This window comes from Pseudoxanthomonas sp. PXM02, from assembly GCF_014851805.1.
In the GTDB taxonomy this organism is placed as follows: Bacteria; Pseudomonadota; Gammaproteobacteria; order Xanthomonadales; family Xanthomonadaceae; genus Pseudoxanthomonas_A.
The window spans coordinates 343202-399397 of record NZ_JACVAK010000001.1 but is presented as its reverse complement, the minus strand read 5'-3'; the positions used below and the strand labels follow the sequence as shown (position 1 = coordinate 399397).

53 protein-coding genes (1 of these 53 running past the window's edge) are annotated in these 56196 nt (G+C 66.9%); 20 read left to right on the top strand and 33 right to left on the bottom strand.

Annotated elements, in window-relative coordinates:
* Positions 1-982: the 3' portion of a ferrous iron transporter B gene (locus IB225_RS01770; protein ID WP_192309201.1), read on the top strand. It extends 881 nt beyond the left edge of the window; only the last 982 of its 1863 coding nucleotides appear in the window; the start codon falls outside the window, past its left edge; its stop codon occupies positions 980-982.
* An 8-nt stretch (positions 983-990) separates the two neighbouring features.
* A complete protein-coding gene (locus IB225_RS01765; RefSeq protein WP_192309199.1) occupies positions 991-1227 on the top strand; it encodes a DUF6587 family protein in 237 nt (78 codons plus the stop codon).
* Here the strand turns inward: IB225_RS01765 and IB225_RS01760 are convergent, their stop codons facing one another.
* The 11 genes from IB225_RS01760 to IB225_RS01710 form a co-directional block, all read right to left on the bottom strand.
* Entirely contained in the window at positions 1228-2586 is a 1359-nt protein-coding gene (locus tag IB225_RS01760; RefSeq protein ID WP_192309197.1) for a J domain-containing protein, read from the bottom strand.
* Between the two features lie 2 nt (positions 2587-2588).
* Positions 2589-3308 carry a DnaJ domain-containing protein gene (locus tag IB225_RS20290; protein WP_225583186.1) on the bottom strand — a complete coding sequence of 240 codons (720 nt, stop codon included), beginning with the start codon at positions 3306-3308 and terminating at the stop codon, positions 2589-2591.
* Entirely contained in the window at positions 3305-4996 is a 1692-nt protein-coding gene (locus tag IB225_RS01750) for a molecular chaperone HscC (protein WP_192309195.1), read from the bottom strand. Before IB225_RS01750 ends, IB225_RS20290 begins: the two co-directional genes overlap by 4 nt.
* A gap of 66 nt (positions 4997-5062) precedes the next feature.
* Complete coding sequence (locus IB225_RS01745) at positions 5063-5431, bottom strand: hypothetical protein (RefSeq protein WP_192309194.1); 369 nt, start codon at positions 5429-5431, stop codon at positions 5063-5065.
* A complete protein-coding gene (locus tag IB225_RS01740) occupies positions 5428-5961 on the bottom strand; it encodes a polymer-forming cytoskeletal protein (protein ID WP_192309192.1) in 534 nt (177 codons plus the stop codon). The genes IB225_RS01745 and IB225_RS01740 overlap by 4 nt, the downstream gene beginning before the upstream one ends.
* A 215-nt stretch (positions 5962-6176) precedes the next feature.
* Positions 6177-7784 carry a carboxyl transferase domain-containing protein gene (locus IB225_RS01735; protein WP_192309190.1) on the bottom strand — a complete coding sequence of 536 codons (1608 nt, stop codon included), beginning with the start codon at positions 7782-7784 and terminating at the stop codon, positions 6177-6179.
* 192 nt (positions 7785-7976) lie between these two features.
* A complete protein-coding gene (locus IB225_RS01730) occupies positions 7977-8354 on the bottom strand; it encodes a hypothetical protein (protein ID WP_192309188.1) in 378 nt (125 codons plus the stop codon).
* A gap of 167 nt (positions 8355-8521) precedes the next feature.
* Positions 8522-8866 carry a hypothetical protein gene (locus IB225_RS01725; RefSeq protein ID WP_192309186.1) on the bottom strand — a complete coding sequence of 115 codons (345 nt, stop codon included), beginning with the start codon at positions 8864-8866 and terminating at the stop codon, positions 8522-8524.
* 171 nt (positions 8867-9037) lie between these two features.
* Positions 9038-10213 carry an acetyl-CoA C-acyltransferase gene (locus tag IB225_RS01720; RefSeq protein ID WP_192309184.1) on the bottom strand — a complete coding sequence of 392 codons (1176 nt, stop codon included), beginning with the start codon at positions 10211-10213 and terminating at the stop codon, positions 9038-9040.
* Between the two features lie 102 nt (positions 10214-10315).
* The gene (locus IB225_RS01715; RefSeq protein ID WP_192309182.1) at positions 10316-11488 is read right to left on the bottom strand and encodes an isovaleryl-CoA dehydrogenase; all 1173 of its coding nucleotides are present in this window, start codon (positions 11486-11488) and stop codon (positions 10316-10318) included.
* A gap of 58 nt (positions 11489-11546) precedes the next feature.
* Positions 11547-12647, bottom strand: a complete 1101-nt coding sequence (locus IB225_RS01710) for a Glu/Leu/Phe/Val dehydrogenase (protein ID WP_192309180.1) — start codon at positions 12645-12647, stop codon at positions 11547-11549.
* 221 nt (positions 12648-12868) lie between these two features.
* On the opposite strand from IB225_RS01710, the gene IB225_RS01705 reads away from it, so the two are divergent.
* The 6 genes from IB225_RS01705 to IB225_RS01680 all read left to right on the top strand — a co-directional run bounded on the left by IB225_RS01705 (position 12869) and on the right by IB225_RS01680 (position 20431).
* Positions 12869-13489, top strand: a complete 621-nt coding sequence (locus tag IB225_RS01705; protein ID WP_192309178.1) for a TetR/AcrR family transcriptional regulator — start codon at positions 12869-12871, stop codon at positions 13487-13489.
* 70 nt (positions 13490-13559) lie between these two features.
* Positions 13560-14438, top strand: coding sequence for an alpha/beta fold hydrolase (locus IB225_RS01700; protein ID WP_225583183.1), 879 nt, complete (start codon positions 13560-13562; stop codon positions 14436-14438).
* 121 nt (positions 14439-14559) lie between these two features.
* Positions 14560-18201 (top strand): methylmalonyl-CoA mutase family protein, encoded by a 3642-nt coding sequence (locus tag IB225_RS01695; protein WP_192309174.1) that lies wholly within the window; start codon positions 14560-14562, stop codon positions 18199-18201.
* Positions 18202-18427: 226 nt separating this feature from the next.
* Positions 18428-19516, top strand: a complete 1089-nt coding sequence (locus IB225_RS01690) for a serine hydrolase domain-containing protein (RefSeq protein WP_192309172.1) — start codon at positions 18428-18430, stop codon at positions 19514-19516.
* 18 nt (positions 19517-19534) lie between these two features.
* Complete coding sequence (locus IB225_RS01685) at positions 19535-19705, top strand: hypothetical protein (RefSeq protein WP_192309170.1); 171 nt, start codon at positions 19535-19537, stop codon at positions 19703-19705.
* Positions 19706-19717: 12 nt separating this feature from the next.
* A complete protein-coding gene (locus IB225_RS01680; RefSeq protein WP_192309168.1) occupies positions 19718-20431 on the top strand; it encodes a hypothetical protein in 714 nt (237 codons plus the stop codon).
* Between the two features lie 207 nt (positions 20432-20638).
* Here IB225_RS01680 and IB225_RS01675 read toward each other — a convergent pair whose 3' ends face one another.
* Positions 20639-21514: a type II toxin-antitoxin system RelE/ParE family toxin gene (locus IB225_RS01675; protein ID WP_192309166.1), complete on the bottom strand. Its 876-nt coding sequence runs from the start codon at positions 21512-21514 to the stop codon at positions 20639-20641.
* Between the two features lie 152 nt (positions 21515-21666).
* On the opposite strand from IB225_RS01675, the gene IB225_RS01670 reads away from it, so the two are divergent.
* From IB225_RS01670 to IB225_RS01650, 5 genes are all read left to right on the top strand, one after another.
* Positions 21667-23532 carry a P-loop NTPase fold protein gene (locus IB225_RS01670; RefSeq protein WP_192309164.1) on the top strand — a complete coding sequence of 622 codons (1866 nt, stop codon included), beginning with the start codon at positions 21667-21669 and terminating at the stop codon, positions 23530-23532.
* Between the two features lie 716 nt (positions 23533-24248).
* Positions 24249-25088: an amidohydrolase family protein gene (locus tag IB225_RS01665; protein ID WP_192309162.1), complete on the top strand. Its 840-nt coding sequence runs from the start codon at positions 24249-24251 to the stop codon at positions 25086-25088.
* 156 nt (positions 25089-25244) lie between these two features.
* The gene (locus IB225_RS01660; RefSeq protein WP_192309160.1) at positions 25245-25745 is read left to right on the top strand and encodes a hypothetical protein; all 501 of its coding nucleotides are present in this window, start codon (positions 25245-25247) and stop codon (positions 25743-25745) included.
* Positions 25746-26519: 774 nt separating this feature from the next.
* Positions 26520-27008 (top strand): hypothetical protein, encoded by a 489-nt coding sequence (locus IB225_RS01655; RefSeq protein WP_192309158.1) that lies wholly within the window; start codon positions 26520-26522, stop codon positions 27006-27008.
* Positions 27005-28495, top strand: coding sequence for a hypothetical protein (locus tag IB225_RS01650; protein WP_192309156.1), 1491 nt, complete (start codon positions 27005-27007; stop codon positions 28493-28495). The genes IB225_RS01655 and IB225_RS01650 overlap by 4 nt, the downstream gene beginning before the upstream one ends.
* Before the next feature lie 172 nt (positions 28496-28667).
* Here the strand turns inward: IB225_RS01650 and IB225_RS01645 are convergent, their stop codons facing one another.
* A complete protein-coding gene (locus tag IB225_RS01645) occupies positions 28668-29048 on the bottom strand; it encodes an ammonium transporter (RefSeq protein ID WP_192309154.1) in 381 nt (126 codons plus the stop codon).
* Positions 29045-29341, bottom strand: a complete 297-nt coding sequence (locus IB225_RS01640; protein ID WP_192309152.1) for an autorepressor SdpR family transcription factor — start codon at positions 29339-29341, stop codon at positions 29045-29047. The genes IB225_RS01645 and IB225_RS01640 overlap by 4 nt, the downstream gene beginning before the upstream one ends.
* A 121-nt stretch (positions 29342-29462) precedes the next feature.
* Between IB225_RS01640 and IB225_RS01635 the strand changes: the two genes are divergently transcribed.
* Positions 29463-29951, top strand: coding sequence for a nuclear transport factor 2 family protein (locus IB225_RS01635; RefSeq protein ID WP_192309150.1), 489 nt, complete (start codon positions 29463-29465; stop codon positions 29949-29951).
* A 43-nt stretch (positions 29952-29994) separates the two neighbouring features.
* Here IB225_RS01635 and IB225_RS01630 read toward each other — a convergent pair whose 3' ends face one another.
* Together IB225_RS01630 and IB225_RS01625 are read right to left on the bottom strand one after the other, a co-directional pair.
* Entirely contained in the window at positions 29995-30516 is a 522-nt protein-coding gene (locus tag IB225_RS01630; RefSeq protein WP_192309148.1) for a hypothetical protein, read from the bottom strand.
* A gap of 139 nt (positions 30517-30655) precedes the next feature.
* Entirely contained in the window at positions 30656-31435 is a 780-nt protein-coding gene (locus IB225_RS01625; protein WP_225583179.1) for a helix-turn-helix domain-containing protein, read from the bottom strand.
* Between the two features lie 98 nt (positions 31436-31533).
* Between IB225_RS01625 and IB225_RS01620 the strand changes: the two genes are divergently transcribed.
* On the top strand, positions 31534-32364 hold the full coding sequence (locus tag IB225_RS01620; protein WP_192309146.1) for an NAD-dependent epimerase/dehydratase family protein: 831 nt from the start codon (positions 31534-31536) through the stop codon (positions 32362-32364).
* A 4-nt stretch (positions 32365-32368) separates the two neighbouring features.
* Here IB225_RS01620 and IB225_RS01615 read toward each other — a convergent pair whose 3' ends face one another.
* From IB225_RS01615 to IB225_RS01600, 4 genes are all read right to left on the bottom strand, one after another.
* Positions 32369-33223 carry a PA4780 family RIO1-like protein kinase gene (locus tag IB225_RS01615; protein ID WP_192309143.1) on the bottom strand — a complete coding sequence of 285 codons (855 nt, stop codon included), beginning with the start codon at positions 33221-33223 and terminating at the stop codon, positions 32369-32371.
* 221 nt (positions 33224-33444) lie between these two features.
* Positions 33445-33705 (bottom strand): hypothetical protein, encoded by a 261-nt coding sequence (locus IB225_RS01610; RefSeq protein ID WP_192309141.1) that lies wholly within the window; start codon positions 33703-33705, stop codon positions 33445-33447.
* On the bottom strand, positions 33702-35027 hold the full coding sequence (locus IB225_RS01605) for a TFIIB-type zinc ribbon-containing protein (protein ID WP_192309139.1): 1326 nt from the start codon (positions 35025-35027) through the stop codon (positions 33702-33704). Before IB225_RS01605 ends, IB225_RS01610 begins: the two co-directional genes overlap by 4 nt.
* Positions 35028-35039: 12 nt before the next feature.
* On the bottom strand, positions 35040-36188 hold the full coding sequence (locus IB225_RS01600; RefSeq protein ID WP_192309138.1) for an SPFH domain-containing protein: 1149 nt from the start codon (positions 36186-36188) through the stop codon (positions 35040-35042).
* A gap of 408 nt (positions 36189-36596) precedes the next feature.
* Here IB225_RS01600 and IB225_RS01595 point away from each other — a divergent pair, with 408 nt between their 5' ends.
* Positions 36597-37097, top strand: coding sequence for a transposase (locus IB225_RS01595; RefSeq protein ID WP_192309136.1), 501 nt, complete (start codon positions 36597-36599; stop codon positions 37095-37097).
* Positions 37098-37267: 170 nt separating this feature from the next.
* Here IB225_RS01595 and IB225_RS01590 read toward each other — a convergent pair whose 3' ends face one another.
* Complete coding sequence (locus IB225_RS01590; RefSeq protein WP_192309133.1) at positions 37268-40165, bottom strand: two-component regulator propeller domain-containing protein; 2898 nt, start codon at positions 40163-40165, stop codon at positions 37268-37270.
* Positions 40166-40303: 138 nt separating this feature from the next.
* Here IB225_RS01590 and IB225_RS01585 point away from each other — a divergent pair, with 138 nt between their 5' ends.
* Positions 40304-41383: a metallophosphoesterase gene (locus IB225_RS01585; RefSeq protein ID WP_225583178.1), complete on the top strand. Its 1080-nt coding sequence runs from the start codon at positions 40304-40306 to the stop codon at positions 41381-41383.
* Here the strand turns inward: IB225_RS01585 and IB225_RS01580 are convergent.
* Positions 41378-42181, bottom strand: a complete 804-nt coding sequence (locus IB225_RS01580; protein WP_192309123.1) for a DUF2306 domain-containing protein — start codon at positions 42179-42181, stop codon at positions 41378-41380. The genes IB225_RS01585 and IB225_RS01580 overlap by 6 nt on opposite strands.
* Positions 42182-42390: 209 nt before the next feature.
* Here IB225_RS01580 and IB225_RS01575 point away from each other — a divergent pair, with 209 nt between their 5' ends.
* Positions 42391-43503, top strand: a complete 1113-nt coding sequence (locus IB225_RS01575; RefSeq protein ID WP_192309121.1) for a helix-turn-helix domain-containing protein — start codon at positions 42391-42393, stop codon at positions 43501-43503.
* A 12-nt stretch (positions 43504-43515) separates the two neighbouring features.
* On the opposite strand, the gene IB225_RS01570 is transcribed toward IB225_RS01575, so the two are convergent.
* The 4 genes from IB225_RS01570 to IB225_RS01555 all read right to left on the bottom strand — a co-directional run bounded on the left by IB225_RS01570 (position 43516) and on the right by IB225_RS01555 (position 48027).
* The gene (locus IB225_RS01570) at positions 43516-43995 is read right to left on the bottom strand and encodes a VOC family protein (protein WP_192309119.1); all 480 of its coding nucleotides are present in this window, start codon (positions 43993-43995) and stop codon (positions 43516-43518) included.
* 85 nt (positions 43996-44080) lie between these two features.
* Positions 44081-44698: a dihydrofolate reductase family protein gene (locus tag IB225_RS01565; protein WP_192309117.1), complete on the bottom strand. Its 618-nt coding sequence runs from the start codon at positions 44696-44698 to the stop codon at positions 44081-44083.
* Between the two features lie 116 nt (positions 44699-44814).
* Positions 44815-46398, bottom strand: a complete 1584-nt coding sequence (locus IB225_RS01560; protein WP_192309115.1) for a tetratricopeptide repeat protein — start codon at positions 46396-46398, stop codon at positions 44815-44817.
* A gap of 102 nt (positions 46399-46500) precedes the next feature.
* Complete coding sequence (locus tag IB225_RS01555; RefSeq protein ID WP_192309113.1) at positions 46501-48027, bottom strand: hypothetical protein; 1527 nt, start codon at positions 48025-48027, stop codon at positions 46501-46503.
* Positions 48028-48182: 155 nt separating this feature from the next.
* On the opposite strand from IB225_RS01555, the gene IB225_RS01550 reads away from it, so the two are divergent.
* Positions 48183-49235: an LD-carboxypeptidase gene (locus IB225_RS01550; protein WP_192309111.1), complete on the top strand. Its 1053-nt coding sequence runs from the start codon at positions 48183-48185 to the stop codon at positions 49233-49235.
* 75 nt (positions 49236-49310) lie between these two features.
* On the opposite strand, the gene IB225_RS01545 is transcribed toward IB225_RS01550, so the two are convergent.
* From IB225_RS01545 to IB225_RS01530, 4 genes are all read right to left on the bottom strand, one after another.
* Positions 49311-49628 carry a YkgJ family cysteine cluster protein gene (locus IB225_RS01545; protein ID WP_192309109.1) on the bottom strand — a complete coding sequence of 106 codons (318 nt, stop codon included), beginning with the start codon at positions 49626-49628 and terminating at the stop codon, positions 49311-49313.
* A 260-nt stretch (positions 49629-49888) separates the two neighbouring features.
* Positions 49889-50209 (bottom strand): DUF6122 family protein, encoded by a 321-nt coding sequence (locus tag IB225_RS01540; RefSeq protein ID WP_192309107.1) that lies wholly within the window; start codon positions 50207-50209, stop codon positions 49889-49891.
* A gap of 7 nt (positions 50210-50216) precedes the next feature.
* The gene (locus tag IB225_RS01535; RefSeq protein ID WP_192309105.1) at positions 50217-50687 is read right to left on the bottom strand and encodes a YaiI/YqxD family protein; all 471 of its coding nucleotides are present in this window, start codon (positions 50685-50687) and stop codon (positions 50217-50219) included.
* The gene (locus IB225_RS01530) at positions 50684-50851 is read right to left on the bottom strand and encodes a hypothetical protein (RefSeq protein WP_192309103.1); all 168 of its coding nucleotides are present in this window, start codon (positions 50849-50851) and stop codon (positions 50684-50686) included. Before IB225_RS01530 ends, IB225_RS01535 begins: the two co-directional genes overlap by 4 nt.
* A 473-nt stretch (positions 50852-51324) precedes the next feature.
* Between IB225_RS01530 and IB225_RS01525 the strand changes: the two genes are divergently transcribed.
* Positions 51325-52338, top strand: coding sequence for an alpha/beta hydrolase (locus IB225_RS01525; RefSeq protein ID WP_192309101.1), 1014 nt, complete (start codon positions 51325-51327; stop codon positions 52336-52338).
* Between the two features lie 22 nt (positions 52339-52360).
* Here IB225_RS01525 and IB225_RS01520 read toward each other — a convergent pair whose 3' ends face one another.
* From IB225_RS01520 to IB225_RS01510, 3 genes are all read right to left on the bottom strand, one after another.
* Positions 52361-54187 (bottom strand): PHB depolymerase family esterase, encoded by a 1827-nt coding sequence (locus IB225_RS01520; RefSeq protein ID WP_192309099.1) that lies wholly within the window; start codon positions 54185-54187, stop codon positions 52361-52363.
* A gap of 127 nt (positions 54188-54314) precedes the next feature.
* Positions 54315-55136 carry a class I SAM-dependent methyltransferase gene (locus IB225_RS01515; RefSeq protein ID WP_192309097.1) on the bottom strand — a complete coding sequence of 274 codons (822 nt, stop codon included), beginning with the start codon at positions 55134-55136 and terminating at the stop codon, positions 54315-54317.
* 2 nt (positions 55137-55138) lie between these two features.
* Entirely contained in the window at positions 55139-55972 is an 834-nt protein-coding gene (locus IB225_RS01510) for a class I SAM-dependent methyltransferase (protein WP_192309095.1), read from the bottom strand.
* Positions 55973-56196 lie beyond the last annotated feature (224 nt).

Below are 56196 nucleotides of genomic sequence, written 5' to 3'. Positions count from 1 at the left end.
CCTGATCCTGTTCGCCTTCATCCTGGCGCTGGAAGAGAGCGGCTACCTGCCGCGCGCTGCGTTCCTGCTCGACCGCATGATGGCGTCGGCCGGCCTGTCGGGCCGCTCCTTCATCCCGCTGCTGTCGAGCTTCGCTTGCGCCATCCCCGGCATCATGGCCACGCGCAGCATCCAGGACCCGCGCGACCGCCTGGCGACGATCCTCGTCGCACCGCTGATGACGTGCTCGGCGCGCCTGCCCGTGTATGCGCTGCTGATCGGTGCGTTCGTGCCGGACGAGAAGGTCGGCATCTTCAACCAGCAGGGTCTGGTGCTGTTCGGGCTGTATGCCGCCGGCATCGCCAGCGCGCTGCTGGTGTCGTGGGTGATGAAGAAATGGCGCCGCGACAAGAGCGAGCACGCGCTGCTGCTGGAGCTCCCGTCCTACCGCATCCCGCACCCGCGCGATCTGCTGATCGGCCTGTACGAGCGCGCGATGATCTTCCTCAAGCGCGTCGGCGGCATCATCCTGGCGCTGACGATCCTGCTGTGGTTCCTGCTCAACTTCCCGGCGCCGCCGGAAGGCGCGGTGGGCCCCGCGATCGACTACAGCTTCGCCGGCCGCATCGGCCATGCGATGGCCGTGTTCTTCGCGCCCCTGGGCTTCAACTGGCAGATCTGCATTGCGTTGATTCCGGGTCTGGCCGCGCGTGAAGTGGCGGTCTCCTCGCTGGCGACGATCTATGCGCTGTCGGCTGCCGATGACGACGCTGCCATTCAGGCGCTGACCCCCGTCATCAGTGATGGCTGGTCGTTGGCCACTGCGCTGTCGCTGCTGGTGTGGTTCATCTACGCGCCGATGTGCATCTCGACGCTCGCCACCATCAAGCGCGAGACGGGCTCGTGGAAGCAGATGGCGTTCTCCACGTTCTACCTGTTCGCGCTGGCCTATCTCGCCTCGCTGGTGACCTATCAGGTCGCCAAGGCACTGGGCGCAGGCTGAGCCTCGTCATGGATGCGTCGCTCACCCTGCAGTACGCCATCATCGTGATCGCGGTGATGGTCAGTGCGTGGGTGGTGCTGAAGAAGCAGTTCCCCGGCCCGCTGCGCAAGGCACGGGTCGCGCTGGCATTGCCGCTGTTGCGCGAAGATCGCGCGGCGTGGATCCGAGGGCTTGGGCGCTGGATCGCGCCGCCCGGTCTCACGACGGGCGGTAAAGCCTGCGGCGGATGCGACGGCTGCGGCTGACTAGGATCGCAGTAGCCACTGGCTCACCCCGAACAAGCCCGTCGAGACGAACACGACGAACGAGGTGATCGTCGTCCAGCGATTGCCGACGGCGGCCGCAAGCCCGACCTGATGGCGGCGGGCGTAGATCCAGTCGCAGAGCGTCACCCCGATCGCAGCGCCTGCCAGCGCGGCCAGCCAGGGCGAAAGCGCCTGAGGTGTCGGCAGCGCCTGCACCAGCCAGCTCGTACCGACGCCGAAGCGCAACGCATCGAAGAACTGGCGGAAATGCAGCAGGGCCGCCGGCAGCACCAGTGCGAAGGCCAGCGCGGGCACCTGGGGAAGCGCAAAGGCCACCAGCAGGCCTGCCAAGGCGAGCCAGACCGGCATCAACGCCAGCCATAGGTTGCGTGACGTGGCCGGTCGTTCACGCAGCGCGGCGAGCGCAAGCATCACGTACCAGATGCACAGCAGCCCGGCCACCGCAGCGAAGGTAAATCCGGTCACCCGTGCTGCACGGTCGGGTGCAACGTCGGTCAGGCGGCACAGGGCGCCGATCACCAGCGTGGCGGTCGTCGCAGAGAGCACCACCGAGGCCCAGCGCCAGATGCCGATGTAGAAAGGATCCGCCAGCCGGCTGAAGAAGGTCTGCTGGCGAGCATCCAGTCCGGGGACATCGTCGCCATAGTCTGCCGCCAGTCGTTGCGACAGGCGGGCCGCGCGGATCGAGAAACCGGGCACGCAGGCCAGCAGCAGTGCGAGCGGCCACCGGAACGGCCGCTTCAACTGCCGGATCGTCAGCGGACGATCCTCATCGAACGCGTCGGTGTTCTCGCTCTCCACCGCGCGCAACACCCGGGTCCGCCGCTCGATCCACGCCGGCGGGGTGAAGTCGAAGAACTCGCCCAGTACGATCAGGTTGCCGGGAGAGACGCTCGCGTCCTCGTAGGCGATCTGATCGAACACCTCCGCACCGACCCGCCGCTTGACGTCCAGCGCATAGAGGTCCGGATGGTGGGCGAGGTGCTGTCGCAGCACTGAGGGAAGTTCGTGCGCCGCGCGTGCCAGCAACTCGTCGCGTAGTCTGGCTTCGTCGAGGGGCGGTGCGACGGGATCGACGCTGGGCGCGATGGCGGGCGATGCAGGAGAGGGCTCGTACGTCGATATGCGCGAGACCATGTCGACCCGCGCATCGTCCTCCGATGGATCGTGCTCGTGATGACGCTGGTACGACAATGCCGCCTGATAGGCCTCGTTGAGGCGCTGGAAGCCAACAGGGTCCTGATCTGGCCGTGTGGTCTTGAGGAGGCTTGCATAAGCGCGCTTGATCGCGCGCTCATCCGCATCCGTCGGCACGCCGAGCAGATCGTAGGGCCACATGATCAACCCGCACCTTGGCACATGCGGAGCAGGCCGATGAGTGCCCCCAGGCTGACAAGCAGGAGTGCACTGGACTCCACGAAAGGATTCTGCCGTCGCATCGCAGGCGACTCGCGGAAGCGCAGGTCCGCCCACGTAGGGTGAGCGGTTCGCGAACGGGTGCGCAGCGCATCGATCCGGCGGGCAAGCGTGGGATAGGCGTGAAGCACTTCATGGATACCGAAGAACGCCAGGATCACTTCGATCTGAGGCGTGGGAAGAGGCTCCTCGCGTTCCAGTTCGCTGATCACCACCACCACCATTGCATCCTTAGCATCGAGCGACATGAGGTCGGGGTGCTCGGCCAGCCATCGATGCAGGTCGGGCGTTGTCGCGGTCCTGGCGCACGCGATCAGTGCACCACTGACAGCATGGGCATCGAATGCAGAGCGACCTGCCGTGTCGACATCCCGTTTGATCGGCACGGAGATGATGTCCTCCGTGGCAGGCAGGATCAGGAAGGCGGGCCTATCGCCAGCGTACGCGTGCGTGTCGGCTGGCCCCATGACGGCGTGGCCGGCGAGGTGCTGGAGCGCAGCTTCGTATGCTTCATTGAGCCGTTGGAATCCAGAGGGATCCTCGTCCGGCCGCGTGACCTTCAGCAGCCGTGCGTAGGCACGCTTGATGGTGCGTTCGTCCGCGTCGTCGCCGATCTCAAGCAGGTCGTACGGCCATTGGCTCACGCCTGCGCCTCGATGTGTTCCAGCATCCGGGCGAAATCCGCGCGATGCTCACGAATCTGCATCGGGTCCTGTCCGTCGAGGACCGAGCGGAACCTCACAAGCGCGTCCTGCAGGTCGTGGCGTGCCCACAGCAGTTCCTCGTACAGCCGTTCCGCACGCGCGATCAGCGCGAGGTTCTCCTGCTGGTCGCGCGGGTGGACCTTCAACTCAGACAGTGCGGCGAGGCGCTGGCGGATTTCGTCGGCCGACAGCACGCCGGGATTCTGCTGCAGGATGACCTCGTGCGATTCGCCGGTCGCCAGCACCGTGGCCTCGACCTGCAGCAAGCCGTTGACGTCATAGGTGAAGCGGATGTCGACAGGGTTTTCGTGGGCTGGGCGCGCCGGCACTTTCACCGTGATGGTGCCTAGCTTGACGTTGTTCTCCACACGCGGGCTTTCGCCCTGGTAGATGTTGAACTCCACTTGCGTCTGCAGGTCGCGCATGGGCTGGTAGCGCTCCACGCGGCTGACCGGCACGGTGGCGTTGCGGTGGATGATTGGCGAGAACAGGCCGGTGGTGACCTGGCCATGCCCGTCATCGCGCCCAGTATCGACGCCCAGCGAGTGCGGGCAGACATCGGTGAGGATGATCTCTTCCAGCTTCTCGTCGCGCGCTTTCATGCCGGCCGCCACGGCAGCGCCCAGCGCGATCGCTTCGTCGGGATTGATGTGCCGCAACGGCAGCCGGCCGAACATGCGCGAAACCAGGCGCGCGGTCAGCGGCATGCGCGAGGCCCCACCGACCAGGACGATGTCGTCCAGTTGCCCGGGGGCCAGCCGCGCATCGCGCATCGCGCGCTCCAGGGGGGCACGCATGCGCTGCACCAGCGGTTCGCAGATGCGTGCGAAGCCTGTTTCGTCGATCTGCCACTGGCGCGGTTCGCCTCCGAGGGTGAATTCCACCGTCAGCGGGTTACCCGCGGTGACGGAGAGCTCGCGCTTGGCCAGTTCCAGGCGGCGCCGCAGTTGTGCATCCTCGCTGGCCGTCAGGTGCTGCGGATCGAACTTGATGTCGCGCAGGCAGGCATCGCGCAGCGCGGAGAGGAAATCGTCGCCGCCCAGGAAGTTGTCACCCGCGCTGGCATGCACTTCCATCACGCCGTCGAACATCTCCAGGATCGAGACATCGAACGTGCCGCCGCCCAGGTCGAAGACCAGGAAGCGGCCGCCGTCGCGCTGCTGAAGGCCGTAAGCCATCGCGGCGGCAGTCGGTTCGTTGATCAGGCGCTCGACCTTGATGCCGGCGAGTTCGCCGGCGATCCGCGTCGCCTTGCGCTGGGCATCGCCGAAATACGCAGGGACGCTGATCACGGCTTCCGTTACCGGACTCCCCAGATGGCTGGCTGCGTCTGCCAGCAGCGAGCGCAGCACGATCGCGGACAGTTCTTCCGGACGCAGGGAGTGCTTGCCGAGGCGGGTGACCCGGTTGGTGCCCATCCAGCGCTTGAAGCTGGCGACGCTGCGCTGCGGGTGGGTGATCAGTCGGTCGACCGCGGGGCGGCCGACAATCAGCGCCTCGTCCGCGTCCACGCTGACGACCGATGGCGTCAGCAGTTCACCCAGCGCGTTCGGGACCAGGACCGGACCGTCAGGTCCGTAGTAGCCGACCAGCGAGTGCGTGGTCCCCAGATCGATGCCGACGATCATCCAGCCCCCTGCTGGCATCCGTGTCGGCGTCGAGTGTAACGGGGCATGCTGCCGGCGGGGAGGGCGTCAATGACGCGTGCGTCGTCCTGCTGCCTTGCCGGTGGCGGGATTGAGTTCGACGGAGAGCACGAAGCTGCGCTGTTCGTGCGGCTGCATGGCGCCGACGCCGACGACCTGGCGGGTGACTTCCTCGCCACGGTCGTTGCGGATCGACAGCACCACGCTGTACTCCCAGGCAGCGCCCTCGGCCGGCGGCTGCAGGGTGCCTTCGATCCGCAGGGGAGTCAGGGCGGGCGCCGCGTTGACGCCCGCGCCGGGCTCGAAGCGCAGATGGTGGCGGCAGCCCGGACAGACCGCCGCGCTCTCCAGAATGGTCGCCTTGCAGTGCGGGCAGGTGCGGGTGGCGCCGGCACTGCCCGGGCGGGGGTGGCTCATGCGGCGGTGCCAGGCTCCGTGCCATTGCCCTTGCCGCCCTTGGCCGGGGCTTCATCCCAGCCGAACTCGGCGTTGCCACGCATGCGCGAACCCGCCGCGACGGTCAGCGCGCCGGCTTTCACGTCGCCGACCAGCACGCCGGACGACAGCAGTTCGACGCGTGATGCGGATTCGATGTTGCCTTCCAGCTCGCCCGCGATGGTCACCTTCTTCGCGCGCACGCCGCCGTTGAGCTTCGCTCCGGTCTCGATGGTCAGGTCGCCCTGCACGTTGACGTCGCCCTTGAACTTGCCGGCGATGCGGATGTGGCCAGTACCTTCGATCTTGCCCTCGATGGTGAGGTCCGCCGCAATCAGCGATTCCTTGAGTGCCTCCTGGGGCGCCGGACGTTCGACTGGGCGCGTGCCGGGCGGTGCGGTGACGGCCGGTGAGAAGTCGGCTGCAGCGGGCGCATCGCGCACCACGGCGGGCTCAGGCGGGGGCGGAGCGCCGTCTTTCTTCGCGGGGGCTTGGTCTTTCCAGATGGACATGCAGGGGATGCTCCGGGGTGGCAGGGTCCCCGACTATCGCCAATCGATGGGACGTCACGCTGTGATCACGCCTGCCAAACGGCCACGACGGACGGACGTCCGCGCACCGGTTTACCTTCCAGAGGGAGTTGTCTACGCGTCGCTCACATGCCTGAAGTGGGGGGCGCTCCCCCCACCGGTTACACCCACTGTGGGGACGGCCTCCGACGTTCCGGCTACATCCGGAAGACGCCGAACTTCGCCGGTTCGATCGGCGCGTTGAGCGAGGCCGAAATACCCAGGCCCAGTACGCGGCGCGTATCCGCCGGGTCGATGATGCCGTCATCCCACAGGCGCGCGGTGGCGTACCACGGACTGCCCTGCGATTCGTACTGGTCGCGAATGGGGGCCTTGAAGGCATCCTCTTCCTCCGGGCTCCAGGTCTTGCCGGCGGCTTCGATGCCGTCGCGCTTCACCGTCGCCAGCACGCTGGCGGCCTGTTCGCCGCCCATCACGCTGATGCGCGCGTTCGGCCACATCCACAGGAAACGCGCGCCATACGCGCGGCCGCACATGGCGTAGTTGCCGGCGCCGAAGCTGCCGCCAATCACCACGGTGAACTTCGGTACGCTGGAGCAGGCCACGGCCGTCACCATCTTTGCGCCGTCCTTCGCGATGCCGGCGTTCTCGTACTTGCGGCCGACCATGAAGCCGGTGATGTTCTGCAGGAAGACCAGCGGTATGCCGCGCTGGTTGCACAGCTCGATGAAGTGCGCGCCCTTCAGCGCACTCTCGCCGAACAGGATGCCGTTGTTGGCGACGATGCCGACCGGATACCCATGCAAGTGGGCGAAGCCGGTGACCAGGGTCTTGCCGTAGCGGGCCTTGAACTCGTCCAGTTCGCTGCCGTCGGTGATGCGCGCGATGACCTCGCGGATGTCGAACGGACGACGGGTGTCCTTGGGCACGATGCCGTAGAGCTCTTCGGCCGCGTACAGCGGCTCGCGGACATCGCGCACCGTCACCGGCAGCGTCTTGCGGCGGTTGAGGTGGCCGACGATGCCGCGCGCGATCTCCAGCGCATGGCGGTCGTCCTCGGCGAAATGGTCGGCCACGCCGGAATTGCTGGTATGCACGTCCGCGCCGCCGAGGGCTTCGGCATCGACGACCTCACCGGTCGCCGCTTTCACCAATGGAGGACCACCCAGGAAGATCGTGCCCTGTTCCTTGACAATCACGCTTTCGTCGCACATCGCGGGAACATACGCGCCGCCGGCCGTACAGCTGCCCATCACCACCGCGACCTGGGGGATGTTCTCGGCGGACAGCCGGGCCTGGTTGTAGAAGATGCGGCCGAAATGCTCCTTGTCGGGAAAGACCTCGTCCTGCAGCGGGAGGAACGCGCCGCCGGAGTCGACGAGATAGACGCAGGGAAGCCGGTTCTCGCGTGCGACTTCCTGCGCACGCAGGTGCTTCTTGATCGTCATCGGGAAGTAGGTGCCGCCCTTGACCGTCGCGTCGTTCGCGACGACGACGATCTCGATCCCCATCACCCGGCCGATACCGCAGACCATGCCGGCGGCAGGTGCCGCGCCCTCGTACATGTCCTCGGCCGCGAGCGGTGCGATCTCGAGGAAAGGAGAGCCGGGGTCGAGCAGGGCAGTGATGCGGTCGCGCGCCAGCAACTTGCCGCGCTCGGTGTGCTTGGTGCGGGCCTTCTCACCGCCACCATCTGCCGCATGCGCCAGCCGACGATCCAGTTCCTGCACCAGCACGCGGTGATAGGCCGCGTTGGCGGTGAAATCGGGCGAGCGCGGATCGAGTTGCGAGGCGATGGCGGGCATGCGGCATGTCGATACGGGAAAGGCGGCATAAGACCACAAAGCCCCGCATGCGCCAAACCGCACTGCAAAAAAGCCGCCGCCGTTTCGAGCTTGCGTAGCGATGATCAGCAGGTCGCCGACGCGTTGGGTGATCCGGAAAACAACAAGGCCCGCTTGCGCGGGCCTTGTCCGATTCGCGATGAAGCGAGTCGATTACTTCTTGGCTTCTTCAGCCTTGGCTTCGGCCTTGTCAGCGACTTCGGCAGCCTTGTCGGCGGTCGCCTGGGCGGCATCGGCGGTGGCCGAAGCGGCGGCAGCGGCAGCGTCGGAGGCAGCGGTTTCGGTGGCGGCAGCAGCGTCCGAAGCGGCGGCGGTGGCGGCAGCAGCGGCGTCGGTGGTCGCGGCGGCAGCGGCGTCGCCAGCGGCAGCGGCGGCATCGCCAGCGGCGGAGGCGGCGTCACCCGCGGCAGCGGCGGCCTGGTCGGCGGCAGCAGCGGCGTCGGCGGCGGCCTGGTCGGCGGTCTCGCTCTTGGTGCAGGCGCTCAGGGCCAGGACGGCGGCGGCCAGCAGGACGGTGGTCTTGATCTTCATGTGGATCCCCAAATCGGTAAGTGTGGAAGAAGATGGCGCCGGGAGGCGACGTCCGTTCGTCCTCGGGTGAGGCGGCGAACCGGGGAGCCAGACCCGGATACAGAAAAAGCCGCCAGCGAACTGGCGGCTTCTTCAGTGTAACGCCAAAAAAGGCGGCTACCAGCAGATTACTGCTTGGTGGCTTCCTTGGCAGCGTCGGTCGCGGCTTCGGCCGTGTCAGCAGCCTGGCCAGCGGCGTCGGCAGCAGCGTCAGCGGCTTCCGTCGTGGTGGCGGCAGCAGCGTCGGTCGCGGCGGTGGCAGCGGCGTCGGCGGCGGTGGCAGCGGCGTCGGCCGACTGCTGGGCGGCGTCGGCGGTCGTCTCGCCAGCGGCAGCGGCGGCGTCAGCGGCAGCCTGGGCTTCGGTCGCGGTCGCAGCGGCGTCAGCAGCGGCGTCGGCAGCCTGTTCCTGGTTCGAGCACGCAGCCAGGGCGAAACCCAGAGCCAGCGCGATCAGAGCCTTGTTCATGGTCATCGTTGCATTTCCTCGTCGTTAGTTAGGCAACGCGCAATTGCGCGCCTGCAACATGATGACAAGCCCGTTACCCGTGTCAAGCGGTTGGCCGGTTATCTTTGTCAATCCGTTGTTAAATTCTATGGGCGGAACGAAAACCGACCGCGCCGCCCCCGAAACTGCGCAAAACGATCAGACGATTTCGACCGCGATCGCCGTCGCCTCGCCACCGCCGATGCACAGCGTGGCGACACCGCGCTTGGCGCCGCGAACACGCAGTGCATTGACCAGGGTCACGACCAGGCGGGCGCCCGAGGCACCGATCGGGTGGCCCAGCGCACAGGCGCCACCGTTGACGTTGACCTTGGCGTGCGGGATGCCCAGTTCCTTGATCGGCGCCATGGCGACGACGGCGAAGGCTTCGTTGACCTCGAACAGGTCCACCTGGTCCACGGTCCAGCCGACCTGCTTGAGCAGCTTGTCGATGGCGGCGACCGGGGCGGTGGTGAACCATTCCGGCGCCTGCGAGTAGGTGGCATGGCCGACGATCTTCGCCAGCGGCTGGATGCCGCGCTTGGCTGCTTCGTCCGCGCTCAGCAGCACCGTCGCGGCGGCGCCGTCGGAAATGCTGGAGGAACTGGCGGCGGTGACGCTGCCGTCCTTCTTGAAGGCAGGCTTCAGCGTCGGGATCTTGGCGATGTCGGACTTGCCCGGCTGCTCGTCGGTGGTGACCTCGACCTCGCCCTTGCGGGTGGCGACCTTGACCGGAACGATCTCGTCGTTGAAGGCGCCCGACGCCTGTGCGGCCTGCGCGCGGGTGACGGATTCAATGGCGAACGCGTCCTGCTCCTCGCGGCTGAAGCCGAACTTGTCCACGGTCGCTTCGGCGAACACACCCATCGGCTGACCATCGTAGGGGCTCGTCAGGCCGTCCCATGCCATGTGGTCGACCGCCTGGAAGTTGCCATAGCGGTTGCCGGTGCGCGAGTTGGGGATCATGTGCGGGGCGTTGCTCATCGATTCCATGCCGCCCGCGACGATGATGCTGGCCGAGCCGGCCTTGATCAGGTCGTGGCCCAGCATGATGGCCTTCATGCCCGAACCGCACACCTTGTTGATGGTGGTGGCGCCAGCGGCATCCGGGATACCGGCCGCGCGCGACGCCTGGCGCGCAGGCGCCTGGCCCAGGTTGGCCGGCAGCACGCAGCCCATGATGACTTCGGACACGTCGGCGGCCGGAATGCCGGATTGTTCCAACGCCGCGGCGATGGCGGCGGCGCCCAGCGTCGGAGTGGGGACGCCGTTGAACTGGCCAAGGAACGAGCCGATGGCGGTGCGCTTGGCGGCGGCGATGACGATGTCGGACATGGGGGACTTCCCGTGGAGTGAGATCCCGATTATCCCGCCCCGGCCCGACGGCGGGCAAATCGGCCGTTGGTACAGGGGCGTTCGTCACGCGGCGTCTGCCGCTCAGCCCCTTCCGTCGAACAGTTCCCGTCCGATCAGCATGCGGCGGATCTCGTTGGTGCCGGCGCCAATGGCATACAGCTTGGCATCGCGCAGCAGTCGGCCGGCCGGGTACTCGTTGATGTAGCCGTTGCCGCCCAGCGACTGGATCGCTTCCAGCGTGACTTGCACGGCGGCTTCCGACGCGTGCAGCAGGCAGCCGGCGGCGGCGGCGCGCGAGCCCTGGCCTTCGTCGAAGCCGCGCGCCACCTGGTAGGCGAAGGCGCGACTGGACTGCAGTGCGGTGTACATGTCGGCCAGCTTGCCCTGCATCAGGCCGAACGTGCCGATGGCCGCGTCGAACTGCTTGCGCTCGCGCACATAGGGCAGGGTGATATCGAGGGCCGCCTGCATCAGGCCGATCGGGCCACCGCTCAGCACCAGGCGCTCGGTGTTCAGGCCGCTCATCAGCACGCGTACGCCCTGGTTCACTTCGCCCAGCACGTTCTCGGCAGGGATCTCGCAGTTCTCGAACACCAGTTCGCAGGTGTTGCTGCCGCGCATGCCCAGCTTGTCCAGTTTCTGCGCGGTGGAGAAGCCCTTCATGCCGCGCTCGACGATGAAGGCGGTCATGCACTTGCTGCCCGCGTCCTTGCCGGCGGTACGCATGTAGACCAGCAGCACGTCCGCTTCCGGGCCGTTGGTGATCCACATCTTGTTGCCGTTGGCGACCCATACGCCGTCCTTGAGCTCGGCGCGGCAGCTCATCGAGCCGACCACGTCGGAGCCGGCGCCCGGCTCGCTCATCGCCAGCGCACCTTTCCACTCGCCACTGCTCAGCTTCGGCAGGTACTTCGCGCGCTGCGCGGCGTTGCCGTTGAGGTACAGGTTGGACACGCACAGGTTGGAGTGCGCGCCATAGCTCAGGCCGACCGAACCCGACGCCCGCGAGATTTCCTCCATCGCGACCAGGTGGGCCAGGTAGCCCATGCCGCTGCCGCCGAACTCGGGGTCCACGGTGATGCCCAGCAGGCCCAGTTCGCCCAGCTTGGGCCACAGGTCCTGCGGGAACGCATTGTCGTGGTCGATCTGCGCCGCCCGCGGCGCGATCTCGGTCTGCGCGAACCGCTGCACGGCCTCGCGCAGCGCATCCAACTCTTCGCCCAGCGGAAACCCGCTGACGGTATCCGGTCGCATTCGGTCCTCCCTCCTATTGCGGCCCAACTTCCAGGTTGTGTGTGTGGAACGTCCTGCGTCAGTGCTCGCCGCGCAGATGCCCCATGAAGCGCGGGGCGGTGCGGCCCAGCGGTAGCTTGAGCTTGCCGATGGCGGTCATGCGGGCTTCGGCGATGCGGTCGGCCGCGTACTGCGGCGCGATGTTTTCCTTCTCCGCCAGGTCGAAGATCTTTCCGACCGTGTGGTAGATGGTCCGCATCATGCGCATGGCGCGTTCGCGATTGTAGCCGTCGATCTCGAGCGACACGTTCATCACGCCGCCCGCGTTCACCGCGTAGTCCGGCGCGTACAGGATGCCGCGCTTGGCCGCTTCCACGCCGGTGACGTGCGACATCTGGTTGTTGGCGGTGCCGCAGATCACCTTGGCCTTCAGGCGGGGCAGGGTCTGCTCATTGATGGCGTACTCCAGCGCGCACGGACTGAAGACATCGACCGGCAGGTCGTAGATCTCGTCCGGCTTGACCGCCTCGGCGCCGTATTCCTCCACCGCGTGCTCGACCAGCGCCGGGTTGAGGTCGGTGACGAACAGCTTGGCGCCACGTTCCTTCAGCAGCTTCACGTACTCCATGCCGATGTGGCCCAGGCCCTGCACGGCGAAGCTGTACTTGCCGATCTCCTCGTTGCCGAACTTGCGGTTCAGCGTGGCCATCAGGCCCTGCAGCGCGCCGTAGGCGGTGAACGGGGCCGGGTCGCCGGAACCGCCATGCACCTGGTGCACGCCGACCACATACTCGGTCTCGCGGTACACGTTCTCCATGTCGTTGACGTCGGTGCCGACGTCCTCGGCGGTGATGTAGCGGCCGCCCAGCGAGTCCACGTAACGGCCGAAGCTGCGGAACAGCACCTCGGTCTTGTCCGCGCTGCTGTCGCCGATGATCACCGCCTTGCCGCCGCCGACGTTCAGGCCGGCCAGCGCGTTCTTGTAGGTCATCGTGCGGCTCAGGCGCAGCGCGTCGGTCAGCGCCAGCGCGCTGTCGGCGTAGGGGCGCATGCGCACGCCGCCCAGCGCCGGGCCCAGCACGGTGCTGTGGATGGCGATGATGGCCTTCAGCCCGGCGTCCGGGTTGTGGCAGAAGACGACCTGTTCGTGGCCAGAGGTGTCGAGGGTTTCGAAGATCATGGGTGGGCTCCGGTGCGCGGGTGGGGACCGGCGCGGGCTTGCCTTCTGGGCGGCTAACGGGTTGTCAGAAAAGAAAAAAGCGACGTTTCCGGATCGTGCCGTGGTCGTCGCAGGGCGCCAGTCTAATCCAATCGGTCTGCGGCGAGATGACGAGGGCCCGCCGGCGGGGGATGACCTCCGGCCTATTGCTGGAATAGAACGACCGTGCTATTCCTATTTACATGACCCCGCAAGCCGCCACCCACAAAGGCAATGCCACCCGCGAGATGATCGTCGCGCGGGCCTACGACATTGCCGCCAAGCATGGGCTGGAAGGGCTGTCGATCGGTGAGCTGGCCACTGCGGCCGGCATGTCGAAGAGCGGCGTGTTCGCCCACTTCGGCTCGCGCGAGGACCTGCAGCTGACCGTGCTGGAGTGGACCGCCGAGCGCTATGCCCGAACCGTCATCGTCCCGGTCGTCGGCCTGCCGCGCGGCTTGCCGCGCCTGCGGGCCATCATGGAAAACTGGTTCCGCTGGGTCTGCGACAACCCCGACGGTTGCGTGATCCTGGCCGCCGCCCACGAATATGACGCCCGCCCTGGGCTGCTGCATGACCGCATCGTCGACTGGCTGCTGCAGCTGCGCCAGCAGCTGATCAAGGCGATCGGCATGTGCATCGATGCCGGCGAACTCGCGTCGGATACCGATCCCATGCTGCTGGCGTTCGAACTGTTCGCCATCGCCCAGGGCCTGCACGACGCCCGCCTCTACGACGCCGCCCAGGCGCCGTTGCTTGCCCGCCGTTCGCTGGACCGCCTGCTGGCGTCCTACGGCGCCCCCGCTGTTTCTACCCCCGCCTGATTCTCCCGAGGTCTCCGCCATGGCCGCTGTCTCTGTCCCGAGAAATAGCACGACCGTTCGTAAATCATGGATGCTGTCCCTGCTCAGCGCCCGCTTCGCCGTCGGCAGCTGGGTCGCGCCGCGCAGCACGCTGGCACGCGCCTTCCACTTGTTCTGCACCCCGATGCCCGGCGCCCGTACCCGCGCACGCCAGGCCGAGACCGGCGGCGCCCGCATCGGCGAACTCGCCTTCGGCCGCGAGCGCCTGGCCACCTATACGTGGGGCGATCCGCAGCGGCAGCCGATCGTGCTGCTCGTACACGGCTGGTCCAGCTTCGGCCTGCGCTTCCTGCCGTGGGTGGAACCGCTGCGTCGTGCCGGCTATGCGGTAGTGACGTTCGACCAGCCCGCGCATGGCCGCAGCAGCGGACGCCGCGCCACGCTGCCGATGTTTGCCGAAGCCGCACAGCGCGTCGCCGACAGCATCGGCCCGCTCGCGGCCATCGTCGGCCATTCGCTGGGCGGTGCCGCCACCGCCATCGCCATGGCGCGCGGCCTGCAGGCCGAACGCGCCATCCTGCTCGCGCCCGCTGCCGATCCCTTCGATGCCGCGCGCCGTTTCGGCGGCATGGTGGGGCTGGCGCAGTTCCTCAGCCGCCGTTTGTTCGATGAGTACCAGGAACTGACCGCCTACGACGTCGGCGACCTGCACGCGCAGGCGACCGCGCCGCAGATCGCGCGGCCGGGACTGATCGTGCACGACCTGGAAGACACCGACGTGCCGTGGTGCGAAGGCGAGCGCTATGCACGCTACTGGCCGCAGGCCACGCTGGTCAGCACCACCGGGCTGGGCCACCACCGCGTGACCATCGCACCGGAAACCCTCGATGCCGCGCTGCGTTTCCTGCGCGGCGAAACCGTCGGCCAGCGCGTCGTTTCCACGCGCGACCTGCCGTTCGGTCTCTGCTGACGCCCGCGACCGCACGCCCCCGTAGGGTGTGCGGGTCGTGTCCACTGGTATGCCTTTGGTGAGGTGCTGACGCGCGAACCGCTACAATCCCGGGTCTATCAGCACGTGAGTGAGGGCACGCGTGAGCACACCCGCCAGCCAGTTTCCCGCAGCACAGGCCGACGCCACGCCGTTGCGCTTCGTCACCGCCGCCAGCCTGTTCGACGGGCATGACGCGGCCATCAACATCATGCGCCGCCTGATCCAGGGCGAGGGCGCCGAAGTCATCCACCTGGGCCACAACCGCAGCGTCGAGGACGTCGTCCGCGCCGCGCTGCAGGAAGACGCCGACGGCATCGCGCTGTCCAGCTACCAGGGCGGCCACGTCGAGTACTTCAAGTACATGGTCGACATGCTGAAGGAACGCGGCGCCGGCCATGTGCGCGTGTTCGGCGGCGGGGGCGGCACCATCACGCCGGAAGAGATCGCCGAGCTGCAGGCCTACGGCGTGGAGCGCATCTACCACCCCAACGACGGCATGAAGATGGGCCTGGTGGAAATGATCCAGGATGTCGTCAAGCGCGCCGAGGAAGGCCGCGTGCAGAGCGCCGCCGATCGCGACGCCGCACCGGCCGCACCCAAGCTCACCGACGAATCCGGCATCGGCCGCGTGCTCAGCGCCATCGAAGACGGCCGCTACACCGAGGCCGAACTGGAGAAGCTGCGCGCGCAGTGGGCCAAGGGTCCGCACGCGCCGTTCCCCGCGCGGCCCACGCCCGTCGTCGGCATCACCGGCACCGGCGGCGCCGGCAAGTCGTCGGTTACCGACGAACTGATGAACCGCTTCCTGTCCTGCTTCCCGCAGATGCACATCGCGGTGATCTCGGTCGATCCCACCCGTCGCCGCACCGGTGGCGCGCTGCTCGGCGACCGCATCCGCATGAATGCGCTGCGCAGCGACCGCATCTACATGCGCTCGATGGCCACGCGCCGCCAGCACGTGGCGACCAATGCCGTGCTGAAGGACTGCATCGCCTTCCTCAAGTCGCTCGGCTTCGACCTGGTGATCGTCGAGACCGCCGGCATCGGCCAGAGCGATTCGGAAATCGTCGACCTGGTCGACTTCCCCATGTACGTGATGACCAGCGACTACGGCGCGGCCAGCCAGCTGGAGAAGATCGACATGATCGACTTCGCCGAACTGATCGTGCTGAACAAGTACGACAAGCGCGGCGCCGAAGACGCCCTGCGCGACGTGCGCAAGCAGTGGAAGCGCAACCGCGTGGCGTTCCAGACGCCGGACGCCGAGGTGCCGGTCTATCCCACCATCGCCAGCCAGTTCAACGACCCCGGCGTCAGCTGGATGTTCGCCAACCTGTGCCGCCTGCTGCGCGAGAAGCTGCAGCTCCCCGCGGAGAAGTGGACGCCCGCGCTCGACACCGAGCTGAAAGAACCGCGCGCCACCGTGCTGATCCCCGGCAGCCGCGTGCGCTACCTGGCCGAGATCGCCGAACAGGGCCGCGGCATCAACCGCCGCATCGAGACCGAAGCCGAGACCGCCAGCCGCGCCCAGCATTACTGGAATGCGCTGAAGGATCTTGAGGATGCGGCGTTGCCGAAGGCGTTGGAGCTGTACTCGGCCGACAGCCTCCTTCCCCTGCTTGCGGGGGAAGGTGCCCGAAGGGCGGATGGGGGTGCGCGCGATGACGCAGGCCCCCATCCCAGCCTTCCCCCGCAGGCGGGGGAAGGGGCAGGGCACGTCGACCGCTCCCTGCTGACCCTGCGCCAGCGCTACAACGACGCCATCCAGTCGCTGTCGTCCGAAGCCTTGAAGCTGCTGCGCGAATGGCCCGCACGCCACAAAGCCGTGACCGATCCGGTCAACGAGTACCAGGTGCGCGGCAAGATCATCCGCATCGAGAACTACCGCGAATCGCTCAGCCACCAGCAGATCCCGAAGATCGCGCCGCCGCCGTACCAGGGCTGGGGCGAACTGCTGACCTTCCTGCAGAAGGAAAACCTGCCGGGCAGCTATCCGTACACTGGCGGCGTGTATCCGTACCGCCGCACCGGCGAGGATCCCATCCGCATGTTCGCGGGCGAGGGCACACCGGAACGCACCAACCGCCGCTTCCACTATCTGTCGGTCGGCCAGCCGGCCGCGCGCCTGTCCACCGCGTTCGACAGCGTCACGCTGTACGGCGAGGACCCGGCGCCGCGCCCGGACATCTACGGCAAGATCGGCAACTCCGGCGTCAACATCCCCACGCTGGACGACATGAAGAAGCTGTACTCCGGCTTCGACCTGTGCGCGCCCACCACCTCGGTGTCGATGACCATCAATGGTCCCGCGCCGATCATCCTCGCGATGTTCATGAACACCGCCGTCGACCAGCAGGTGGAGAAGTACCTGAAGGCCGACGACGCGCGCTGGACCGAAGCGCAGGCGAAGATCGATGCGTTCTTCGAAGGCCGTGCGCGGCCGCAGTACCACGGCGAGCTGCCGCCCACCAACAACGGGCTTGGCCTCGGCTTGCTGGGCATCACCGGCGAGCAGTTGCTGGATGAGGAAACCTACGCCCGCATCAAGGCCGAGACGCTGGCCACCGTGCGCGGCACCGTGCAGGCCGACATCCTGAAGGAAGACCAGGCGCAGAACACCTGCATCTTCAGCACCGAGTTCGCCCTGCGCATGATGGGCGACATCCAGCAGTACTTCGTCGACCACGCGGTGCGCAATTTCTACTCGGTGAGCATCAGCGGGTACCACATCGCCGAGGCCGGGGCGAATCCGATCAGCCAGCTGGCTTTCACGCTGTCCAACGGCTTCACCATCGTCGAGTACTACCTGGCGCGTGGCATGAAGATCGACGACTTCGCGCCCAACCTGTCGTTCTTCTTCAGCAACGGCATGGACCCGGAGTACACCGTCATCGGCCGCGTCGCCCGCCGCATCTGGGCGCGCGCCATGCGCGAGCGCTACGGCGCCAACGAGCGCAGCCAGATGATGAAGTACCACATCCAGACCTCCGGCCGTTCGCTGCACGCGCAGGAGATCCAGTTCAACGACATCCGCACCACGCTGCAGGCGTTGTATGCGCTGTTCGACAACTGCAACAGCCTGCACACGAATGCCTATGACGAGGCGATCACCACGCCCACGGAAGAGAGCGTGCGCCGCGCGGTCGCCATCCAGATGATCATCAACAAGGAGCTGGGGCTGAACTTCAACGAGAACCCGTGGCAGGGCAGCTTCGTGGTCGATCAGCTGACCGACATCGTGGAAGAGGCGGTCTACAAGGAGTTCGAGGCCATCAGCGAGCGCGGTGGCGTGCTCGGCGCGATGGACACCATGTACCAGCGCGGCAAGATCCAGGAAGAGTCGCTGTACTACGAGCACAAGAAGCACGACGGCAGCCTGCCGCTGGTGGGCGTGAACACCTTCCTGCCGCGCGAGCACGGCGGCGAGATCGCCACCGAGATCGAACTGATCCGTTCGACCGAGGAAGAGAAAGGCCAGCAGATCGCCAACGTCCGCGCATGGCAGGCCTCGCGCAACGCGCTGGCACCGGAAGGCGAGACCGACCACAGCCACGCCTCGGCGCTGGAAGAACACGCCGAGCCGGAAGTGCATGATGGCCACGGCCTGGCCTACCTTCAGCGCACGGCGCGCGAGCGCCGCAACGTGTTCGCCGCGCTGGTCGAAGCGGTGAAGACGCACAGCCTGGGGCAGATCAGCCACGCGTTGTACGACGTGGGTGGCGAGTACCGACGGAACATGTAATCCGCATCGACGAAAACCCCGCCTCGGCGGGGTTTTTTTATGGCGCGGCAGCGGGCCGCGACGCGCGGACGGGCTTAGGGTTCGCGCCGCCATTCCGGGGTTCTGTCGGCGGTGATGGCCGTTCGGCGCGCCGGCCTGTCCGCGTCGGGTGTGCGTCTGTACGTTACGCCGCAGCACGCGTCTCCAGCGCGTCCCGATCCCGTCTGCTAATTGTCCGAGGCTTTCCATGTCGTTCTCCTTCCTGCGTTGCGCCATCGTGCTGGCTGCTGCCACCAGTGCGGCTTGCGCAAGTGCATCCCCGGTAACCACCTCCCGTGATGCCGATCTCGACGCCACGCTGTCCGCGATCGTGAAGGACACGGGCGTGCCCAGCGTGTCGGTGGCCCGCATCGAGGGCGGCAGGATCGTCGCGGTGGGCGTGGCGGGCGAACGCGCGGCCGGTCAGGCGGCGACCCGTGCCACCCGCTACAACGTCGCATCGCTGACCAAGCCCGTCGCCGCCGAGGTGGTGCTGCGGCTCGCCTCCGAAGGACGGTTCTCGCTCGACGACCGCATGGCCGATGCCTGGGTCGATCCGGACATCGCCCGCGATCCCCGGCATGCGCTGCTGACGCCGCGTTTCGCGCTGGCCCACCAGACCGGATTCCCGAACTGGCGCGGTCCGTCCGGGCTGGCCTTCATCGCCGATCCCGGCGGTGCGCCGGGCTATTCGGGCGAAGGCTACGAGTACGTCGCGCACTACGCTCAGGCGCTGACCGGCGACCGTCTCGATCAGCAGGCGCAACGGCTGGTGTTCGGGCCGCTGGGCCTGCGCGCCATCGCGTTCACCGCCACCGGTACGGACGCCGCCGATATCGCCAGCAGCAGGCGGGAGGGCCAATGGCATACGCCGGTTTTCCGCGCACGCCCGTCGGCTGCCGATGACCTGCTGACCACCGCCGCCGACTACGCCGCGTTCGTGGTGTCGGTGATGCAGGGCGAGGGCGTCAGTCCGTCACTGCAGGCAGAGCGCCGCCGTGTGCAGGCCGATCGCCGCGACGAGATCTGCGCCGGCATTCCGGTGAATGTCTGTCCCGACCACGCCGGCTTCACGCTGGGCTGGGAGTTGTTCGACTTCGGCGGCACCCTGTACTACCTGCATACCGGGATGGACGAAGACACGTTCGCCCTCGCTTACTGGACGCCGTCGACCCGCAGCGGCACGGTGATCCTGACCAACAGCCCGGACGGGTATCGCGCCGTGCTGCCGGTGCTGGACGCGATCGGCGCGGACGCGACGTTCGTCGACATGCTGCGCGCGCAGGCATCGCGCTGATCGTCATCCGGCGCCCGCATGTTCGCCGCGCTGGTCGAAGCGGTGCACAGCCTGGGGCAGATCAGCCACGCGTTGTACGATGCGGGCGGGGAGTACCGCCGCGACATGCAAGGCCGGCGAACAGAAAACCCCGCGCAAGCGGGGTTTTTCTTGTGCATGGGGCGGCGCGTGCAACGGGGTCGCGCATGAAAGGGGGCAGGCATGAAGCAGTGGCTGGGCATGGCATGGCTATGCGCGATCGCGTGGCAGGCGTCGGCACAGACCGTGCCCGAGGACGCGCTGACGGAGCGTCGCGCCGAGTATGTGCAGGCGATCCATGCGGCGATCGGGCGTCACTGGACACGGCCGCCCAGTGCCATGTCGGGCGTCGCCTGTCCGGTGTTCGTGCGGCAGCAGCGGAGTGGGCGGATCGAGCGGTTCAAGATCCTGCCTGACTGTCCGTACGATGCGGCTGCCCGGCAGTCGGTCGAAGATGCGCTCGTCAAGGTGGGCAGCTTGCCGTATCTCGGCTATGAGGTCGTGTTCGTGCCTGAGCTGAAGCTGGTGTTCCGTGCGTCCGACAACGTGCCGCGGGCGCAACCGCCGCCGCCGTCGCCGGCCGTGTTAGCCGGGCGCCAGGCGTTCGTTCGTGGCTGCCTGCGGCATTGGGCCGTGACACCGTTGCCGGCGCATGTGGCGCGTCCCGACACGGCGGTGCTGAGCGTGTGGGTGCACCTGGGATTCGATGGCCGCCTCTACGGTGCCTCGACGGACGCGATCAATCGTGCCGACGGAACGTCGCGCGAGCAGGCCAAGCGGGATGAGGTGTTCGTGCGGGCGCTACGTTCGCTGCCGCCCTGCCAGCCTCTGCCATCGGAGTTCCATCGCGACAGGCTGAGCGAGAAGCTCTTGCTGGATGTGCAGCTGATGTTCTGAGGGCATGCGATGCGGCGGCGTTCCCCTCGCCCCGCGCAGCGGGGAGAGGGTGGCCGGAGCCTGCCCCGTACTTGATACGGGGGCGGGTGAGGGGCGAACGGGGTGGGGATGGTTGGGCGCCCGATGACGAACCGCGCTCTGCCCCTCATCCGCCCTCCGGGCACCTTCTCCCCGTTGCACGGGGAGAAGGGAAAGGCGGTGCCGTGTCTAGCGGTACATGCCCGGGCCGCGCCAGATCAGTTCGCCGCGGCGGTAGATGCGCATCACGTCCACCACGTCGCGGGCGTCGCCGATGGTTTCCAGTTGCGGGTCGCCGGGTTGCACCAGGCGGCAGCCGCCGGAGCCGCGGGTGGCCACGATCTCCAGGGCGCAGACCATCAGGTCACTGCGGCCGGGCAGGGGAAAGAAGATTTCCTTCATGCCCTGCAGCTGCCATTCGGCGATCTTCCGTTCGTTGCGCAGGTCGTAATAGATCTGATGGCCGTCCACTTCCATGCTGGGGTTGGCGGCGTTGCCCTGGTTGTTGCCCTGACGTTGGCCGGCGCCGACGGTGGGGCCGTAGTTATCGGGGGCGGTGTCCTGGGCGAGCATGCCGGGGGGCTGGCCCCAGCGGGCGGAGCGGCGCCAGGCGGGTGGGCTGGCGGGGGCGCGGTCCTGGGGCGGGGCGACGGCCTGTTGGCTGGCGGGGGGCTGGGGTCGGGATTCGTCGGGGGCGACGGGGTTCTCGGCCTCGGTCACGCGGGTGGTGTCGACGGGCGATTTGACGGGGGTGGTCACCAGCGGCTTGAGGGGCTTGGGGCGTTCGCTGGGGTTGCGGGTGCCGGTCGGGGGAACGGGCGGGTTGGGGGTGGCGTCGGTGGGGTCGCCCAGGAAGTCGACCTTGACGCGCGCGCCGCCGGCGCTGGCGCTCTCGGGCTGGGCCAGTTCCATCTTGGAGGAGTACAGCAGGGCGGCCACGAACAGCAGGTGCACCAGCAGGCTCACCAGGGAGGCGATGCTGCGCTCGTTCCGCTTGATGTGGCGATCTTCCCTGTCCAGCGGGTGTAGCAACGCCGCGCGCGCGCGGCTCGGCGCATCGGTCATGCTGGGGCGTCGGGGGGCGAGCGCTTCATATGAGCGGAAATTATCAGGTTAGGCGTAACAATACAGGAGGCGGGCAAGTGCCGGCAAAATCAGGTACTTCTGGCGGCAGCAGTAAAGAAGCCCGAAGACAATCGTACAGAAATGGAGGATGTATGAAGAAGGATGTGGATGGCTTGGGCGATCTGAGTCCAATAGATCTGGCACTTCTTGAGTATCTGAATGAGAAGGCCCCATTTGTCTCAATGATGATCGAGGGGGACTGGGGGGCAGGGAAGACGCATTATCTTCGAACTCGGGGATCTCGGATCGCGGCACGAGCAAATAAGCGCTGTATTTCTTTTTCCGTTGCTGGCCTTGAAAGTAGAAGTGATCTGGAGCGCGCCCTGTTCTTTGCGTCAGCTCCTATACTTGACAATGGGTATGCAGAGGCGCTGGGTGTTTTTACAAGGGCTGCCATGCGCTGGGTGAATATCGAGCCGAGTGAACTGAAGCTCAAAGCGGATATTAGTTCAGAGAAAGTTGTTGTTTTTGTTGATGATATTGAGAGGTTTGCTGGCGATCAACGAATTATCCTTGGTTTTGTAATTGATCTTGTGGATAACAACGGAATCCATGTTGTGGTCGTCTCATCGGAGAAGAAGCTTTTGAGCTCATCTAGTTATCTTGGTGAGTGGAAGGAGAAAGTCGTTGGTCGCACTGTCCGATTGAATCCGTCTCCCGAGGACATGGTTGATGCTGCTTTAACCGAGATCGCTAGTAAGTTCGCTGCTGACCGACTCAAGGCTCTGCGGAACTCTTTAGTAGGCGTAGTTTCAAAATCTGATTTAAAGAGTTTTCGTGCGGTTAAGCATTCTATTCGTGAGATTGGCAAGGTTATTGAATTAATTGGTGATTCTTATGATGGAATGAACTACAAGAAGGAAGTTCTTGTTGAGGGCATTCTAGTTGGGCTGCTTGAAATAAAGAGGAATGCCTCGTGTACGTTGCGAATCGCTGATCTGTTCTCTCATTCGGATCTAAGGGTTGCGTACGAGGCTGTAACTAGTAAGGGATTGGATTCTAGTGGGAATAAAAATGAGAAAGATTTTGTAGAGATAATTTTCGATCGATATGCGGGAACTGAGATAATAAATTTTAATGGAGGATTGGTTTTTTACAATTTTTACGCAAATGGAATTTTCGATGCCAAGTTGTTGATTGATGGCTTCATGGAAATTAGCTCTGCGCGTGAGGATGTAAAATCTGCGGGAGAAGTTGATGGCATGTCTGTACTTAGTTTCAGCGCCTTTGATTTCTCTCAGGCTGAGTTCGATGCCCAGTTTGATTATATTAAAGGAAGGCTCAGTGGGAGTGAGTTTAGGTCAGTTAGTGCGGTTGTTAGAATTTATGTCTCGATGAGGTATTGGGCTCAACGAAGGATAATTTCGATGAGCCCTGATGATGTTGCCAAGCTTTGTATTTCAGCAATTGATGGAATACCTGCTGGTGAGCTCTTGGATCCGAGTGCTGACACGGATGTATTCTGGTTTCAGAAGCAGATGGACGACTCGGATGTTGATGTTGAGGAGGCTGTTAGAAAAAAGATAGCCGAATCAATGGAGGATAGCTTGAGTAAGCAAAGGCAGGCTGTTCGAAGGTGGCTTGATGGCGACTCGGATAGCGTTGTCGATTTGAAGAGTGAATGGTTATTGGCGCCTTTGTTTGTAGATGAGGTCGAAGAATGGATTTCTGCGTTTAGGAGCGCGAGTCCAGCGAGGATTCAGGAGGTTCTGAGGCTTTTGAGCGCCCGTAGCCGGGTTGCTGGCGTAGGTTCAAATCTTAGGCAAGAAGTTTCGCTTCTGAGCGCTATAGCAACAGGAGTCGAGAAAGGTTTGCCCACTGAAGGCGATCTTTCGCTTATGCAGTCTCAGCTGATTGAGTTGGCAACGATGCTGCGTTCGCTCGACAGTAACGTGGCGGCTTTTCTGGAAATGGAGCGGAATTTCCCTGGCACTGATGCGGGGAATGCTGAGCAGTAGTGTTCTGAGACTACTGGAGTTTTTTCCTGCCCTTAAGGCAGGCTTTAGCCCGCTTTATGCTTGAAAGTTCACCGGGATGCAGAGGTAGTGATGGAGGGGGCGTAGGGCGGGCCCTGGCACACCGATATGAGGGGGGCTTGAGTCCGCCCAAAGGGACCTCCTCTCACACAAAGCCCCACCGCCGGAGCAAAAAGAGCCGACCGTCTCTCACTAAGCCCCATCGCCGGAGCAAAAAGACCCAGCTGTCTCACACTAAATCCCAACGACGGAGCAAAAAGAGCCTCCCGTGGCTCTACTGAGCCCCGGCGTTGTAGCAAAAAGAGCCAGCCGTCTCTCACTAAGCCCCGATGCCGGAGCAAAAAGAGCCAGCCGTCTCTCACTAAGACCCAACGCCCGGGCAAAAAGAGCCTCGCTTGGCTCTACCGAGCCCCGACGTTGGAGCAAAAAGAGCCGCGCGCGCCTCTACCGGGCTCCGACGCTGGCACGAAAAGCCTCTCGCGCCGCTCTCAAAGCCCCGACGCTGGCCCAAAAAGCCTCGCGTCATTAAAAAAAGCCCCGTGCGAGACCGGTAAACCTCACATTGCCCGCCAGCACGCACCGCACCCGCGCGCAGCGCCTTGCCCCACCTGCCGTTCCCCCGCGGACCGCCCACCGAACGACCCCCTCACAGCTCCCCATGGCACCCTGTGCCCACCCCGAGACCTGTGAGACGACGCATGCGGCGACTGCTGGCCCTGACCCTCTGCCTGTTCACCGCCAACACCCTGGCCGCGAACCCCGTCTTCGACGTGCACGTCCACCTGCGCGACGGCGAAACCTCCCTGCAGCAGTACCGCAACGACGTCCGCGCGGCCGGGCTGGAACTGTCCGGCATCGGCGTGATGTGGTTCGGCGGCCCCCACCAGGCCCGGCAGGGCGACCTGGCCAAGATCAGCGCCGGCAACGACCGCGTCATCGCCCTGGCCGCCGCCCATCCCGACGTGCTGCCCATCGCCACCGTGCACCCCTACGACGGCGACAACGCCCTGGCCGAACTGGCGCGCGTGGCCGCGGCCGGCGTGAAGGTGCTGAAGATCCACGCCCACACCCAGGGCTTCGACGTGTCCGATCCGCGCGTGGAAACCCTCGCGCGCCGCGCCGGCGAACTCGGCGTCACCGTGCTGATGGACAACGCCAACATCCTGCCCGGCGACAGCGAAAAACTGTTTAACCTGGTCGTGCGCGTACCGAAGACGAAGTTCATCCTCGCCCACATCGGCGGCCTCAACTTCCGCTTCTGGAACATCCTCGCCCTCGCACGCACCGCCGACGGCTTCGGCTTCGAGAACCTCTACTTCGACATCTCCGCCACCGTGCTGGTGGTGGCCGATTCGCCGGTGGAAGAAGAATTCCTGTGGACCCTGCGCAACGTCGGCCTCGACCACGTGCTGCTGGGCTCCGACTATCCGCAGATCGGCCTGGACGTCACCGCCAAGGCGCTGGATCGCCTGGACCTGAGCGACGAAGAGAAGGCGAAGATCCGCAGCGGCAATGCGATGAAGCTGTTCGGGCGATGACGTAGGGTGGGCCTTGGCCCACCGTCCTGATGCCTCCGCCGCGGTACGTCCCGACGGGGCATCACGTTGTCGGATCGACCACGATGGCGGGCCAAGGGCCGCCCTACGAGGCGATGCGACGTACCATGGGGCAACGCTGATCGGAAGGGAGTCTGTATGCGCACGTGGACGATGGTGATGGTGCTGGGTCTGGTGGCCTGCACGGGACTGGGCACGAAAGCGGGTAGCGATGCGGCGTCATCCGCGTCGAACGGTGCATTCGCCGGTGAATGGGCGGCCTGCCACGGCGAGACCCCGCCGGATCAGTGCAGCCGCTACGTGCTGCTGCAACGGGGCAACCGCATCTGCGGTACCTGGTTCCATTTCGCCACCGGAAAAGAGTACAGCGGCAGGATCGTCGCGCACGTGGACGCGTCCACGCAGGCGCGACGCACGCACGTGTGCGGTCGTAAGAGCGTCGAGACCAATACCGAATGCGACGACGGCTGGCAGCGCATCGACAAACCGCTGCGGATCTGCGATGGAAAACTCAGCGACAGCACGCGCGCCGATGGAAGCTGCTTCGCCTATTACCAATCCGTTCCTCTGGCCGACGATGCGCACGATGCCTTGCTGGCGGAGCCGTGGATGCAGGCATGCCTGTCGGGCGAGCCGTGACGTAAACACAGCTGTGTAGGGCGGGCCTTGGCCCGCCGTGTTGATGCCTCCGTTGCGGTGTTGCCGGGCGAAACATCGCCGCAGCGTTTCTCGACAAGGCATCTTGATGGCGGGGTGTCCGCGACGGCGGGCCAAGGCCCGCCCTACGAAACCTGGTGGATCGCGTACGCGGACGGTAGAGCGCCCCTCATCCGCCTTCGGCACCTTCTCCCCGTTGCACGGGGAGAAGGGAACGACCGATGCGTCTTGCTGGTTCCTTCTCCCCGCATGCGGGGAGAAGGTGCCCGGAGGGCGGATGAGGGGCGAACGCAGTGCCTGATCATGCGCGACGCCATCGCATCCGTCGCAACCTGCGGGTCAGCGGGCGTAGAGCGGGCTCAAGCCCGCCATGTGGATGTGTCCGTTTCGATGTTGGTCGGCGGAACATCGCGCGCGTTCGCCGATGAGCTTTCACGATGCGGGATGGTCCGCGATGGCGGGCCAAGGCCCGCCTTACGTGCCTCGTGTTCGTGAGGGACAAACATCCAACGTGGTAAACGCATGCAGCAACGCGCGTCGCGACGCGTCGTCGTCATCATCAATCTGAAGCAGCTCATCACGTCCATGAATGTACGTGGTTGTCGGTGATGTAGTCGCGTCGTAGCATCGGTCAACGCCGGTCGGGAGGGATTCTGGATGCGTAGTTCGATGATGGTGATGTTGCTGGGTCTTGTGGCCTGTACGGGCGCCGGCAACGGACAGGCGGGGAGTGAAGCGGAAACATCCGCGGAACCCGTGGCGCAGGAAGTCGCCGCCGTACCCGACGCGGTACCTGAAACACCGCAAGCGGGCGGTGCGTTCGCAGGGCAATGGGAAGCGTGCGAAGGCACGAACGCGCCCGAGGAATGCGGCCGCTACGTGCTGCTGCAACAGGGTGACCGCATCTGCGGCACCTGGTCCTATTTCGCAACCGGAAAAAGTTACTCAGGCAGGATCATCGCGCGTGCCACGTCGCCCACAGAGGCGAAGCGCACGCACGTGTGCGGTCGTCCCGGCTCCGAGACCGATACCGAATGCGAAAACGGCTGGCAGACCGTCGATAAGCCGTTGCGGATTTGCGATGGCAAGCTCGGCGACATGACGCGCGCCGATGGCAGCTGCTTCGCCGACTACCAGTCCGTGCCGCTGGCCGACGAAGCACGCGTCGCCTTGCAGGCGGAACCGTGGATGCAGGCATGCCTGGCGCGCGACCCTGACGTGGCCCCCAAAGGAGCGGGATCATGACCAATCCGAATCCCCTGACCGACAACGAACTGCAGGCCGCGGCGTACTTCGCGGTGGGCGTCACCTCGGAAGGCAGCATCGCGGGCCGTGATGTCGCGTACCGCCTGAGCTTCGCCGGCAACGTCGGCGCGGGCGGGCGCATGGAACCGGTGGCCAACAGCGGTTACTCGTTCGGCACGTTGCAGATCGATCTGGGACAGCATCCCGACGTGGCGCGCGACCTGCTGGACAGCTACCAGACCTGGGCGCGTGCGCATCCGGATAGGGCCACGCTGGAACTGGGACAGAACGATTACGACGCCACGCTGCAGTCGCTGCAGCGCACCGGGCGCGAGATGCGCGCGGACAACGCGGTGGACATCGATCGCGCGCGCATCAACCAGTTCCTGGCCTCCGATGCCGGGCGCACGTTCGTGCACGGTCTGGATACCGAGCACGTCAATGGCGTCACCGCGACGGACGAGGTCATCGGCAACCGCGATTCGGCACTCGAACGACTGCAGCGCACGGATCTGTACCGCAACAGCACCGGTGACGAGCAGGCCGAACTGGCCGGCATGATGATGAAGCTGCAGAACCAGGCGGGCCGTAACCGTTGGCCGGGGCTGCTGGACCAGGTGGAAGCGGGCACGCTGACCTCGCCGGACGAGGTGAAGACCGCCATCGACGGCTTCCTGCCCAACCAGCGCAATGGCAATCCGGATTATCTGGAGAGCGGGGCGGACAACACGTTGCGCGGCATCGAGGTGCTCAATGCCCTGCGCGGTGCCGACCCGGAGAGTCCGTTGGCGCGCGCGTGGACCAACGTGTCGGCGAATCCGCTGATCGGGCCAGTCGCCGCGCACCAGCCCAATGCCGAGAATCCCAATCTCGGTCACGAGTACGACACCGTGCGCTCGCTGTTCCTCTCGCCGGAAGCTTCGCAGCGTTTCATCACCGCGCTCGACAACGGCGGCTCGCTCGCCGAGGGCAATCCGCAACCGAATGCCAATGGCCGCCGCGAAGCGGGCTTCTATGTGTCGGGCGATGATTTCGTGCACTGGAACCGCAACGGCGAGGGCCAGGCCTATATCGGCGGGCAATGGCGCAGCATCGATCCGGACAATGTCACCCGCGTGCGCAACGCCGACGGCACGACGACGCTGACGATCGACGAGAACGGGCGACAGGAGAACCTGTTGCGCGTGGATCCCAGGACACCGGCGCTGCGTGCCGACGCGGGCACGCTGCACGACCCGACCGTTCCCGGCGGAGACGCGCCGGTGCGCCACGCGGAACACGTGCCGACCCCCAGCTTCGAGAGTCCGTACCTCAACCGCCTGCTGGCGGCGGTCAGTTCAGGCGATGAAGCCGCAGCGGATCGCGCCCTGCGGGATTACACGCGCTCGCCCGAGGGCGTCGCCTTCCTGGAACGGCACGAGCCGCAGACGCCGGTGCAGCAGGCGGAAGAGCGGGCGGCGCAACAGCAGGGTGGTCGACAGGTGTGAACCGCGTTCCCGGGTGACGCAACGTAGGGCGGGCTCAAGCCCGCCGTGTGGATGCCTCCGCCGCCGGGTTGCCCGGCGAAACATCACCGTGGCGTTCCGCGACGAGATGTCAGGGTGTCGGAAAGGTCGCGATGGCGGGCTTGAGCCCGCCCTACGAAAGCCGCGTGTGCAGTCAGGCGCGCGAGGCGGGGGCCTTGTTGCGCAGAGAAAGACAGTAGGCCGCAGTGATCGCGATGCCCGCCAGCACGGCGGCCGAGCCGCCGATCACCGCCACGTCCTTCGGCGCGGCGATCCAGAAGCCCGCATAGACCAGCCCGCTGAGCGCCATCGACCAGCCGGCCACGCGCTGCGCCTGCCGGGCACGGGCGCTGGGCACGAAGCGCTTGGGCATCTGGTTGCCGAACCACGCCACCATCAGGCCGATGGCGCCCATCACGATGCGGTCGACCATCTCGCCATCGATATAGCCGCGCGAGCGGGCGAAGGTGGCGCACAACGCCAGCACCACGATGCCGATGCCCCACGCCAGACTGGTAAGCACTTCTCTGTTCATCGCGAAGACTCCTTCTTGGGTTTCGGTGCGGGACTGGCCGCACCGAACGAGTGGACGAAGCCGAGCAGTGCGTCTTCCAGCACCGACAGCTTCAGGTGATAGATCACGGACTTGCCGACCTTTTCCGCGTGCACCAGGTCGGCCTCTTTCAGCACCGCGAAATGCGCCGACATGGTGGGCTTGGACACATCGAACTGGTCGCTCAGCTCGCCCGCGCTCAGCGGGCCCTTGCGCAGCAGCTGCAGCACCTGGCGGCGGGTGGGATCGGAAAGGGCGCGGAAGACCTGGCTCATGATGTGATAGTTAGCTAGTCGTCTAACTATGTCAACCGCCGCTCGTCGGCCTGACCTGTCGGTCTTCGCGCGTGCGTTGGATCGGGAAAGGTGTCCCTGCACCGTTCCCCGGAGTGCCGCCATGCGCCTCGCGTTCGCGTTGCCGATCCTGCTGTGCGTGCTGACCGCCGCACCCGCCCACGCCGGCTGGAAAGCCGCCACGCCCGCCGTCGAGGACGCCACGAAGCAACCACGCATCGCGGCGGCGATCGACGCCGCCATGCGCTTCGACCAGGCGATCCTGACGCACGACGCCACGGTGTTCGCCGACACCTTCACCGACGACGCGGTGGTCAACAATCCGTTCAACCGCATCGCGCGCAAGCCGGATGCCGTGGCGAACTTCGCCACTGGCTTGATCGACTACACCACGCTGGACCGCGTGATCGAGTACGCTGCCACCCGTGGCGCGCACGACGTGGTGCTGATGGGCGAGGAACACCTGACGCCGGTCGGCAAGGCGAAGTTCGCCGGCAAGCAGGTCAAGCGCCGCACCACCGAGATCTGGACCGACGAAAGCGGCGAATGGAAGCTGGCGCTGCGGCAGGCCACGATCTATTCGGCGGAGTAGGGCGGGCTCAAGCCCGCCGTACGGAACCTGCGGCTTTCCTGCGTCACTCCGTCGCCAGGCGCGCCCGCACGCGTGCCGTGGCCTGCGCGATCACGCGCTGGACATCGGCCAGCGTGGTGTCGGGCAGGTTGTTGAAGTCCATCAGCCGGTGCGCCAGTTCGCGGCCACGCGTGGCTTCCTCCACCGCGAAGCGCACTTCCTGCAACGCCACACGGCGGTGATCGGCGACCCGGCGGGGATCATGCGAGCCGTACACGTCGGCCGACGCGCGTTGCAGGGCGCAGAACAGGCTGCGCTTGTTCGCCGCTTCGTCGTCGGCGCACTGGCGGTCGTCGTTGCGGTTCCACGATGCCTCGTCCTGCAGCAGCGTGGCCGCGCGCTCCAGCGTCTTCAGGTCGTCGACGGTGACGGGCAGGTTGCGCGCTTCGTACTGCGCCGGATCGCCGAATTTCTCGCGCGCCGCGGGATCGGGCGGGGTCTGCGCGTGTGCCTGCATCGACAAGCACGCGACAAGCCCGAAGGCCACCCGCAAGGGCAAGGAGCGGCGAAGCGTGCGTGCGTCCATGAGCGAGGCCTGTCGTGGTGTGAGCAGGGGTGCCGCCGCGATGCGACGGCGCGAAACGCGTTGCACCGGCACACTATCGCGTCTACGGGCGGTTGGCGAATGGCCGGGCCATGCACCTGTCGCGGAGAGCCGGCGCGGGTTATCCCGCGATATCGCTTTCGCGCAACTCCGCCAGCAACGAGCGCGGCGTTCGGCCGGCGATGGCATGGAAGTCGGCGATCAGATGGGCCTGGTCGTAGTAGCCGGTGTCGGTCGCGATGGCGGACCAGTTGGCGTCTTCATCGGCTTGCGCGGCGTGGATCGCAGACGCGAAGCGCTTCAGGCGCGTGTACGTCTTCGGGCTGAGGCCGAGCGCATCGTGCAGCACGCGGCGCAGGTGCCGTTCGCTGACACCCAGTGCGCGCGCGACCTGGCCGACACTCTCGACCTGCAGCCGTTCCAGCGCGGCATGCAGGAAGGCGGGTGCGACGCCGATGCGGGTCCGTCGTGCGGCACGCGCCGACATCGCGGCCTCCAGCAGCGCGGCGGCGGCCTGCGTACTGTCGGTGCCGGCAAGCTGTTCGCGCAGGCGGTGGACATCGGCATTGCCCCACAGGGCTTCCAGCGGAACGGGCGCGCCCTGCAGTTCGTTGGCGGAAATGCCGAGGGCGGCTTCGTAGCTGCCCGGGCGCAGGCGTGCGAGCACCGCACGTTGTCCGCCACGGATGAACTTGCGGTGGACCTGCCGGCGTGGCCCCATCGCATGCACGTCGACGCCGCCCGACAGGGTCGGGCCGAAACGCACGACGACCTGCGCTTCCACCTGCGGGATCGCCACGCGCTGTTTGTCGCGCGGGTAGTCGCTCACCGTCATCGCCACGACCGGGCGCAGGGCGGCGCCGGCAGCGGTCACGGACGAGCAGGCGAGGGCGGAAGGCATGGGGTCATTGTGGTCGCCGCGTCCTGCCCGCTGCAACCCGATGCGCGATGGCCGGTTTTTCCAATCCAGCGAAGGGCGCGCCGACTATCGTGGCCCGCATGAACATACTGATCACCGGCGCGACCGGAAAAGTGGGAAGCAGACTCGCGAAGCGGCTGGTGCAGCAGGGACACGCCGTGCGTGCCCTGGTGCGCGATGCCGCCCGTGCCAATGACCTGTCGGATCACGGCATCACCCTGGTGACCGGCGACCTGATGCAGCCGGCCTCACTGCCCGCGGCGGTGCAGGGCGTGGATGCGGTGGTGCATTGCGCGGCGTTCTTCCGTGGCGCCACGCCGGAAGAAGCGCACGCGGTGAACAACCTGGGCACGCAGCATTTGGCGCAGGCCGCGCGCGACGCGGGCGTGGGGCGCTTCGTGTTCACCAGCACCGGGCTGGTGTATGGGCCGAACGGCGGTGCCTTGTCGCACGAAGACGATGACTGCGCGCCGATCGACGCCTATCCACAAAGCAAGGTGGCGGCAGAAAAGATGCTGCTGGCCATCGATGGCCTGGACGTGCGCATCCTGCGCCTGCCGTTCGTCTATGGCGATGGCGATCCGCATATCGCGGACGTGGTGCCGTTCATGCGTACGTTTCCGCCGACGCAGCGCATGTCGCTCGGCCATCATGCCGACGTGGCGCAGGCGGTGATCCGTCTGCTCGAAGCGGCGTCGCCCGCGCATCGCATCTACAACGTGGTGGACGACGAAGCCCCGGACCTGGCGACGCTGTTCGCCTCGGTCGGCGAAGCGCCGCCCGATGGCAGCGATGCCGAGCGCGCGAAGGCATTCTCCGCCGTGATGGATGGTCGGCGCATCCGCGAAGACCTCGGTTTCCAGCCGGTGTATCCGCGGCTGGCGGATGCGGTGGGCGCCGGCCAGGCTTGACGCCTCAGTCTTCGTCCTGCGCCTCGCGCCCCTGCTGGCGAATCAGCGCCAGTTCGCGGGCATCGTTGATCGCATCACGCACGCCATCGAGATCGACGCTGCGTTCGTCGACGGTGAACTGCCCGGTCAGCACGGTATCGGGCAGCAGCGTGCCGGCTTCGAACAGCGCCCACATCTCTTCGCCGTACCAGGTGTCGAGCAGTTCCGGCGCCCAGCGGCCCAGCGTGGCGGTGAGGTTGTTGACGTCGCGCAGCAGCATGGTGCGCGCGGCGTTGTTGCCGCCGGCGCTGACCACCTGCGGGAAGTCGATCACCACAGGGCCGTCGGGACCGACCAGCACGTTGTACGCCGACAGGTCGCCGTGGATCAGGCCGCAGCACAGCATCCGCACGACCTGGCGCACCAGCACGGCGTGATAGCCGCGGGCCTGCTCCGGCGTCAGTTCCACTTCGCCCAGGCGTGGTGCGGAGAAACCCTCGGCATCGGTGACCAGTTCCATCACCAGCACGCCGTGGAAGAAGCCGTAGGGTTCGGGTACGCGTACGCCGGCCGCACGCAGCTGGTACAGCGCGTCGACCTCGGCGTTCTTCCACTCGGCTTCCTGCTGCTTGCGGCCGTAGCGGCTGCCACTGGCAACGGCGCGCGCCTCGCGGCTGCCGCGCGACTTGCGGCCTTCCTGGTACTGCGCGCGCTTCTGGAAGCTGCGCTGCGCCATGTCCTTGTAGACCTTCGCGCAGCGGACGTCATCGCCCGAACGCACGACGTAGACGGAGGCTTCCTTGCCGCTCTTGAGTGGGCGGAGCACTTCGTCGATCACGCCTTCGTCGATCAGCATCAGCAGGCTGGCAGGGGTCTTCACGGATTCCTTGCGTGAACGGGTGCGCGGCCGGAGCACGCGACGGGCGCGCAGTGTGCCCGAAGCCGGCGCCGCGTGCAGGTACCGGCGTCCGGTACATGCATTACGTTGCGTGGGCGGTAGCGTGGGGCGGGGCCGCGGATCCCGGGCGTGGACGGCAAAGCGCCCCTCATCCGCCTTCGGCACCTTCTCCCCGTTGTACGGGGAGAAGGGATATGGGCGCCCTACGAGGGGTCGCGCTTGACCCGCTGTACGCGCTGGCGGTACGCGCGGACGTTGTCGCCGTCGATGCGGGTACGCTGGGTGCCGGTGACGGTGTCGACCTTGCGGTCGTCGCCGGTGATCGGCTTGGCGACCACGTCGGTTTCGCGCTCGAACGCGTGCGACTTGTCGGTGTTGCGGTAGTAGCGGTACAGCGCCCAGTACAGCGCGCTGGCACCCGCGGGCCCGAGGGCCAGCAACCATAGGCCGTTGTCGTCGCTCATGCGCCTGCCCAGATGATGGCGAGGGCGACGCCCTCGAGGATGGTGCCGACGGTCAGCGCGGCGAGCAGCAGTTTCCAGTGCTGCACGGGCACGCTGCCCATGGTTTCGCCGGTACGGCCGTTGACCGCGATGTAATGCAGCATGCCGCCGTTCTTGCCGGGCTGGTGGTACGAGTACAGCCACACCGGCAGGTACATCGACACCCAGCGCGTGCCATGCACGTCCAGGCTTTCCTGTTCCCAGCGCACGCCGCGGTCGTAGCGGCGGACGGAGCCTTCCACCTGCGCGCGTGCGATGGACAGCAGCTGGTCCTCCAGTCGCGGGCGCAGCTGTTCGACGTCGGTGTCGCGCTTTTCCGAGGTGAAGCCGGACAGGTAGGAGGCGTTCCACTTCACCGCATTCTTGGTGTCGAACGGCAGGATGGTGTTGATGATGTTCTGCGTGTTGGCGTTCGTGTCGAGGTTGCCGCGTTCGCGCGAGGATTCCAGCGGCAGGTCGTCGACGGTGAAGTCCACCGCGCGCTCGACCCGGTAGATGTCGGCGTCGTAGTAGGTCTTCTTGTTCTTGTCGGTGCCGCGCGTGTAGGTGCGCGTCAGGATCTCGCCCTTGCCGGCCACGCTGGCGCTCGCGTTGCCGTCGACGATCATGTAGGGCAGGTAGACGCCGACGACGTTCTCGGGCGTGAACTGCTCCTTGAACTCCTTCAGCGCGAACATCCGCCGCTTGTCGACGAACTGGCGGATGCGCGCGACCGCATCGTCCTTCTTGATGTGGAACGGCAGCACCGCGTCGGGCACCGCGCCATTGGGGATCTGCTCGTTGACGCCGAATACGTGGCGGCACCAGTGGCAGCGCGCCGTCATGGCGTTCTCGGTGTTCACCGTGACCTCGGCGCCGCAGCCGGTGCACTTGAACGTGCGCAGGGCGGCGACGTCGGCCTCGATGTCGCGCGCGCCGCTGGCGATGATGGTGCCGCGGAGCTGGTCGAGCCCTTCGCCGAGGCCGAATTCCTCCTCGACCCGCGCGCCCACCCATTCGTTGCGGCAGTACAGGCAGACCAGCACGTCGCTGCCCAGCTTGTGGCGGATGTCGGTGGCGCCGCACTTCGGGCAGCGGTTCTGGCCGTCCTTCAGTTCAGCGGACGCGGTGTCGATGGCGACCGGATCGGGCGCTTCGATCTCGGCGCGGATCGACTCGGGCAGCGTGGACGGGTCGACCGGGAAACTCCCGGGCAACGGCGGCACCTCCTGCGGCGAGCCGGGGCCCGACACAGGAGGAACCGGCGGCAACGGCGGTGGCGCCGGACGGTTCGGGGTGGACATGCGTGCTTCCGCTTACAGGCCCAGTGCCTTGGCCTTCAGCGCGTCGTAGTCGGACTGCGTGATGAGGCCCAGGTCGAGCATCTCCTTGGCCTTCTTCAGCTTGGCGACCGGATCTTCTGCCGCCGGAGCCGCAGGGGCGGCCGGCTGCTGCAGGTTGCCCACGCCCATCATGCCGGTGGCCATGCCCACGCCCATCAGGCCGGCCGCGCCGCCGTTCTCGCCGGCGGACTGAATGCCCTGCGCCACGCTGGCCTGCAGGTTGGAATTGCCGCGTGCGCCGGACAGCGCATCGGCGCGCTGCACGGTCTTCAGCAGTTCACGCGTGTTGGCGTCGTACTCGATGGAGACGATGGCGGTCTTGACGATGGCCAGGCCGCGGTCGGAGCTCCACTGGTAACCCTGCTCGACGGCCGCCGACAGGCTCTGCGCGAAGCCCAGCGAATCCTGCTGCAGCTTGGTGATGCGGTTGCCCTTGGACGGATCGTTCGTGTACAGGCTGAAGGCGGGCGCCAGCGAGCCCACCACTTCGTTGAACAGCTGGGTGGCGGCGGCGTTGTCCATGTCGGTGAAGTCGAACACCTTGCCCGGCTGCAGGTACGCCGCGGGCACGAAGTTCTTCACGAACAGGATGGGGTCGACGATCTTCAGCGTGTACGAGCCGCGCGTGACCGCGCCGACCTGGGTGTTGAGGAAGCCGTCGTCCCAGTAGATCTCGGACTGCGTGCCGAAGCGGTTGTCGGGCAGTTCCTTCAGCGAGACGAAGAACGCCGCTTGCTGCGAGCCCGGCTGGCCGCCGAACTTGAAGCGTTCCCAGCTCTGGGTGATGAAGGTCGAGACGATGCCGTCGCCGGCGAAGATCGACTTGGAGTTGATGTCGTCCGAGCGCCATTCGTAACCGCCCGGCTCGGCGACGAACGCGGTGATCGCGCCGTCCTGCATCAGCAACAGGCCGTAGCCTTCGGGCACGACGATCTTCGAGCCGTTGGTGATGATGTTGGTCGAGCCGCTGGTGTTGGAACCGCGACCGGCATTGGTGCCCTGGGGCACCGCGGCGAACAGCGCCGCCGTCGACGGCAGGCCTGCCGGCACCGTGTAGAAATCCTTCCACTGGTCGCCCAGCACGCCACCGACCGCACCCACCACCGCCTGTACAAGACCCATGACATCACTCCGTGATTCGTAGGCGGGTAGGGGCACCCGCCGAGTGTGACCGAGTATACATAGCGCTTCGTTACCGCCATGGCGCAGAGGTCATGGGTGGCGGAGGCCTGGAGGCGTTGCAAAAACGTTATCCAGCGGAGGACATCAACGTGACGCGACACGCGTTGCGGACAGCGGTGGTGCGTCGCGCGTTGATCGCGCAGCTGGGGCTGTGACGTAGGGCGGGCTCAAGCCCGCCATGTTGATGCATCCGTCGTAGGGTTCCCCGGCGGAGTACCACGATGTCGGACCGTCCGCGATGGCGGGCTTGAGCCCGCCCTACGTAGAGCGTGTGTCGCGGGATTCCCCGACCAGGCGCGGTGGCATCGGATGATGGTCATGCATCCGGTATCGCACCACGTTGCGCGCATGCCCAACTATCGTCGCACACGGGTGCCGGGTGGCACCTACTTCTTCACTGTCAACCTGCTGGATCGGCGCCGCCGACTGCTGGTCGAGCAGATCGGGCTACTGCGTGAGGCGTTCCGGGAGACTCGGCGCGCCCGGCCGTTCGATCTGCTGGCGATCGTCGTTCTGCCCGACCACCTACATTGTGTCTGGCGACTGCCGGAAGGCGATGCCGACAATGCGAACCGCTGGGCTCAGATCAAGTCACACGTCAGCCGTCGCTTGCCGAAGCAGGAACCCTGCTCGCGGAAACGTATTTCCCGGCGCGAGCGCGGCCTGTGGCAACGTCGTTATTGGGAGCATGTGATCCGCGACGAAGAGGACCTGCGCCGCCATGTCGACTACGTTCATCTGAATCCGGTAAAGCACGGACATGTGTCGCGCGCCTGCGACTGGCCGTACTCATCCTTCCGGCGATGGGCGGCCCGCGGTGTCTATTCGTGGGAGTGGACGGGCGAGTGACGGCGGATCCGCAGTGTCGCCAGACCTGTGCGTCGCGGTCTTGGCGTAGGGCGGGCTCAAGCCCGCCATGTTGCTGCATCCGTCGTGGGGTTCCCCGGCGTAGTACCACGATGTCGGGCCGTCCGCGATGGCGGGCTTGAGCCCGCCCTACGGCGGTGCTCGCGCGTCGCTCACTTCGCCGGTAGCGCGCGGTTCCGGCCGTCCGCCTTGGCGCAGTAGAGCGCGGCATCGGCGGCGTGCAGCAGTGCATCCGGATTGCCGCCGTGCGCGGGACGTTGGCTGGCGGCGCCGATGCTGATGGTAACGACGTCCGCCACGCTCGATGCACGATGTGGCAGGGCGAGTTGATGTACGTCGGCGACCAGTTGCTGTGCGAGCGCAAGCGCGGTGTCGGCGTCGCAGTCCGGCAGCAGCACAGCGAATTCTTCGCCGCCGTAGCGCGCCACCAGATCCTCGCCGCTGCGCAGGCTGTCGGCCAGGCGTGTGGCGAGCGTCGCCAGCGCGGTGTCGCCGCCCATATGGCCGTAGCTGTCGTTGTAGGCCTTGAATTCGTCCACGTCGATCAGCAGCACGGCGAGCGGTGCGTCGCGGCCGGCGTGGTCGTCCCACGCCAGTTGCAGGCGGCGGGTGAACTCGCGGCGGTTGGCGATGCCGGTGAGTGCGTCGCTGGCCGCCAGGTGCTCCAGCCGCGCATTGGCTTCGCGCAGGGCGTCGGTGCGCTGGGCAACTTCGTAGGTCAGTGCGCGTTCGCGTTCGCGTGCCGAGCGCAGGCGGTAGCGCACGACCGCGACCAGCAGGCCCAGTGCCGCCAGCGCCACCAGCGTGCGCAGCCACCAGGTCTGGTGCCAGCGCGGCAGCAGGGTGAAGCGCAACTGCGCGCCCTGTTCGTTCCACACGCCGTCGTTGTTGCTGGCCATCACCCGGAACACGTAATCGCCGGGCGGCAGGTTGGTGTAGTAGGCGGCGCGCCCGGTGCCGGCCTCGCTCCAGCCGCGGTCGAAGCCTTCCAGGCGGTAGCGGTAGCGCACCGCCGATGGCGCCACGTAGCTCATCGCGGCGAAGTGCAGTTCCAGCCGCTCTACGCCCGGACCGAGCTTGCCTGCAGTTTGCGGATCGACGTCCACGCCATCCACCAGCAGGCGCTCGATCGAGACCGGCGGCGGTTGCGGATTGCCCTGCATGCGATCCGGATCGACGATGACCACGCCCTTGGCGGTGCCGAACCACAGACGGCCATCGTCGCTGCGATCCGCCGGCGTCTGCGAGGCGCCGTTGCCCTGTGCGTTGAGCATGCCGTCGCTGGTGCCGTACCAGTGCGGTGCGAGTTGCTGCACCTCACCACGGTCAAGTGCGGCGAAGTCGGTTTTCGCGAGGCGGCCGATGCCGCGGTTCGAACTGAACCAGAGATGGCCGCGGCCGTCGTCCAGCAGCGCGAACACGGCATCGCCGTGGAAACCGGCGCGTTCGAAGTAGCGGGTGACCTGGCCACCGCGGACGCGCACGATGCCGACGCTGGTGCCCAGCCACAGGCTGCCGTCGGCGGCGGGATGGAAGGCGAACACGCTGGTGCCGGGCAGGCCGTCGGTGCCGCAGGTATCCACCTTGCCGCGGGTCAGGCAGCGCAGGCCGCTACGCAGGCCGATCCACAGGCGGCCATCGGCGTCCTCGTAGAGCGCGCGGGTATCGTCGCCGCGGGTGCCTTCCAGCACCTCGACCTTCGTGCCGTCGATGCGGGCCACGCCCTGCAGCGTGCCGGTCCACATGCCGCCCTGGCGGGCCGGTGCGAACGCGAACACGATCGTGCCCGGCAGGCCTTCGGCCAGGCCGAAGTTGCGGGCCTTGCCGCTGGCGTCGAAGCGGGTGACGCCTTCAGTGCCGGCAACCCACAGCTGGCCCTGCTTGTCGGAGAGGATGGCGCGCACCAGCTGGCTGGGCAGCTGGCGGTTGTAGTCCACGGCCGGTTGCAGCACGGTGCCGTCGTAGCGCGACAGGCCGGCGCCATCGGTCCCCACCCACAGCGCGCCGCCGGGCACCTGGTGCACCGCGCGCACGGCATTGGAGACCATCTGTCCGGTCACCGTGACCAGCTTGGACTGGCTGAGCCGGTGCAGACCGCTGGAGGTGGTGCCGATCCACAGGTTGCCTTCGCGGTCTTCGAACATCGACCGCACGGTCTCGCCCTGCAGGCCGGCCAGCGTGTTGTCGCAGCTGAAGTGGCCGGAGGTCAGGCGGCACAGGCCCATGTCCAGCGGCGCGAACCAGACACTGCCGTCGCGGTCGCCGTACAGGCTGTAGATGCGGCGTCCGTCGATCGCCGCCGCGCGCGGTTCGCGCTGGAAGCGGCCATCGCGGAAGAACGCCGGGCCGGACTGGGTGCCGACCCAGGCCGTGTCCGTGGCATCGACGGCGAGGCTGTACACCGCGTTGCTGGGCAGGCCGTCGTGCTCGTCGTAGAGCTGCGCTTTGCCGTCCTGCCAGTGGACGACGCCCACGCCGTCGGCGGCGATCCAGACGCCGCCGGCGCGGTCGGCGACGATGGCCCGGTAGAAACCGCGCGGCGGGAAGCCGTCGGCATCGCCCAGCAGGCGGGGCTGTCTGTCCGTCATCCGCACCACGCCGGCGTTGGTGGTCAGCCACAGGCTGCCGGACGTGTCGTTGACGATGCCGAACACGCTTTCGATGCCGTCCGGCAGGGCGACCGGTTCGAGCGTGCGGCCCTGCCGCCGGTACAGACCGCCATTGAGGGTGCCGACCCATAGCCCGCCGTTGCGGTCGGCGGCGACGGCGGTGATGGCCGAGCTCTTCAGCGCCGGGGCGACGCGCGGATCGATGGTCTCGAAGCCGTCGCCGCTGTGCCGTGCCAGGCCGCCGTAGGTCGCCAGCCAGATCGCACCGTCGGCCTGCTGGGCGATGGACAGCACGGTGCCTTGCGGCAGTTCGTTCTCGTACCAGACGTGGGGGAACTGACCGATGGCCCGCTGCGGTTCCAGTGCCTGCGCGGGGAACAGGAGGAGCGCGCACAGCACGACGGCCAGCGTCGCGCAGGCGCGGCGTGCGTCAAGGATCATGCGGGCTCACGGGCATCGGTCCCCCCAACCGGTGTCGGGGCATGCTATCAGTAACCTTGATAACGGCGGGAAGGGCGGCCGATTGAGGGCCGTGGTTCCGCCTCCCGTGCCCGTCGACGCGAAGGCGCCCGAATGACGATGTCCCGACGTGACCTGTTGAAAGCCGGCACGGCCTCCGTGCTGCTGCCGTCCGCCATGCTGGCCTCGCCGGCCCGGGCGGACGATCCCGTGCTTCCGTACACCGACGCGGTGCTCGAGGACGGCGAGCCGCCCGTTCCCGCGGAGGGTGCGTTCACCCTGGTGGTGTTGCCGGACACCCAGTACTACACGCGCTCGTTTCCCCAGCACTTCCTGGCGCAGACGCGGTGGATCGCGGCGCAGCGGGCGGCGCGCAACATCGTCGGTGTGCTGCAGCTGGGCGACCTGACCGACCACAACACGCCCGAACACTGGCAGCACGCCGCCGACGCGATGGCGGTGCTGCACGGCCAGGTGCCGTACGTGGTGGTGCCCGGCAACCACGACTACAGCGAACGCGGACGCTGCACCGACCGCAGCACCTTGATCAACGACTACTTCCCGGTCGCGCACTTCGCGCGGCAGGCGACGCTGGGCGGCACCTATGACCGCGAACCGGACCGCATCGAGAACAGCTTCCACCTGTTGTCGGTGAAGGGGCGCAAGCTGCTGGTGCTGGCACTGGAGTTCGGGCCGCGCGCCGACGTGGTGCGCTGGGCCAACGACGTGCTGCGGCGGCATCCGGACTGGGAGGTCATCCTGGTCACCCATGCCTACCTGTATGACGACGGCACCCGCTACGACTGGGCGACGAAGGGCGACGCGCAGCCCTGGAACCCGCGCAGCTACCCGATGGCCAAGGCCACCGGCGGCGACGTGGCCGACGGCGAGGTCCTGTGGCGCGACCTGGTGAGCCGCCACGAGAACGTCATCCTGACCTTCAATGGCCACGTGCTCGGCGATGGCCTGGCGCGCCTGACCTCGCAGACGCCCGGTGGCCGCGACGTGCACCAGATGCTGGTGAACTTCCAGATGCGTGCGAATGGCGGCGACGGCTGGCTGCGCCTGCTGGAGTTCCAGCCCGACCGCACCACGGTCCACGTGCAGGACTATTCCCCCGTGCTGGACCAGCGCAACACCGCGCCGCAGAACCGTTTCACCCTGCGGCTGTCGCCGCCGGGCGGCCACGCCGTTTCATAGCACCGGCCACCACATGAAGGCCGCGGCCGCCAGGCTGCCGGCCAGCGTCAGCAGCGCGAGCAGGCCCAGCACGCTGCCCATGGCGATCTTCGCCCAGACAGGGCGCGCGCGTTCGGCGCGGAAGTACAGCTCCAGCACGACCAGCGGCAGCAGCCAGCTGGCGAAGCTGACCAGGATGAAGGTCGCGCCCTGGTAGTCGATCGTGATGCCCAGCGGGGTCAGCACCAGGCCGGCCAGCATGATGCCGATGCGCAGGAACCACACGCCGTTGACCAGCAGCCAGGCACGCAGGGCATGGCGACGGTGGGCGGCGAAGTCCCGGCGTCCGGCGCTGCGCCAGGCCAGCACGGCGCAGGCGACGATCAGCAGGCCATTGAGGGTGATCGAGACGTCGCTGCCGATGCCGAGTCGTGAACCCCGTGCCCACACCAGCCAGAAGCCGGTGAACGTCACCATCAGCGCGACGGCGAGGAACAGGCGGCCGTTCCAGCGGTGGACGGCGGGCCAGCGGCGACGCAGCGCGGGTATCAGTTGCCACGTGCCGGCGAGGGTCACCAGTCCGCCAAGCAGGGCATGGCCGAGGAACTGCGTGTTGCCGACCAGGTCGTCGGGCACGTAGCCGGTGACATGCGGCTTGGCGTTGAGTCCGGCGAAGTCGCCGGTGGCGACGGCACCGCCGAAGAACAGCGCAATGAAGGCGACGAACGCCCATTGCCCGAGGGTGGCGGTCACAAACCAGAGGGTGGCGCCGGCGGACAGCACGCGGGGCGGGGAGGGCAGGCGAAGCAGTGTCTTCATGGGGCATCTCCAGGGGTGGTTGCCCGGCACGATGGCGAGCGCTGGAATGGCTGTCCTGCCGATTTGCGATTCGGCCAGCCATATCGGCGATGGGAAATCGGCGTTCATGCGCGGGCCGGACATGACCGATGGCGCTTGCCCCGTGGCCGTGCCGTCGCCGACGCTGTTCGCAGACACGGGAGGGCGACGCGATGCACGGGTGGCAGGCCATGGCGACGGGAACCGCGGTGGCGGTGGCGACGATTTCCTTGCTGGTGCTGCTGTGGCAGCGACCCAAGCGCGATGCCGAGGTGCTGTTCGCCGTGGTCAGCGGCTCGATGGCGCTGTCGTTGATGTCGCCGTGGATGCATGGCGCCCCCACCTGGATGCTCTGGGCCGTCGCCATCGGCGGCAGCGCGACCTGCAACGGGTTCTGGCTGGTGTCGCGGGCGCTGTTCCGTGGCGACGGCGGCGTAAGCCGGCTCCACGTGGGGATCGCGGCCGGGGTCGCCTTGCTGATCGCGGCATATCGCATCGCCAGCCTGGGTGCCCGGGGCGATGCCTCGCCCTGGGCGTCGGCGCTGGACAGCCTGCTGACGCTGGCCAGTTCCACGCTGTTGGTACTGAGTTTCCTGGAGGCGGTGCGCGGCTGGTCGTCGTCGCTGCCACGATCCGAGCGCCGTCTGCGCGCGGGCTTCATGGCCACGTTCGCCAGCTGCGTGCTGTCGGCGACGCTGGTCGGGGCACTGCCGGCCATTGCCGGGGCACGTGCCGGCGTGATCGCCGCCTGCGTCATCGCCATCGTGCTGTTCACCCATGTGGCGCTGCGTCACCGTCGTCGCATGCCGCTGGCACCGCCCGCGCCGGTCGCTGTGCCGGAGGAAGCCTGCACGCCTGATGCGGAATCGCCGACGCCGCGGACGCGCCCTGCGCTGACCCTTGAAGACACGCGCCTGGCAGCCGCGCTGCAGCATCAGCTGGAGGTGCTGCAGGTCTACCGCGAGCCGGAACTGAAGGTGCTGGATCTGGCCGAACGGCTGCGGGTGCCGGAGCACCGGCTGAGCCGGCTGGTCACGCAGGCGCTGGGCGAGAAGAACTTCAACCAGCTGATCAATCGCCACCGCATCGCCTACGCCTGCCGCCGGCTGGCGAACCCGGATGGCGAGGCCAGCATCCTCGACATCAGCGGCGATGCCGGCTTCGCCTCGTTGGGTCCGTTCAACCGCGCGTTCAAGGCGGCGATGGACTGCACGCCGACGGCATACCGTGCGGCGTGCCGCACGCAGGCGGTCGAGGCCGATGCCGATGACGCGGATATCGCCTTGCAATCGGCACCGCACTGACGGTCGCGGAGATCAGCCGCGCACCGCGGCCTCGATCTTCGCGATGTCGATCTTCTGCATCGTCATCATCGCCGCGAAGGCGCGCTGGGCGACGGCGCGGTCGGGATTCGTGAAGGCATCGGTCAGCACGCGCGGGGTGATCTGCCAGTTCAGGCCCCACTTGTCCTTGCACCAGCCGCACTCGCTCTCGCGACCGCCGTTGCCGACGATGGCATTCCACAGCCGGTCGGTTTCTTCCTGGTCGTCGGTGGCGATCTGGAACGAGAACGCCTCGCTGTGCTTGAACGCGTCACCGCCATTGAGGCCGATGCACGGGATGCCGTAGACGGTGAACTCCACCGTCAGCACGTCGCCTTCCTTGCCTGACGGGTAGTCGCCGGGCGCGCGGTGCACGGCTTTCACTTCGCTGTCGGGAAAGGTCTTGGCGTAGAAGTTCGCGGCCTCTTCGGCATCGTTGTTGTACCAGAGGCAGAGGGTGTTCTTCGGGGTCATGGTGTTCTCCACAGGGGATTGCGTGGACGGGAGGTGGGGCGATCTTCCCGCCCCGCGGGGAAAGCCGGGTGAAGCCGGCCGCAGCTCAGTCGTCGGCGAACGAGCCGGTGCGCACGTCGCCGTCGCGCAGGTAGCGGTTGACCACCACGCCGGTCGACGTGGTGCGTGACGAGGCCAGCCGGAACGACGCGGCCTGTGTGGTGTCGTCGAACAGACGCTTGCCGCGTCCCAGCAGGACCGGATACGTCAGCAGGCGGAGTTCATCCACCACGTCGCTGGCCAGCAACTGGTGCAGCAGGTCGCTGCTGCCCTGCGTGACCAGGTCGGGTCCCTCGCGGCGCTTGAGCGCGCGCACGGCGGAGACGATGTCGGCGCCGAGCGCATGGCTGTGCTGCCAGGCCAGCGTGTCGGGATGATGGGTGGCAACGTACTTGGTTGTCCCGTTGAAGGCATCGGCAATGCCGCCGTGCGGCGCGTCGCTCGACACCTGCGGCCAGTAGCCGGCGAAGATGTCGTAGGTGCGCCGACCCAGCAGCAGCGAGAACGGCTGTGCGAACAGGCCGTCCATCGCCTCGTCCTCGCCTGCGAAGGGCCAGACCCAGCCGCCGTGAGCGAAGCCTCCACTGGTGTCTTCTTCAGGTCCGCCCGGCGCCTGGATGACGCCGTCGAGGCTGACCATGACGGCCACGATAAGTCTGCTCATGTCGGGTTTCCCGGCAGTCCGGAACGGCCGCCTTTCCACTGCGACGAACGGGTGCCTGCGGAATCGACACCACCTGCTCAGAGGGAGGAGTTGCCCACGTTGGCTTCGGGACTGCGCTATTCGGTCGAGCGCCCCGGCTCCGGAACCGCAGGAGCTGCGACTTCCTCGAGCGCATTCAGGTCATCCAACTGCGACATCGGAATGGCCACCGTGGCGAGGTACTTGCCCGGTGCGCTGTAGAAGGTAAGGCACAGGTCGGGCCGGTCTTCGAAGAAGCATGCGTCGCCTCCGAGAACGGTCTGGTTGGCCGACAGTACGCGCCGGATGCCATCGTCCTGGCCGATGGCGCGGGTGGTCCGGTACCACTGGCCTTTCTTCGGCAGGTCCACGGCCGGCTCGTTCCAGTCGTGCGGCTTGCCGACCTTGGCGAGGACCAGGGTCCGGATCTCCTTGCGCGCAGATCCGGTCCCCACCAGCGTGGTTTCCAGCAGGCTGCGGCCGCTGGGATGCGCGACGCGTGTGTCCACACCCATCTCCAAGAGCGCACGTACCGCTGCCACGTTGTCTGCCGCAATGGCACGCTGCAGGAGCGTGCCGTTGCGGGGATCGAGGTAGTTGAGATTGACGCCCGATGACTGAAGACGTCGCAGATCGTCTGGAGCGATGAACGCTGCAGCCTCGCCCACCACCTTTGCGACCGCATCGCGGCCACCCTGATCGATCAGGTCCGGCACGAGAACGCCGTAAAGTGCGGGGAACGTGGCGGGCATCGAAGCGAGCAATCTCAGCTGCGCTCCAGGGGACTCCCCTGTCCGCAACATGTCGGCTACAAAGGGGGCTGCCTGCTCCGGCCCACCATCGCGCATTGCGAGGCCAGCCTTTACGAGCAGCCCCTGGGTCAATGTGGCGCGCCCGACACCGAAGTTCGTTTGCTCAAGTGCGGTACGACTGTCTTCGACAGCGGCATCCACCTGTCCCTTCTCAAGATGAAGCTTGGCACGACGGTCCAGCAGGAAGGCGCGCTCTGAGCCCTGCGAGCTGAGCAACGCTCGCGACAGATAGTCGATGCCCACTTCGTGCTCGCCCAGCGCACCATGGATCTCGGCAAGCTCGGAGGCCGCCAACCGCTCCTCTCCGGTATCGATGTCACCAACGATCACTTTCCGGTACTCGGTCAGCGCACTGCGAAGCAACGCGGGATCGCCGCGCTCGTTCGCGAGTACCCGGAAGACGGCACCCTTGCGCAGGCGAAGTTTCCTGTTGGACGGGTCCAGCAGCTCGGCCCGATCGAGCATCGCTAAGGCCTCCTCCGTCCGGAACTGCGCGTGCCTGATCTGGGCGTAGACGACCCAAGCAATCGCATGTCGAGGATCCGCTTCGGTGGATTGTTGCGCCCAACGTTCGGCGCTCGCCATCAAGTCTGGATCCCAGCCCATGGGTGGCATACCGTTGACCTGAGCCAAGCCTTCGACGGCGCGCAGGTAGTCGATCCTTGCGAGCTGCGCCATGACTTCGGCATTGCGCGGATCTTCCCGGTTCAGCCTCAGCAGCAGGGCTTCGACACTGTCACCCTGGCCGGAGTCGATCGTTGCTGCGATCTCTGCAAGGGAGGGCTGTTCTGAACCGGTCTGCTTGGCGTCGCAGGCAGTAGGAAGAAGAAGCGCGAGCAGGAAGAGTGATCGGACATCCATGTCGGGCATTGAGGTGATGGAGGGATGGGCAGAGCATAGCGCGCTGATCGACCTCGCTTCATGTCAGGGGTCTCTGGTGCGTCCCCCGCACGCGGTACGCGACCACAGGACTCACACCCAGGGGGCGAGCGCGATGTTCAGTTCGGCCTGGAATCCCTTGCTGGACGCGACCGGTACCGTGTACACCGATGGAGACGGCTGCTTCGTGCCGACGGCCTTCTTGCCGATACGGGTCAGCTCGGCGGCATCCTTCGGCCCGGTGGCCCAGTGCTCATCCGCCCAGACGTAGCGCAGCGCCCAGGTGCCGTCGTCGTTGCGCTTGGCGAACAGCACCAGGGTGTCGCGGAACAGGTATTCGCCGGGGATGTGCTGCTTCAGGAACAACGCGCCGTCCACTTCGTAGCCGGCGGTGGAGACCGCCAGGTCGATCGAGAACGACACCTCGCTGCCGGCGGTGATCTTCGAACTGTCCAGATAGACCGAAAACAGCGTGGGCGAGCGCGCGTTGCGGATCAGGGTGCCATCCGGGCCGAACAGTTCCGCATATTCGCGCCGCACCGCGCTTTCGTGCGCCTGCGTACGCGAGGTCAGCTGGTAGGTATAGGCGCCGCGCGGCGCCACCGTGGTCTCGATGTAGTACGAGGAAGCGATCTTCTTGCCGCGCTTGCGCGCCTGTTCGATCTCCGGCGGGAACGGCAACGCCGTGATGTCCAGCCGGCCGGTGGCGCTGAGGTCGCCGAACAGGAAGCGCACCAGGTTCTGGTAGCCCTCTTCGGAATTGACGATGCCGAAGAAGCCGCTGTGGCTGCGGTTGACGAAGGCGCGCGGACTGCCGGCCACGTAGGCGTTCTCGATCCGTACCAGACCGTCGCTCATCTGCCCGACCGCCAGCGACGACAGGCCGTGTGCCACCGCGTAGTCGCGGCTGTTGGTGCCGACCAGGCTGAAGAAGCGCTCTGGCGGAAAGCCCGAGTCGCCCAGCGTGTTGGCCTTGTCCTTGGGTACCTTCAGGTACTTGGCCATCACGCCGCGGTTGAAGTTGTTCATGTCGTTGATCGACAGCAGGCTGGGCACGTTGATGCCGCCCATCTCGATGCCGTTGTGGGGCGTGGCGTAGGTGAACACCTTGTCCACCAGTGCACGTACCTCGGCGGTGGCGATCTCGGGGTTCTGCAGCAGGCAACGGCAGATCAGGCCGCCCATCGAATGCGCGACCAGGTGGACGCGGAACGCCTTGCGATCGGCTTCGTTGTTGCCGCAGATGCGCTCGCGCAGTTCCACGATGCGCTCGGCCAGCGCCCGGGCGGCATCGGGGATCGACAGCGCCTTGCCGTCGCCGAACGCAGGATCGGCGGCGTCGTAGTAGCGATGGATGACGATGCTGCGCGGCGACAGCTTGCCGGCGTTCTCGGCGCCGGCCGCGTAGGTGTCGCGGTAGTCGTAGTCCTTCATCAGCCGCACCAGCGGCGACTCGAACACGAACTTCGTGATGCGTCCGTCCTGGGCCTGGCGGATCTTGGTGGAGCCGGCCTCGAAGCCCATGTAGGGCGTGGAGGTGGTCTGGATGACTTCGTCCTTGGTCATCGCATAACCGCGGACGTAGATGATGGGATAGAACGGTCGCTGGATCCTTGCCATCGTGTCGCTCCCTGCGGGTCGCCGGTTGAATATCACAGGTCTACGACAAAGACGGTGACGGAAGGACACGGCCATCGCGCACGGCCACAGGTGTCCGCCATGCCCGCAGCGGTTAGGATGAAGCTCCCATCCATGCGATGTCAGATCGAGGTGGCATGAACAGGCGACATTTTCTCGGCAGTGCGGCCCTGATGGCTGCGGCGTCCACCGTGCCGTTCGCGGTCGGTTCCACCGCATCGGCGGCCACGTCCCCCAGGCGCCTGCTGCCCCCCGCGCTGAAGCCCGGCGATACGGTTGCGTTGGTCAGTCCCTCCGCGGCCACCGATGAGCCGCTCGACCTGCAACTCGCGCAGGAAGCGATGGAAGCACTGGGCCTTAAGGTGAAGGTGGCGCCGCATCTCGCGTCGCGTCGCGGCCATCTGGCCGGCACCGACGCCGAGCGGGCAGGGGACCTCAATGCGATGTTCGCCGACCGCGAGGTCAGGGCGATCATCTGCGCGCGGGGCGGGTCCGGCGCCGCGCGCCTGTTGCCGTTGCTCGACTACGCCGCGATCCGCCGCAATCCGAAGATCCTGCTGGGCTATTCCGACATCACGGCGCTGCACAATGCATTGCTGTCGCAGGCGGGATTGGTCAGCTTCCATGGCCCCATCGGCATCGGCAGCTGGAACACGTTCAATGCCGACCAGTTCCGTCGCGTGTTCTTCCAGCGCGAACAGATGCAGTACGCGAACAGCACCGACAAGGGCGATGAGATGGTGCAGCGCAAGAACCGCACCGTCACCATCACCGGTGGCAAGGCGCAGGGCGACCTGGTGGGCGGCAACCTGACCGTGCTCACCGCGCTGGCCGGCTCGCCCTACCTGCCGGACTTCAGCGGCAAGATCCTCTTCCTTGAAGACGTGTCCGAAGCGCCCTACCGCATCGACCGCATGCTCAGCACGCTGCGGCTGATGGGCGCGCTGGACAAGGTGAAGGGCGTGATCTTCGGCGAGTGCACTGAGTGCGATCCCGGCGGTGGCTACGGTTCGCTGACGCTGCCGGAGATCTTCGACGACTACTTCAAGCCGCTGAAGATCCCGGCCTATCGCGGCGCGATGATCGGCCACATCCGCCAGCAGTTCATCGTGCCGGTGGGCGGCAAGGTGGAGATGGACGCGGATGCGGGAACGTTCCGGATGCTGGAGCCGGTGTTCCAGGGCGGTTGATGCAACGACGGGTTCCGGGACTTAGCGGATCAGGCTTGATGCGGCGACTGAGGCGGGAGCCCTGACCGCTCCGCCTCAGTAAAGCGTCAGCGGAATGCCGCGGGCCGTGCGGTCGAGGTAATCGGCGCGCACGTCGCGGCAATAGGCGCCGGACATGACGAAGCGACGGCAGATCTCCGGCCGTGTTTCGTAGATCGAGCAGCACATGCGGGCGCTGTCGATGGCCACGCACCAGCCTTCCTCGTCACGCGCCATCACGTGCAGGCCGGCATCGGTGTGCGTGGTGAGGTGCGAGGGCACGCGGTCTTCGCGCTGCAGCACCACCGTCAGCCGGCAGCAGACCGCATCGCAGCGCTCGCAGAGCGGCGCCTTGGGTGCAACGACGGCATTCATGCGTGTGAACCGGGACCGCCACGCGCGATGCAATCGGTGTCGATACGGAGGGCGAGGTGGAACGGATGGCCTGGCATGGGCGCTCCCGGTGCGGCGTGCAGCCCGACAAGGGCGTGACGCATGGAGGAAAGCGCAGCGGGCGACGTGGGAAGTCGGACGGGACGCAAGAGGTGCAGCGGCGTCATGGTACGCCTTGGGCCCGGCGGGCACCTGAAGCCAGCAGCCGGAACTGAACGTCCGGGTCAGTTTTCGCGCCTGCGCTACATCAGCAGGCAGTCGATGCCATCCAGCACGATGTGGATCAGCAGGCCGATGCCGAACCAGCGGGTCTTCTTCGGCAGCGTCAGTCCGGCGTACACCGCGATCGCCGGCCACGTGTGGAGTGGATGGAAGCCGATGCTGCAGCGTCCCGGCGCGTAGATCGGATCGGCGAGCAGGTGGTCCAGGTCGATCACCCAGGCGGCCAGCATCCACAGTGCGGCGCGCTTCCAGTCCTTCGGCCAGAACAGCCGCGCGACCCCCAGCGGCACGATGACGTGCAGCAGCAGGTGGAGCGGGGCGCGGAGTTCGAAATCGGGCACGACGGGCTCAGCGACGCGTGGCCAGCCAGCGATCGAGCTGGTTGGCGAAGGCCTGGCGGTCGCGCGCATTGAAGGCTGCCGGGCCGCCGGTCTGCACGCCGGCACCCCGCAGTTCGTCCATGAAATTCCGCATCGACAGGCGCTCGGCAATGTTGTCGGGCGTGAAGCGGTCGCCGCGCGGATTGATCGCCTGTGCGCCGTTGGCCAGCACACGGGCCGCCAGCGGAATGTCCTGGGTGACCACCAGATCGCCCGTCCGGGCGCGTTCGACGATGGCGTCGTCGGCCACGTCGTAGCCGCCCTGTACCTGCAGTGAGCGGATGAAGCGCGAAGGCGGTGTGCGCAGCCACTGGTTGGCGACCAGCGTGACCGCCACCTGCGCGCGCTCGGCGGCGCGGAACAGGATGTCCTTCACCGGTGCCGGGCAGGCATCGGCATCCACCCAGACCTGGGGCGCGGGGACGGTGTCCCCGCTCATTCCGCCGTATCGGCCCCGGCGGTATCGGCTTCCGCCGCGTCAGGATCGGCATCGGGACGGGCGGCATCGCGCTCGGCGCGCTTCTTGGCGTCCTTTTCGTCCTTTTTCTTCTTCTTGGCCAGTTCGCGCTGGCGCTTCTCGAACGAGTAGTTGGGTTTTGGCATGGAGGGAGGTGCTCGACAGGAAGGGGGTAAGCGTGGCGCGAAGGCCATCCGCAGGTCTACACGATAGCCCGCATCCGCCATCCGCGGGCAGTGGCGCCTGCGGAACCGCGTGTTTCAAGGAGTTATCGGCGCCGCCCGTGCCTACCGACCCGCCACATTGCGTGGAGCGGTCGGGTTCCGGCGCGGCGCGAGCGGGGTGGCGCGCTCGCGCCGGTCGTGGAGGCTGCTATACCATCGCTGCGTCGGGTATCCCCGGGGATGGGGGGCCTGGACGTCCTTTCACGGGGTGATCGATGCGGCGAATTCTCTGCCTGGTCCTGGTGGCCGTGGTGCTGGCCGGCTGTTCGAAGCGCGTGGTCCACGAACTGCCACCGCCTCCACCGGACGATGTTCCGGCACCACCCCCTCCGCCGCCTCCGCCTCCGCCTCCGCCGCCCCCTCCGACAGGGACGGCGCCATCCGCGACGCCGACGGTGCCGAAGGCCGATTTCGTCAACGTGGACGTGTTCTACGCCACCAATCGCATGCCGGCCGAGGCGTTCGCCACCTTGGCGCCGGGCGAGCGTTTCACCGCCGGTCTGGCGCGCGCGCTGAGCTATGGCACTGCGCGCATCAGCATTCCGAAATCCCACGTCGCGGGTGAACTGGAATCGCCACGCTGGTATCTGCTGGAGTTCAAGGAAGACCCCAGGCAGCACGTCATCCTGCAGGACGTCGCGCGGCTGGCGCAGGCGCCGTTCTTCGCCAGGCTGCACGGGCGCGTGGAGGAATCACGCGGCAGCAACGCCTTCGTGTTCGTGCACGGCTACAACGTCAGCTTCCGGGATGCCGCGCGACGCACCGCGCAGCTGGCCTACGACCTGCGCTTCGATGGCGCACCGGTGTTCTACAGCTGGCCGTCGCAGGCCGCGCTGGCGGGGTATTTCACCGACGAACAGACCATCGCGCGCTCGGTGCCGCTGATCGAGGGCTTCCTTGCCGACATGGCCGACCGCTCCGGTGCGCAGAACCTGTACATCATCGGCCACAGCATGGGTACGCGCGGGCTCACCCAGGCCATCCGCAACCTGGTGGTGAAGCGTCCGGACCTGCGCGGGCGCTTCCGCGGCATCATCCTCGCGGCGCCGGACATCGACGCAAAGGTGTTCCGTACCGAACTGGCACCGGCGATGAGCGCGGCGAGTGGGCGGGTCACCCTCTATGCGTCATCGGAGGACATGGCGCTGAAGGCATCCAAGCAGGTCAATCGCGGTCCGCGTGCCGGCGACACCAGCGAGGGCGTGGTGCTGGTCACCGGCGTCGACACCATCGACGTGTCCGGCGTGGACCAGAGCATGCTGGCGCACTCCTACTTCATGGAATCGGACAAGGTGATGGGTGACATCCGCGAGATGTTCCGCGCCAACCTGCCCGCCGCGCAGCGCAAGCCGCTGCAATCGGTGAAGCTGGGCGCCGGCATGTTCTGGAAGATCCTGCCGCCGCCGTGACGCGGCGGCAGGATCGCGTCGGCTACGGCAGCGTGTAGGTCACCGACAGCTTCGCGGTGGCGCCCTTGTCGATCCACAGGTAGTTCGTCGCCGTCTGGTTGGCGTTGAAGCGCAATCGCAGCTGGGTGCGGCCGCTGCGGTTGATTGCCGCACGGCCTGCGGCGTCGAATACCGTGCTCGTCTGGTTGCCGCCGGTGAAGGTCGGTACCTGCGCGCTGGCGGTGGTCGTCGTGCTTGCGGCCCAGTCCGCGGCCTCGATGGTGCAGGCGCCAAGGCAGCCGTTGCGCACGTCCACGACCATCGTGTTGCCGGCTGGACTGCTCCACGGATCACCGCTGGCGCTGCGATAGGCGACGGTCAGCGTGGCCGAGGTCACCACCGCGTTGTCCGGTAGCGACGCAGTGTCGAACGACAGCACCGCACGGTTGTAGTTGCCGTCGGTGCCGCGGCCGATGGCCAGTCCGTAGTACGCCTCCAGCGTGCCGACGGCGGCACTGCCGCCCGTGCTGGTGGCCTTCACGTAGCCATCGTTCGCATCTTCGTTGTTGAAGACGACCGTGACCGGCGAGCCGCCGCTGGTGCCGCCCGTAACAGTGACGTTGACCGGCGCGGACGTGCCGGTGTTGCCGGCCAGGTCCACCGCGCGTGCCAGCAGCACATGCGCGCCGTTGCTGGCGCCGCCGCTGTTCCATGCCAACGAGTAGGGCGCATTGCTGTCGCTGCCGAGCAGCGCACCGTCCAGCAGGAAATCCACGCGCGCCACGGCGATGTCATCGCTGGCGTTCGCCGACAGCGTGACGGTGCCGCTGACGGTGGCGCCGTTGGCGGGCGCGGTCAGCGTTGCGGTGGGTGGCACGCCATCCAAGTTGTCCAGGCCGAAAAAGCGGGCGATGTAGTAGCTGGAGCAGATGTTCACGTCCAGGATGTACGCGCCCGCGGTACCGCATTGGGTTTCGCCCGTGCCCGGATCGACCGGCGTGCCGTGACCCATGCCGGTGATGACGTAGGTCTCCACTTTGGCTACGCCGCTGGCGTTCTTGTAGACCTTGTGCGGATAGCCGCTGACGGTCTCGCTGACGTCGGCCACCGTATCGATGCCGTGCACGTCGGCCCACTGCTCAAGGCTTTCGGTGAGATTGGCCGGACGCACGGTGTAGTCGGCATCGCCGTGCCAGATTGAGACGATCGGCCACGGCCCGGTCCAGCCGCTGGCGGCGCGGACTTTCGCGCCCCATTGCGCGGGCATCAGGTCGCTGCCGGGATTCATGCAGCTGAAGGCGGCGGTCTGCGTGGTGGCGCAGCGGTAGGGAAGGCCTGCGACGATGGCGCCGCCGGCGAAGACATCCGGATACGTCGCCAGCATCACCGAGGTCATCGCGCCGCCGGCCGACAGGCCCGTGACATAGACGCGGGCCGGATCGATGCCGTGGTCGGCGACCATGCGGTCGACCATCTGTTTGATCGACAGCGGCTCGCCCTGGCCGCGCGCGGTGTCGGCGGTCTCGAACCAGTTGAAGCAGCGGCTGCTGTTGTTGCCGGTCTGCTGCTCCGGCAGCAGCAGTGCGAAGCTGAAGCGGTTGGCCAGCAGTTCCCAGCCGGTTTCTGCGTCGTAGCTGGAAGCCGACTGCGCGCAGCCGTGAAGGGCGACCACCAGCGGCGCATTCGTCGGCAGTCCGGCCGGCACATATTTGTGCATGCGCAGATTGCCGGGATTGCTGCCGAAGCCGGTGACCTCGGTCAGCGCCAGCGCGGAGCCGCTGGCGAACAGGCAGGAGAGGGCGAGCAGTACGCCCAGGCGATAGGGACGGTGACGCAGGGAAAGACACGACAGCAGGGCAGCGATCGACATCGACGGCACCTCCGGTGTGAAGTGGCGGCAGTGGGCCACAGCACTTTCCGGCGGGGCATTGGCCAAAAGGGAAAGCTGCATCGCACCATTGCACGAGTGCGACGCAGGTCCGGCCCGGGTGCCACACTCAGGCCGGCTTGCGTGCCGCCGCCACCACAAATTCGCCCGGCATGCGGTAGCCCGAACCGATGCGCCACGGTGCGATGGCGCGCAGATAGCGTGCCTGCACGCGGCGTCGTGTGGGCACGTCGAAGCGCGACCACGCCATCGCCACCGGACCGCCGACGAACGCGGCATCGCAGGCGTCTTCACCACTGGCGTAGTCGAGCACGGCGTCGACACGCTGTTCCTGCACACCGGTGAAGCCGGTACGCGTGCACAGGTCGTCCAGCATGCCCGCATGGCCGAGTTGGAAGAACAGCGGGCACACTTCGCTGGACACTTCCTCGTCGACGATCGGAAAGATCGGCGACCAGCCGCAGCGGGCGCGCTGACCCCAGACCGCGATCGCCACGCGGCCGCCGGGTTTCAGCAGCCGGTGGATCTCGCGCATGGCCTGCTCCGGATCCGGCATGTACATCAGGCCGAGCGCGCAGTACGCGACGTCGAAGCTGCCGGCCGGCGCGTCCAGTTGCTCGCCGTCCATGCGCGCGTAAGTGACGTTGGCCACGCCAAGATCCATGGCGCGCTGCGTGGCGCGTTCCACCATGCGTTCGGCGATGTCCACGCCGAGGACGCGGCCGGTGGGTCCGACCTGGCGGGCGGCGGCCAGGGCGATCACGCCGGTGCCGCAGGCCACGTCGAGTACCGACTCGCCGTGCGCAGGCGCGGCGAGATCGAGCAGGCGACGGTGTGCGTCGGCGAGGGCCGCTTCCCACAGCGTTTCGTAGTGGCTCGCGGCCAGGTCCCAGCCGTAGCGCTGGATGCGCCGCTGCAGTTTCGCCTGCATGTTCACCGGCGCGTGACCACGATTTCCAGGTATTCGCTGGGCACGACCAGACCGTTGCCGTTGCCGGTGCGCATGCGTTCCATCAGCGCGTCCAGATCGTCTTCCAGTTCCGCGGCGCGCGCTGCAGGCAGTGCCTGGAAGGCCTTCTGCACCGGCCCGTACCAGGTGCGGAACACGTCGACCATGTGCGCGGCCGAGCGGTAGCGGAAGTTGAACAGGCGCGGCGTGGCCGAGATCGCGCTGACGCGGTCGCCGAACAGCGTGTGCAGGTGCGCATGCGTGCCCCACAGCGACGGCGGTTGCACCCCGGCTGGCGGCGGCAGATGGCGGCCGAGCACCTTGAACATCTGGCCGATGAAGCCGTCCGGCGTCCAGTTGGCCAGGCCGATGCGGCCGCCGGCGCGGCAGACACGCAGCAGTTCGCTCGCGGCCTGCGCGTGGTCGGGGGTGAACATCACGCCGAACGTCGACAGGACCACGTCGAATTGCCCGTCGGCGAACGGTAGCGCTTCCGCGTCGGCGGTCTGGAACTCGACCTCCAGCTGTTCCGCCTCGGCGCGGGCACGGCCCAGGTCGAGCAGGGCGGGCACGTAGTCGGTGGAGACCACGCGGCCGCCACGGCGCGCGGCGGCCAGCGTGGCGTTGCCGTTGCCGGCGGCGACGTCCAGGACGTGGTCGTCCCAACGCAGGTCGACGGCTTCGGCCAGCTGTTCGCCGACGATCTGCAAGGTGGTGCCGACCACGGCGTAGTTGCCGCTGGACCAGGCGGCCTGCTGGCGTTGCTTGATCGCGGCCAGGTCGGGGGAAGCGGGGAGGGAAGCGGGGACGGCGTTCATCAGGGGCACTCCGGTTGGGGAAGCGCAGACTGGCGGTGCGACGTGGGCGGCGTCCTGACGCGGCGTCTGCCGGAACTGGCCGTGCGTCCGTGGCGCGTGGCCGGTCGTCCCGGGTTCCTGATTTCCTTGCCGTGCGTCCGGCGGCTGGCCTCGGCGTGCGGAAGGCCGCGTTATCGGGAGCAGAATCCGGTCCTGACCCGCTGGACCCCAAGCGACCTTCCGCC

Coding starts and splice junctions, on each gene's coding strand:
- IB225_RS01515 (WP_192309097.1), bottom strand. CDS start 55,136: ATGCAGGCGAAACTGCAGCGGCGCATCCAGCGCTACGGCTGGGACCTG.
- IB225_RS01620 (WP_192309146.1), top strand. CDS start 31,534: ATGAACATACTGATCACCGGCGCGACCGGAAAAGTGGGAAGCAGACTC.
- IB225_RS01585 (WP_225583178.1), top strand. CDS start 40,304: ATGTCCCGACGTGACCTGTTGAAAGCCGGCACGGCCTCCGTGCTGCTG.
- IB225_RS01735 (WP_192309190.1), bottom strand. CDS start 7,784: ATGCCCGCCATCGCCTCGCAACTCGATCCGCGCTCGCCCGATTTCACC.
- IB225_RS01650 (WP_192309156.1), top strand. CDS start 27,005: ATGACCAATCCGAATCCCCTGACCGACAACGAACTGCAGGCCGCGGCG.
- IB225_RS01660 (WP_192309160.1), top strand. CDS start 25,245: ATGCGCACGTGGACGATGGTGATGGTGCTGGGTCTGGTGGCCTGCACG.
- IB225_RS01555 (WP_192309113.1), bottom strand. CDS start 48,027: ATGGCAAGGATCCAGCGACCGTTCTATCCCATCATCTACGTCCGCGGT.
- IB225_RS01635 (WP_192309150.1), top strand. CDS start 29,463: ATGCGCCTCGCGTTCGCGTTGCCGATCCTGCTGTGCGTGCTGACCGCC.
- IB225_RS01630 (WP_192309148.1), bottom strand. CDS start 30,516: ATGGACGCACGCACGCTTCGCCGCTCCTTGCCCTTGCGGGTGGCCTTC.
- IB225_RS01680 (WP_192309168.1), top strand. CDS start 19,718: ATGAAGCAGTGGCTGGGCATGGCATGGCTATGCGCGATCGCGTGGCAG.
- IB225_RS01690 (WP_192309172.1), top strand. CDS start 18,428: ATGTCGTTCTCCTTCCTGCGTTGCGCCATCGTGCTGGCTGCTGCCACC.
- IB225_RS01645 (WP_192309154.1), bottom strand. CDS start 29,048: ATGAACAGAGAAGTGCTTACCAGTCTGGCGTGGGGCATCGGCATCGTG.
- IB225_RS01730 (WP_192309188.1), bottom strand. CDS start 8,354: ATGAAGATCAAGACCACCGTCCTGCTGGCCGCCGCCGTCCTGGCCCTG.
- IB225_RS01750 (WP_192309195.1), bottom strand. CDS start 4,996: ATGATCGTCGGCATCGATCTGGGGACCACGCACTCGCTGGTCGGCTAC.
- IB225_RS01595 (WP_192309136.1), top strand. CDS start 36,597: ATGCCCAACTATCGTCGCACACGGGTGCCGGGTGGCACCTACTTCTTC.
- IB225_RS01720 (WP_192309184.1), bottom strand. CDS start 10,213: ATGTCCGACATCGTCATCGCCGCCGCCAAGCGCACCGCCATCGGCTCG.
- IB225_RS01580 (WP_192309123.1), bottom strand. CDS start 42,181: ATGAAGACACTGCTTCGCCTGCCCTCCCCGCCCCGCGTGCTGTCCGCC.
- IB225_RS01610 (WP_192309141.1), bottom strand. CDS start 33,705: ATGAGCGACGACAACGGCCTATGGTTGCTGGCCCTCGGGCCCGCGGGT.
- IB225_RS01565 (WP_192309117.1), bottom strand. CDS start 44,698: ATGAGCAGACTTATCGTGGCCGTCATGGTCAGCCTCGACGGCGTCATC.
- IB225_RS01550 (WP_192309111.1), top strand. CDS start 48,183: ATGAACAGGCGACATTTTCTCGGCAGTGCGGCCCTGATGGCTGCGGCG.
- IB225_RS01570 (WP_192309119.1), bottom strand. CDS start 43,995: ATGACCCCGAAGAACACCCTCTGCCTCTGGTACAACAACGATGCCGAA.
- IB225_RS01715 (WP_192309182.1), bottom strand. CDS start 11,488: ATGCGACCGGATACCGTCAGCGGGTTTCCGCTGGGCGAAGAGTTGGAT.
- IB225_RS01605 (WP_192309139.1), bottom strand. CDS start 35,027: ATGTCCACCCCGAACCGTCCGGCGCCACCGCCGTTGCCGCCGGTTCCT.
- IB225_RS01710 (WP_192309180.1), bottom strand. CDS start 12,647: ATGATCTTCGAAACCCTCGACACCTCTGGCCACGAACAGGTCGTCTTC.
- IB225_RS01625 (WP_225583179.1), bottom strand. CDS start 31,435: ATGCCTTCCGCCCTCGCCTGCTCGTCCGTGACCGCTGCCGGCGCCGCC.
- IB225_RS01705 (WP_192309178.1), top strand. CDS start 12,869: ATGACCCCGCAAGCCGCCACCCACAAAGGCAATGCCACCCGCGAGATG.
- IB225_RS01760 (WP_192309197.1), bottom strand. CDS start 2,586: ATGTGGCCCTACGATCTGCTCGGCGTGCCGACGGATGCGGATGAGCGC.
- IB225_RS01560 (WP_192309115.1), bottom strand. CDS start 46,398: ATGCCCGACATGGATGTCCGATCACTCTTCCTGCTCGCGCTTCTTCTT.
- IB225_RS01740 (WP_192309192.1), bottom strand. CDS start 5,961: ATGTCCATCTGGAAAGACCAAGCCCCCGCGAAGAAAGACGGCGCTCCG.
- IB225_RS01530 (WP_192309103.1), bottom strand. CDS start 50,851: ATGCCAAAACCCAACTACTCGTTCGAGAAGCGCCAGCGCGAACTGGCC.
- IB225_RS01600 (WP_192309138.1), bottom strand. CDS start 36,188: ATGGGTCTTGTACAGGCGGTGGTGGGTGCGGTCGGTGGCGTGCTGGGC.
- IB225_RS01725 (WP_192309186.1), bottom strand. CDS start 8,866: ATGACCATGAACAAGGCTCTGATCGCGCTGGCTCTGGGTTTCGCCCTG.
- IB225_RS01765 (WP_192309199.1), top strand. CDS start 991: ATGGATGCGTCGCTCACCCTGCAGTACGCCATCATCGTGATCGCGGTG.
- IB225_RS01700 (WP_225583183.1), top strand. CDS start 13,560: ATGCTGTCCCTGCTCAGCGCCCGCTTCGCCGTCGGCAGCTGGGTCGCG.
- IB225_RS01640 (WP_192309152.1), bottom strand. CDS start 29,341: ATGAGCCAGGTCTTCCGCGCCCTTTCCGATCCCACCCGCCGCCAGGTG.
- IB225_RS01535 (WP_192309105.1), bottom strand. CDS start 50,687: ATGAGCGGGGACACCGTCCCCGCGCCCCAGGTCTGGGTGGATGCCGAT.
- IB225_RS01675 (WP_192309166.1), bottom strand. CDS start 21,514: ATGACCGATGCGCCGAGCCGCGCGCGCGCGGCGTTGCTACACCCGCTG.
- IB225_RS01590 (WP_192309133.1), bottom strand. CDS start 40,165: ATGATCCTTGACGCACGCCGCGCCTGCGCGACGCTGGCCGTCGTGCTG.
- IB225_RS01685 (WP_192309170.1), top strand. CDS start 19,535: ATGTTCGCCGCGCTGGTCGAAGCGGTGCACAGCCTGGGGCAGATCAGC.
- IB225_RS01520 (WP_192309099.1), bottom strand. CDS start 54,187: ATGTCGATCGCTGCCCTGCTGTCGTGTCTTTCCCTGCGTCACCGTCCC.
- IB225_RS01665 (WP_192309162.1), top strand. CDS start 24,249: ATGCGGCGACTGCTGGCCCTGACCCTCTGCCTGTTCACCGCCAACACC.
- IB225_RS01575 (WP_192309121.1), top strand. CDS start 42,391: ATGGCGACGGGAACCGCGGTGGCGGTGGCGACGATTTCCTTGCTGGTG.
- IB225_RS01545 (WP_192309109.1), bottom strand. CDS start 49,628: ATGAATGCCGTCGTTGCACCCAAGGCGCCGCTCTGCGAGCGCTGCGAT.
- IB225_RS01745 (WP_192309194.1), bottom strand. CDS start 5,431: ATGAGCCACCCCCGCCCGGGCAGTGCCGGCGCCACCCGCACCTGCCCG.
- IB225_RS01510 (WP_192309095.1), bottom strand. CDS start 55,972: ATGAACGCCGTCCCCGCTTCCCTCCCCGCTTCCCCCGACCTGGCCGCG.
- IB225_RS01670 (WP_192309164.1), top strand. CDS start 21,667: ATGAAGAAGGATGTGGATGGCTTGGGCGATCTGAGTCCAATAGATCTG.